Source organism: Haloarcula halophila (assembly GCF_029278565.1).
GTDB lineage: Archaea > Halobacteriota > Halobacteria > Halobacteriales > Haloarculaceae > Haloarcula > Haloarcula halophila.
The window spans coordinates 111,942-168,276 of the sequence record NZ_CP119559.1 but is presented as its reverse complement, the minus strand read 5'-3'; the positions used below and the strand labels follow the sequence as shown (position 1 = coordinate 168,276).

At 64.4% G+C, this 56,335-nt stretch carries 54 protein-coding genes and 1 tRNA gene (1 of these 55 running past the window's edge); 28 read left to right on the top strand and 27 right to left on the bottom strand.

The window, feature by feature from the left end:
• Positions 1 to 95 precede the first annotated feature (95 nt).
• Positions 96 to 1,355 carry a glycosyltransferase family 87 protein gene (locus tag P0204_RS00865; RefSeq protein ID WP_276220987.1) on the top strand — a complete coding sequence of 420 codons (1,260 nt, stop codon included), beginning with the start codon at positions 96 to 98 and terminating at the stop codon, positions 1,353 to 1,355.
• A gap of 1 nt (position 1,356) precedes the next feature.
• Here the strand turns inward: P0204_RS00865 and P0204_RS00860 are convergent, their stop codons facing one another.
• Both P0204_RS00860 and P0204_RS00855 read right to left on the bottom strand, forming a co-directional pair.
• Positions 1,357 to 1,638 (bottom strand): hypothetical protein, encoded by a 282-nt coding sequence (locus P0204_RS00860; RefSeq protein ID WP_276220986.1) that lies wholly within the window; start codon positions 1,636 to 1,638, stop codon positions 1,357 to 1,359.
• 187 nt (positions 1,639 to 1,825) lie between these two features.
• Positions 1,826 to 2,119, bottom strand: coding sequence for a hypothetical protein (locus tag P0204_RS00855; protein ID WP_276220985.1), 294 nt, complete (start codon positions 2,117 to 2,119; stop codon positions 1,826 to 1,828).
• Between the two features lie 93 nt (positions 2,120 to 2,212).
• Between P0204_RS00855 and P0204_RS00850 the strand changes: the two genes are divergently transcribed.
• Complete coding sequence (locus P0204_RS00850; protein ID WP_276220984.1) at positions 2,213 to 2,995, top strand: Sir2 family NAD-dependent protein deacetylase; 783 nt, start codon at positions 2,213 to 2,215, stop codon at positions 2,993 to 2,995.
• Here the strand turns inward: P0204_RS00850 and P0204_RS00845 are convergent.
• Entirely contained in the window at positions 2,992 to 3,414 is a 423-nt protein-coding gene (locus tag P0204_RS00845; protein ID WP_276220983.1) for a DUF5793 family protein, read from the bottom strand. The two genes, P0204_RS00850 and P0204_RS00845, sit on opposite strands and share 4 nt — an antisense overlap.
• 133 nt (positions 3,415 to 3,547) lie before the next feature.
• Here P0204_RS00845 and P0204_RS00840 point away from each other — a divergent pair, with 133 nt between their 5' ends.
• From P0204_RS00840 to P0204_RS00820, 5 genes are all read left to right on the top strand, one after another.
• On the top strand, positions 3,548 to 4,048 hold the full coding sequence (locus P0204_RS00840; RefSeq protein WP_276220981.1) for a TIGR04206 family protein: 501 nt from the start codon (positions 3,548 to 3,550) through the stop codon (positions 4,046 to 4,048).
• Positions 4,049 to 4,145: 97 nt separating this feature from the next.
• Positions 4,146 to 5,768 carry a type II/IV secretion system ATPase subunit gene (locus tag P0204_RS00835; RefSeq protein ID WP_276220979.1) on the top strand — a complete coding sequence of 541 codons (1,623 nt, stop codon included), beginning with the start codon at positions 4,146 to 4,148 and terminating at the stop codon, positions 5,766 to 5,768.
• A gap of 1 nt (position 5,769) precedes the next feature.
• Positions 5,770 to 8,214 carry a type II secretion system F family protein gene (locus P0204_RS00830; protein ID WP_276220978.1) on the top strand — a complete coding sequence of 815 codons (2,445 nt, stop codon included), beginning with the start codon at positions 5,770 to 5,772 and terminating at the stop codon, positions 8,212 to 8,214.
• A gap of 38 nt (positions 8,215 to 8,252) precedes the next feature.
• A complete protein-coding gene (gene ligA, locus P0204_RS00825; RefSeq protein ID WP_276220977.1) occupies positions 8,253 to 9,917 on the top strand; it encodes an ATP-dependent DNA ligase LigA in 1,665 nt (554 codons plus the stop codon).
• 46 nt (positions 9,918 to 9,963) lie between these two features.
• The gene (locus P0204_RS00820; protein WP_276220974.1) at positions 9,964 to 10,710 is read left to right on the top strand and encodes an MBL fold metallo-hydrolase; all 747 of its coding nucleotides are present in this window, start codon (positions 9,964 to 9,966) and stop codon (positions 10,708 to 10,710) included.
• Here the strand turns inward: P0204_RS00820 and P0204_RS00815 are convergent, their stop codons facing one another.
• Entirely contained in the window at positions 10,711 to 12,024 is a 1,314-nt protein-coding gene (locus tag P0204_RS00815; RefSeq protein ID WP_276220973.1) for a hypothetical protein, read from the bottom strand.
• Positions 12,021 to 12,602, bottom strand: a complete 582-nt coding sequence (locus tag P0204_RS00810) for a hypothetical protein (RefSeq protein ID WP_276220971.1) — start codon at positions 12,600 to 12,602, stop codon at positions 12,021 to 12,023. The genes P0204_RS00815 and P0204_RS00810 overlap by 4 nt, the downstream gene beginning before the upstream one ends.
• A 93-nt stretch (positions 12,603 to 12,695) precedes the next feature.
• Here P0204_RS00810 and P0204_RS00805 point away from each other — a divergent pair, with 93 nt between their 5' ends.
• A complete protein-coding gene (locus tag P0204_RS00805) occupies positions 12,696 to 13,151 on the top strand; it encodes a DUF7992 family protein (protein WP_276220969.1) in 456 nt (151 codons plus the stop codon).
• Positions 13,152 to 13,197: 46 nt separating this feature from the next.
• On the top strand, positions 13,198 to 13,377 hold the full coding sequence (locus P0204_RS00800) for an HEWD family protein (protein WP_276220968.1): 180 nt from the start codon (positions 13,198 to 13,200) through the stop codon (positions 13,375 to 13,377).
• A gap of 75 nt (positions 13,378 to 13,452) precedes the next feature.
• Here P0204_RS00800 and P0204_RS00795 read toward each other — a convergent pair whose 3' ends face one another.
• A complete protein-coding gene (locus P0204_RS00795; RefSeq protein ID WP_276220967.1) occupies positions 13,453 to 16,353 on the bottom strand; it encodes an oligosaccharyl transferase, archaeosortase A system-associated in 2,901 nt (966 codons plus the stop codon).
• 94 nt (positions 16,354 to 16,447) lie between these two features.
• Here P0204_RS00795 and aglG point away from each other — a divergent pair, with 94 nt between their 5' ends.
• On the top strand, positions 16,448 to 17,383 hold the full coding sequence (gene aglG / locus P0204_RS00790) for a glucosyl-dolichyl phosphate glucuronosyltransferase (RefSeq protein ID WP_276220966.1): 936 nt from the start codon (positions 16,448 to 16,450) through the stop codon (positions 17,381 to 17,383).
• 3 nt (positions 17,384 to 17,386) lie between these two features.
• Positions 17,387 to 18,526: a glycosyltransferase gene (locus tag P0204_RS00785; protein WP_276220965.1), complete on the top strand. Its 1,140-nt coding sequence runs from the start codon at positions 17,387 to 17,389 to the stop codon at positions 18,524 to 18,526.
• On the opposite strand, the gene P0204_RS00780 is transcribed toward P0204_RS00785, so the two are convergent.
• Both P0204_RS00780 and P0204_RS00775 read right to left on the bottom strand, forming a co-directional pair.
• Positions 18,523 to 19,941, bottom strand: coding sequence for an oligosaccharide flippase family protein (locus P0204_RS00780; RefSeq protein ID WP_276220964.1), 1,419 nt, complete (start codon positions 19,939 to 19,941; stop codon positions 18,523 to 18,525). The genes P0204_RS00785 and P0204_RS00780 overlap by 4 nt on opposite strands.
• Before the next feature lie 111 nt (positions 19,942 to 20,052).
• Complete coding sequence (locus P0204_RS00775) at positions 20,053 to 21,108, bottom strand: glycosyltransferase (protein ID WP_276220962.1); 1,056 nt, start codon at positions 21,106 to 21,108, stop codon at positions 20,053 to 20,055.
• 456 nt (positions 21,109 to 21,564) lie between these two features.
• Here P0204_RS00775 and P0204_RS00770 point away from each other — a divergent pair, with 456 nt between their 5' ends.
• Positions 21,565 to 22,680, top strand: coding sequence for a glycosyltransferase (locus tag P0204_RS00770; RefSeq protein WP_276220961.1), 1,116 nt, complete (start codon positions 21,565 to 21,567; stop codon positions 22,678 to 22,680).
• 104 nt (positions 22,681 to 22,784) lie between these two features.
• Here the strand turns inward: P0204_RS00770 and P0204_RS00765 are convergent, their stop codons facing one another.
• On the bottom strand, positions 22,785 to 23,861 hold the full coding sequence (locus P0204_RS00765) for a glycosyltransferase family 4 protein (protein WP_276220960.1): 1,077 nt from the start codon (positions 23,859 to 23,861) through the stop codon (positions 22,785 to 22,787).
• Positions 23,862 to 24,189: 328 nt separating this feature from the next.
• Here P0204_RS00765 and aglJ point away from each other — a divergent pair, with 328 nt between their 5' ends.
• Positions 24,190 to 25,197 (top strand): S-layer glycoprotein N-glycosyltransferase AglJ, encoded by a 1,008-nt coding sequence (aglJ, locus tag P0204_RS00760; RefSeq protein ID WP_276220959.1) that lies wholly within the window; start codon positions 24,190 to 24,192, stop codon positions 25,195 to 25,197.
• A gap of 17 nt (positions 25,198 to 25,214) precedes the next feature.
• Here aglJ and P0204_RS00755 read toward each other — a convergent pair whose 3' ends face one another.
• Together P0204_RS00755 and P0204_RS00750 are read right to left on the bottom strand one after the other, a co-directional pair.
• Positions 25,215 to 25,541, bottom strand: a complete 327-nt coding sequence (locus P0204_RS00755; RefSeq protein WP_276220956.1) for a DUF5789 family protein — start codon at positions 25,539 to 25,541, stop codon at positions 25,215 to 25,217.
• A gap of 83 nt (positions 25,542 to 25,624) precedes the next feature.
• Positions 25,625 to 25,969, bottom strand: a complete 345-nt coding sequence (locus P0204_RS00750) for a winged helix-turn-helix transcriptional regulator (RefSeq protein ID WP_276220954.1) — start codon at positions 25,967 to 25,969, stop codon at positions 25,625 to 25,627.
• Positions 25,970 to 26,105: 136 nt separating this feature from the next.
• Here P0204_RS00750 and P0204_RS00745 point away from each other — a divergent pair, with 136 nt between their 5' ends.
• Entirely contained in the window at positions 26,106 to 26,525 is a 420-nt protein-coding gene (locus P0204_RS00745) for a DoxX family membrane protein (RefSeq protein WP_276220952.1), read from the top strand.
• 66 nt (positions 26,526 to 26,591) lie between these two features.
• Positions 26,592 to 28,259, top strand: a complete 1,668-nt coding sequence (locus P0204_RS00740) for a rhomboid family intramembrane serine protease (protein WP_276220951.1) — start codon at positions 26,592 to 26,594, stop codon at positions 28,257 to 28,259.
• Here the strand turns inward: P0204_RS00740 and P0204_RS00735 are convergent, their stop codons facing one another.
• The 5 genes from P0204_RS00735 to dph2 all read right to left on the bottom strand — a co-directional run bounded on the left by P0204_RS00735 (position 28,260) and on the right by dph2 (position 33,389).
• Positions 28,260 to 28,886, bottom strand: a complete 627-nt coding sequence (locus tag P0204_RS00735; RefSeq protein WP_276220950.1) for an METTL5 family protein — start codon at positions 28,884 to 28,886, stop codon at positions 28,260 to 28,262.
• Positions 28,887 to 28,938: 52 nt separating this feature from the next.
• Positions 28,939 to 30,009 carry a hybrid sensor histidine kinase/response regulator gene (locus tag P0204_RS00730; RefSeq protein WP_276220949.1) on the bottom strand — a complete coding sequence of 357 codons (1,071 nt, stop codon included), beginning with the start codon at positions 30,007 to 30,009 and terminating at the stop codon, positions 28,939 to 28,941.
• A 2-nt stretch (positions 30,010 to 30,011) separates the two neighbouring features.
• Complete coding sequence (locus tag P0204_RS00725; protein ID WP_276220947.1) at positions 30,012 to 30,458, bottom strand: response regulator; 447 nt, start codon at positions 30,456 to 30,458, stop codon at positions 30,012 to 30,014.
• Positions 30,451 to 32,280, bottom strand: a complete 1,830-nt coding sequence (locus P0204_RS00720; RefSeq protein ID WP_276220946.1) for a PAS domain S-box protein — start codon at positions 32,278 to 32,280, stop codon at positions 30,451 to 30,453. Before P0204_RS00720 ends, P0204_RS00725 begins: the two co-directional genes overlap by 8 nt.
• A gap of 62 nt (positions 32,281 to 32,342) precedes the next feature.
• Positions 32,343 to 33,389, bottom strand: a complete 1,047-nt coding sequence (gene dph2, locus P0204_RS00715) for a diphthamide biosynthesis enzyme Dph2 (RefSeq protein WP_276220944.1) — start codon at positions 33,387 to 33,389, stop codon at positions 32,343 to 32,345.
• Between the two features lie 229 nt (positions 33,390 to 33,618).
• On the opposite strand from dph2, the gene P0204_RS00710 reads away from it, so the two are divergent.
• The 4 genes from P0204_RS00710 (at position 33,619) to P0204_RS00695 (ending at position 36,356) form a co-directional block, all read left to right on the top strand.
• Complete coding sequence (locus P0204_RS00710; RefSeq protein ID WP_276220942.1) at positions 33,619 to 34,020, top strand: YlbF/YmcA family competence regulator; 402 nt, start codon at positions 33,619 to 33,621, stop codon at positions 34,018 to 34,020.
• A 127-nt stretch (positions 34,021 to 34,147) separates the two neighbouring features.
• On the top strand, positions 34,148 to 35,350 hold the full coding sequence (locus tag P0204_RS00705) for a helix-turn-helix transcriptional regulator (protein ID WP_276220941.1): 1,203 nt from the start codon (positions 34,148 to 34,150) through the stop codon (positions 35,348 to 35,350).
• Positions 35,351 to 35,417: 67 nt separating this feature from the next.
• Positions 35,418 to 35,492, top strand: a tRNA-Glu gene (locus tag P0204_RS00700).
• A gap of 135 nt (positions 35,493 to 35,627) precedes the next feature.
• Entirely contained in the window at positions 35,628 to 36,356 is a 729-nt protein-coding gene (locus P0204_RS00695; protein WP_276220939.1) for a hypothetical protein, read from the top strand.
• Between the two features lie 2 nt (positions 36,357 to 36,358).
• On the opposite strand, the gene P0204_RS00690 is transcribed toward P0204_RS00695, so the two are convergent.
• From P0204_RS00690 to P0204_RS00680, 3 genes are all read right to left on the bottom strand, one after another.
• Positions 36,359 to 37,573 (bottom strand): outer membrane protein assembly factor BamB family protein, encoded by a 1,215-nt coding sequence (locus P0204_RS00690; protein WP_276220938.1) that lies wholly within the window; start codon positions 37,571 to 37,573, stop codon positions 36,359 to 36,361.
• Positions 37,574 to 37,864: 291 nt separating this feature from the next.
• Positions 37,865 to 38,524, bottom strand: coding sequence for an RAD55 family ATPase (locus tag P0204_RS00685; protein WP_276220937.1), 660 nt, complete (start codon positions 38,522 to 38,524; stop codon positions 37,865 to 37,867).
• A gap of 10 nt (positions 38,525 to 38,534) precedes the next feature.
• Positions 38,535 to 39,119, bottom strand: coding sequence for a response regulator transcription factor (locus tag P0204_RS00680; RefSeq protein WP_276220936.1), 585 nt, complete (start codon positions 39,117 to 39,119; stop codon positions 38,535 to 38,537).
• A gap of 125 nt (positions 39,120 to 39,244) precedes the next feature.
• Here P0204_RS00680 and P0204_RS00675 point away from each other — a divergent pair, with 125 nt between their 5' ends.
• On the top strand, positions 39,245 to 39,826 hold the full coding sequence (locus P0204_RS00675) for an MBL fold metallo-hydrolase (RefSeq protein ID WP_276220934.1): 582 nt from the start codon (positions 39,245 to 39,247) through the stop codon (positions 39,824 to 39,826).
• 108 nt (positions 39,827 to 39,934) lie between these two features.
• Here P0204_RS00675 and P0204_RS00670 read toward each other — a convergent pair whose 3' ends face one another.
• The 4 genes from P0204_RS00670 to P0204_RS00655 form a co-directional block, all read right to left on the bottom strand.
• A complete protein-coding gene (locus P0204_RS00670; RefSeq protein WP_276220932.1) occupies positions 39,935 to 40,750 on the bottom strand; it encodes an ATPase in 816 nt (271 codons plus the stop codon).
• Positions 40,747 to 41,016 (bottom strand): DUF5827 family protein, encoded by a 270-nt coding sequence (locus tag P0204_RS00665; RefSeq protein ID WP_276220931.1) that lies wholly within the window; start codon positions 41,014 to 41,016, stop codon positions 40,747 to 40,749. The genes P0204_RS00670 and P0204_RS00665 overlap by 4 nt, the downstream gene beginning before the upstream one ends.
• Before the next feature lie 93 nt (positions 41,017 to 41,109).
• Positions 41,110 to 41,721: a superoxide dismutase gene (gene sod / locus P0204_RS00660; protein WP_276220929.1), complete on the bottom strand. Its 612-nt coding sequence runs from the start codon at positions 41,719 to 41,721 to the stop codon at positions 41,110 to 41,112.
• Between the two features lie 432 nt (positions 41,722 to 42,153).
• Positions 42,154 to 43,557: a cryptochrome/photolyase family protein gene (locus tag P0204_RS00655; RefSeq protein WP_276220928.1), complete on the bottom strand. Its 1,404-nt coding sequence runs from the start codon at positions 43,555 to 43,557 to the stop codon at positions 42,154 to 42,156.
• Between the two features lie 90 nt (positions 43,558 to 43,647).
• On the opposite strand from P0204_RS00655, the gene P0204_RS00650 reads away from it, so the two are divergent.
• On the top strand, positions 43,648 to 44,442 hold the full coding sequence (locus tag P0204_RS00650; protein WP_276220926.1) for an enoyl-CoA hydratase/isomerase family protein: 795 nt from the start codon (positions 43,648 to 43,650) through the stop codon (positions 44,440 to 44,442).
• 72 nt (positions 44,443 to 44,514) lie between these two features.
• Complete coding sequence (locus tag P0204_RS00645; RefSeq protein WP_276220924.1) at positions 44,515 to 45,027, top strand: winged helix-turn-helix domain-containing protein; 513 nt, start codon at positions 44,515 to 44,517, stop codon at positions 45,025 to 45,027.
• Between the two features lie 37 nt (positions 45,028 to 45,064).
• On the opposite strand, the gene P0204_RS00640 is transcribed toward P0204_RS00645, so the two are convergent.
• Both P0204_RS00640 and P0204_RS00635 read right to left on the bottom strand, forming a co-directional pair.
• On the bottom strand, positions 45,065 to 45,346 hold the full coding sequence (locus P0204_RS00640) for a UPF0058 family protein (protein WP_276220923.1): 282 nt from the start codon (positions 45,344 to 45,346) through the stop codon (positions 45,065 to 45,067).
• 71 nt (positions 45,347 to 45,417) lie between these two features.
• Complete coding sequence (locus P0204_RS00635; RefSeq protein ID WP_276220921.1) at positions 45,418 to 45,633, bottom strand: ribbon-helix-helix domain-containing protein; 216 nt, start codon at positions 45,631 to 45,633, stop codon at positions 45,418 to 45,420.
• A gap of 231 nt (positions 45,634 to 45,864) precedes the next feature.
• On the opposite strand from P0204_RS00635, the gene P0204_RS00630 reads away from it, so the two are divergent.
• Positions 45,865 to 47,199 carry an isochorismate synthase gene (locus P0204_RS00630; RefSeq protein WP_276220919.1) on the top strand — a complete coding sequence of 445 codons (1,335 nt, stop codon included), beginning with the start codon at positions 45,865 to 45,867 and terminating at the stop codon, positions 47,197 to 47,199.
• Positions 47,196 to 48,965 carry a 2-succinyl-5-enolpyruvyl-6-hydroxy-3-cyclohexene-1-carboxylic-acid synthase gene (gene menD / locus P0204_RS00625; RefSeq protein WP_276220917.1) on the top strand — a complete coding sequence of 590 codons (1,770 nt, stop codon included), beginning with the start codon at positions 47,196 to 47,198 and terminating at the stop codon, positions 48,963 to 48,965. Before P0204_RS00630 ends, menD begins: the two co-directional genes overlap by 4 nt.
• A 17-nt stretch (positions 48,966 to 48,982) precedes the next feature.
• On the opposite strand, the gene P0204_RS00620 is transcribed toward menD, so the two are convergent.
• A complete protein-coding gene (locus tag P0204_RS00620) occupies positions 48,983 to 49,435 on the bottom strand; it encodes a UPF0179 family protein (RefSeq protein WP_276220915.1) in 453 nt (150 codons plus the stop codon).
• Between the two features lie 32 nt (positions 49,436 to 49,467).
• A complete protein-coding gene (locus P0204_RS00615; RefSeq protein ID WP_276220914.1) occupies positions 49,468 to 49,845 on the bottom strand; it encodes a DUF5820 family protein in 378 nt (125 codons plus the stop codon).
• A gap of 435 nt (positions 49,846 to 50,280) precedes the next feature.
• Between P0204_RS00615 and P0204_RS00610 the strand changes: the two genes are divergently transcribed.
• The 4 genes in view from P0204_RS00610 to P0204_RS00595 are tightly spaced (each overlapping or abutting the next) and all read left to right on the top strand, a layout consistent with a single transcriptional unit that may run on beyond the window.
• Complete coding sequence (locus tag P0204_RS00610) at positions 50,281 to 52,353, top strand: PrkA family serine protein kinase (protein WP_276220912.1); 2,073 nt, start codon at positions 50,281 to 50,283, stop codon at positions 52,351 to 52,353.
• A complete protein-coding gene (locus P0204_RS00605) occupies positions 52,353 to 54,635 on the top strand; it encodes a PrkA family serine protein kinase (RefSeq protein ID WP_276220911.1) in 2,283 nt (760 codons plus the stop codon). Before P0204_RS00610 ends, P0204_RS00605 begins: the two co-directional genes overlap by 1 nt.
• Positions 54,626 to 55,939, top strand: coding sequence for a YeaH/YhbH family protein (locus tag P0204_RS00600; RefSeq protein ID WP_276220909.1), 1,314 nt, complete (start codon positions 54,626 to 54,628; stop codon positions 55,937 to 55,939). The genes P0204_RS00605 and P0204_RS00600 overlap by 10 nt, the downstream gene beginning before the upstream one ends.
• Positions 55,936 to 56,335 carry the beginning of a SpoVR family protein gene (locus P0204_RS00595; RefSeq protein ID WP_276220907.1) on the top strand. 2,822 nt of this gene lie beyond the right edge of the window, so only the first 400 of its 3,222 coding nucleotides appear in the window; it begins with the start codon at positions 55,936 to 55,938; its stop codon lies off the right edge, out of view. Before P0204_RS00600 ends, P0204_RS00595 begins: the two co-directional genes overlap by 4 nt.

Below are 56,335 nucleotides of genomic sequence, written 5' to 3'. Positions count from 1 at the left end.
AATCCGTCTTTCTCCGACGGCCACTGCTGGTTTCGGCCGAACTGGCTGTCAGAAGACATTTACATCCCGACAGTGAGGAGTCGATTAGCTAACGGATGTCCACTGTCGCCCGACTCTGGTCTCTCCGGCGGCAACGACCGGTGTTCGTCGCCGTCGTCGCCGTCACCGCTCTCTCGCTGTTGGCGTATCCACTGGTCGACTGGTGGCTCCGCTCGACGGAGGTCGCACCGCAGTTCGTCTACTGGGATTTCGGGGCGTTCAGCGGTGCCGTCGAGCGCTGGGCGGCCGGTGACACCCTCTACGTCAAGAACGACGACGGGGGATACCACGGCTCGTACCTCTATCCCCCGCTGGTCGTGTTACTGTTCGCCCCGTTCACGGAGTTGGGACCCGAAGCCGCGACCGCCTGGAACGTTCTCAGTGTCGCCTTCCTCTGGCTCTCCGTGCAGGCGCTCGTCACGGCACTGGGCTACCGGCTCCGGTGGTGGGAGTCGAGTCTCGTGCTTCCGCTGATCGTCGGGTTCCAGCCGCTGCTCATCTCGTTGAAACTCGGCCAGATGGCACCGTTCATGGCCGGTCTGCTCACCCTGTCAGCCGCGGTGATGGTCCGTTCGGACGGCCGTCTGGGCCAGGGCGTCAGCGGTGCCGCGACGGCGGTGGTCGGCCTCGTGAAGTTCGCGTACGCACCGGTCGGCGCTCACCTGATCCGCAGTCGGACGCGGTTCCTCGGGGCCGTCGTGACGGGCGTCGTCTTCGTGGGGGCGTCGGTCCTGATCTTCGGCGTCGAGACCCACCGGACCTACCTCGACGTGCTCGCCTGGGGCGTCAGCCAGGGCGGCGGGACCCGGCCCCCGACCCTGTGGCTGCCCCCGTACTACCGCCCGATCCACTGGCTCCCGGGCGCACAGGCGCTGCGGGTCGTGGGTAGTCTCGCGATCATCGCGGTCGCCGGGCTGACCGACTGGGGATCGGACCGGGCCCTGTTCGCGCTCGGGGTGAGCGCGTTCACGCTGCTGACACCGTTACCCTACACCTACTACTTCGTCGCCCTGCTCCCGGCTGTGGTCCTGTTGCTGGCCGAGGAACTGGAGACGGACGGATACCCGACGCTGCCGGTGCTAGGGCTGCTCTGTATTCACCTGCACGCATACGGGTTGAACGTCCTCGCCAACTACCTGCCGTCGGTGGTTCCGCCGGTACAGGTCCTCGAACCGTACTTCGTCCTCCAACCGGGCCTGTGGGGGAACCTGCTTCTCGTCGGCACGGCGACGCTCCAGATCACACGGGACGCGACACTGCCTGGGTGGGTCCCCGACAGTGCCGAAGACGCTGACCTCGCCTCGTCCGACGATTGACTCACGGAGACCTCGACGCGTCTGCCCCACCGGCACGGGCACGGATTCGCTGGACGAGGGTCCCGGCGGCGAAGACGCTCTCGTGCAACACCGCACCGAGGGCAACGGCACCCACCGTGCTGGCGGCGACGAGCCAGGGCGGTGCGCCCTCGAACAGTAGGACTGCCAAGACCATCACCCCGGCGAGCGCTCCGTTCCGGAGCGCACAGACCAGTTCCGACTGTAACAGCTCGGGGAGCGGCGTCTCGACCACGTCGTCGTCGACGAGTCGGTCGTAACACATAGCTTCCGCTGAGGACTGGACCCACATAAATCACCACCGTCGAAATCCACAGAGGAGTCCGAATGTGACGGATCCGGATCGCGAGTGACATCACCGAGCACCCGTGTCTGTCCGGACTGTAGCGGCCCGCTAGCCTCGAAAACGGCGGCCACCTGAGGGAGACGTCCCACGGCGGTCAGTGTTCGGTTCAAAACAGCGACTGGAGACGGTCGAACATCGACGACGTGTCCGTGTACGGCGAGGGACGCGAGACGGTCTTCCCGGGCAGTTTCAGCAGTGGGTCGCGATCGCCCTCGCCGCGCTCGTATTCGACGACGGCGGCGACGAGGTTTCCCACTGCCTCGCGTTCGACAGTCCCGACACCGGAGCAGTCGGTAGTCGGGTCCTCTGCGATCCACATTCTGTCGGCGTCGAGTCGGCCGGGCGGACGGCGGTGCTCGACGATCGCCCGGTCGACGATCTCGTCCGGCATCGAATCCATACACGCTATACGGGCTATCGAAATATATGTGTGGGGCCACTCCGTGACAACTGAGTCACAACAGCCACTACGCTCGGCTGTCTTGTTGCACCCATGACGACCGACCGAACGGAGCCGACCCCGACTGTCGACGAGGGGGACGTGGACACACTCGCGGAGTACATCGGGGCCGCGTCCTCGACAGTGGCGCTGACCGGAGCCGGCGTCTCGACCGCATCGGGGATCCCCTCCTTCCGGGGCGAGGACGGGCTCTGGGACCGGTTCGATCCGATGGACTTCCACAGACGGCGGTTCGACGCCGATCCGGAGGGGTTCTGGCAAGACCGCCTCTCGCTCCGGACGGCGGTCTACGGCGACCACGACCCGGAGCCAAACGCCGCCCACCGTGCACTCGTCGACCTGGAATCGATGGGCGCCCTCGACGCCGTCCTCACGCAGAACACCGACGGACTCCACGACGCCGCCGGCAGCGAGCGCGTCGTCGAACTGCACGGCACCAACCGCCGGGTCGTCTGTGACGACTGCGGCGACCGTGCGGACGCGTCGCCGGTCTTCGAACGAGTGGGGGACGGCGACTGTCCACCGCGATGTGGGTGTGGTGGCGTCTACAAGCCCGATGTCGTCCTCTTCGGTGAGTCCCTGCCCGAAGAGACCATCGCGACGGCACAACGGCTCGCACAGGAGTGTGATCTGCTGCTCGCGGCGGGTACCTCACTCGCCGTCAGGCCGGTGTCGCTCCTCCCGAAACTGGTCGTCGACGGGGGCGGGAGCTTCGTCGTCCTCAACCTCGAAGAGACGGAACGTGACGCACTGGCCGATCTGGTCGTCAGGGGAGACGTGACGGCGGTACTCCCGTCGGTCGTCGACCGGCTCTAGAGTTCGACGCCGCCGGGGATCAAGCTCCGCTGGCGGAGGAGGCTCCCGTCGTGATCGTAGACGAGCAGCGTCCGTTTCTCGTAGACCCGGGACTTCCCGGTGCTGTCGGTCAGTCTGACCTCGTAGTGGCCGTCCTCGCGGTCTTCGGCCGCCTCGATCAGGGAGTCGACGAGCTCGGTGGTGGCGTTCGCTTCGAGGACGTACTCGCCGGTCAGTCGGTTCGTCAGCGAGAGGACACCGGTCGAGGCGTCCGGCTGCCGGCGGAACGTCACGTCGATCTCACTCGCGTCCAGAACGTCCGCTCCAGTCGTGAGGCGCTCCCGGAGTTCGCCGTCGGGGCCGTCGTAGTCGATTCGAACGGTCGGCGTACCGTCGGGGGACTCGCTCTCGATGTCGACGGTGAAGTAGTCACGCCTCATTTGAGTATGCTACCCTTTGGCGTGTGGCGCAATGAACGTAACGGCGCCGGAAGTCGAATCCGTCCCCGGACAGCGTCCCCCGGGCCGGACCGGTAGCTTTTCTTCGACGCCCATCGCCTCTGGAGACAGACAGATGGTGTGGGTCAAATCAGAGTACGCTGGCGAACTCGCGGTGCTGTCGACGTGGTTGGTCGGTCTCGCCCCCTGGTCGGTCTCGACGTTCTCCGTTTCGGGGTTGACCGTCGCCGCTTTCCGGTTTCTCCCCTTCCGCGTCCAGTACATCTTCGGTGGGACCGTCCCGGGCGAGCGCCCGTTTCTCTGGATGTGGGAGATCGGCTCGTTCCAGCAGTCGACGGAACTGGTCCTGGCTGGCCAACTCGGGACTGCGGCGTTTCTCGTCTACCTGGTGCCGTTCTGGCTCAGTCTCTACTACTACTACGAGGAAGAGCGGGTCGCGGCAGTGTTGCCGGTCGATCCTGTCAGGCTGTTCGCCGCCCTGCTGGGACTGGTTGGCGTCCTCTCTTTGGCCGCCAGTGCGCTCTTCGTCCGCTACTTCGCCGGGTTTACCGTCCCCGTCGGATCGATACTCGCACTGGTGTTCGCCTACCTGTTGGCGACTGTCGACCGAACCTGACGCCGCCGTTCTCAGCGATCGTTACCGGCGGAGCGATTTAAGTAGGTGGCTACGCAACGATAGACAAGCGACGGCAGCACGCGCCAGCCCTATCTCCATGTCTAACCCCGAGACACCCGACGCAGGTGACGATGTCCGGAACCCACTCGGTCAGATCCGTGACTGGCTCTCCCAGACGGCGACACTGCTGGGTGGGGGCGCCGTTCCCGAATCCAACTACGATCCGAGCCGACACGGCCCACTGGTCGATTTCAACGGCCTGGAGGGATACGAGGAGATCGATCGGTACTGGCTCAACACCCCGTTCGCGTTCGTCTCGATTAACCGCGATATCGAACGCGACGAACACCGGTATCACGTGGTCGAGCCGGAACTCGACGAGGTCGAAGCGGACCTGCTGGACCGTCTCTTCGAGGACATCCGTGGCCCGCTTATCTACCGCGACGTCGTCGACGACGACCCGGAAGTCGCGCTCCACGAGGAGCTGCGAGCCCGTCTCGAAGAGTACGGCGTCGTCGTCGAACCCGAGACGTACTACCGGCTGTTTTACTACCTCTATCGCTCGTTCCAGGGGTACGGTCACATCGATCCGCTGATGCACGATCCGAACATCGAGGACATCTCCTGTGACGGATCGAACCTCCCGATTTTCGCCTACCACGACGAGTACACGGACATCGAGACCAACATCGTATTCGAGGAGGAGGAGCTGAACAACTTCGTCATCCAACTGGCACAGCGGTCCGGTCGACACGTCTCCGTCGCGGACCCCGTCGTCTCGACGACCCTGCCCGACGGTTCGCGTATCGAACTGGCGCTGGGCGAGGAAGTCACGCCACGCGGGTCGGCGTTCACGATCCGGAAGTACGCCGACGAGCCCTTTACCCCGATCGATCTGCTGGAGTACGGGACCTTCTCCCTGGAGATGCTGTCGTACCTCTGGCTGGCGATCGAGTCCAACCGCTCGCTCATCTTCGCCGGCGGGACCGCCGCGGGCAAGACCACCTCGATGAACGCGGTCTCGATGTTCATCCCACCCCGCTCGAAGGTACTGACCATCGAGGACACCCGCGAGCTGTCGCTGTACCACGACAACTGGCTCTCCTCGGTGACCCGCGAGCGGTTGGACGATTCGGACATCACGATGTACGACCTGCTGCGGTCGGCGCTGCGACACCGCCCCGAATACATCATCGTCGGCGAGGTCCGTGGGGAGGAGGCGATTACGCTGTTCCAGGCGATGAACACCGGCCACACGACGTTCTCGACGATGCACGCCGACTCGGTCCAGACGGTGATCAATCGCCTGGAGAACGAACCGATCAACGTCCCGCGGCCGATGGTCCAAAGCCTCGACATCCTCTGTGTCCAAGTACTGACCCGCTCGGGCGACGAGCGCGTCCGGCGGGCCAAGACCCTGGCCGAGATCGAGGGGATCGACCAGCGGACCGGGGAGCTGGACTACTCGAACACCTACAACTGGCAGGCGACGGAAGACCGGTTCCGCGAGAACAACAGCGAACTCCTGGACGAGATCCGTGAGGAACGGGGCTGGAGCCAGTCTCAGCTCTTCCGGGAACTGAACAACCGACAGCAGTTCCTCAAGTACCTCCAAGACGAGGGCATCCGTGACTACCGTCGGTTCACTGCGATGGTCAACAAGTACTACGCCGATTCCGAAGCGGTGATGGAACGGATCGACGCCGCGGTATCGGTCTGATATGGCACTGAATCCCCTCGGACTGGCACCGCTTGCCGGCCTCCTGTTTATCGCCGGGCTCGTCGTCCTCAGCGTCACCAACGAGTCCGTCGATCGCAGGATGACCAGGTACGCCAGGCGGGTGTTCGGTCGGTACGTCTCCGAGTCCGAAGAGCGCAAGCGGCAACTCGAAGCGGCCTACATCGGCCAGTCGTACCGCAGCTACGCCGCCCGGACGCTGCTGTTTACCGGACTGAGCGCGATCGGTGGGGCGCTGGCGGGCGCGTATCTCTTCGGCGGCCTGTTGCTCGCGCTCCCGACGATCGTCGATCTCATGATGGGGCTGCCACGGACGATGGTCAACGCGCTGGGGATCAGAGGGTTCGAACTCGTCTTACAGCCCCAGCAGACTCTCGTCGTGCTCGTCGCCGGTGGGGTCTTCTCGGGGATCGCGGCCGCGGCCGTGACCTACACGATGCGCTGGGAGCTGCCAAAGAGCGACGGGGAGGTCCGCGCGCGCAGCATCGACGAAGGGATGGCACGGACGATCGCGTTCATGTACGCGCTGTCCCGCGGAGGGATGTCGTTCCCGGAAGTCATGGGCGTGCTGGCTCGCAACGAGGCGATCTACGGCGAGGCGGCCCGGGAGATCGGCGTCGCCGTCCGCCAGATGGATCTGTTCGGGCGGGACATGATCACGGCGCTCCGTCACGTCTCCCATCGGACGCCCAGCGAGACGTTCAAGACGTTCTCCGAGAACCTCTCCAGCGTCCTCCAGAGCGGCCAGTCGCTGTCGTCGTTTCTCCACGAGCAACACCAGCGTCACCACGAGGAGGCCGCCGAGCGCCAGTCGGAACTGCTGGAGCGACTCGCGACGATCGCGGAGGCGTACGTCACCCTCTTCGTCGCGGGGGTCCTCTTTCTGATCACGATCTTGCTGGTGTTCGGACTGACGACGACCGACACCCTCTGGATTCTCCAGTTGCTCGCGTACCTGATCATTCCGCTCGCCAACGCCGGGTTCATGGTGTATCTCGCCCAGAAGCTCGACGCGCTGGGGATCGGCGGCACCGGCTCCAGCAGCGTCCTCGATCAGTACGATACCTCGACGTTCGGAAAACCCTCGAAGACACCATACCCGTCGAAACTCGCCGACGGTGGCGTGACCGGATCGGTCGGGGACAACCTGGCACGGCTCCGGACCTACGACAAGTTCAAGTCGATCAAGCAGACGTTCCGCTCCCCGCTGGAGTCGCTGCTGTGGAACCCCGGCCGTGTCCTGTATATCGCCGTCCCCGTCGCGATCGTGCTGTTCGCCGTCCGCGTCCCCGCCGCGTTCCAGACCTCGGCCGTGAACGTCAGACTGTTGGACGATCTCGTCATCCAGTCACTACTGCTCGTGTTCGGGTCGTTCGCTCTCGTTCGGTACAGTTACACGCGGCGTATCCAGCGGATCGAGGACGCGACGCCGGAGTTATTGGAACGGCTGGCGAGCCTCAACGAGGCCGGGATGACGATCGTCGAGAGCCTGCGACGGCTCCGCGGGAGCGATATCGGCGTCCTCACGCCGGAGGTCGACCGCATCTGGGCCGACATCAAGATGGGTGCCAACGTCGACGACGCCCTGGTCCGGTTCGGTCGACGGATACGGACGACGGCGATCACCCGGGTTGTGACGCTGTTGACGAACGCGATGCACTCCTCGGGCCAACTGGGTCCGGTGCTCCGGATCGCGTCCAAACAGGCCCGTGCCGACACCCGCCTCCGGAAGCGGCGCCGACAGCAGATGTTCACCTACCTCGTCGTCATCTACATCTCCTTTCTCGTCTTCCTGGTCATCATCGTCTCCGTTCAGGAGGTGCTCGTCCCGGCGCTTCCCTCGAACATCGCCACGCCGGATTCGAGCCGTCTCGGGGTCAACGCCGACCAGTTCGCTCGCTTCGGCCGGGTCGACAAGGCGGCCTACACCCTCGTGTTCTTCCACACCGCGATCATCCAGGCGGTCCTGACCGGCTTCATCGGCGGCCAACTCGGTGAGGGAACCCTGAAAGACGGGGCGAAACACGCCGCGATCCTACTGGGCATCGCGTACGTCGCCTTCCTCCTGTTGTCCTCGCCGGTCGCGTCCCTGACCGTCGACCAGCCGACCGCGACCGGCGGCGAGCTGACCGTCGACTCGGTGTCGCTGTCTTCGGGCGGGTTCGTCGTCGTCCACGCCCTGGAGGCCGACGGCGAGGTGATCGGGACCTCCCGGTATCTCGAACCAGGAACGCACGAGGACGTCACGATCCAACTGTCACGGACACCGGATGCGAACAGGGATATCGTCCTCGTTCCCCATCGTGACACCGACGGTAACGAGCAGTTGGGTTACCAGTTCGAGGGGCCACCGGGGGAGACGGACGCGCCGTATCCGGCGTCCGGACAGGACGAGTTCGTCACAGTGACGATACAGTTGGGGTCGTGACGCTGGGTTTAGGGCGGCTCGTCCGGTAGGGAGCACCGATGGAGTTCGCCACGTTCGCCGACCACGCCGCCGCCATCGAGGCCGAGTCCGCCGAGACAGAGATCGTCGCCGCCGTCGTCGACCTCTTTACGATCGCGGGTGACGACCTCGCGACGGTAGCGCGGTTCGTCCAGGGTCGTGTCTTCCCGGCCTACGACTCCCGAACGCTGGATATCGGCCCGCGGCTCTGTTACGAGGCCATCGCACGGGCGGCCGGTCACAACGTCGACGCCGACGACGTCGAACAGCGGTTGGCCGATCGGGGCGAGATCGGTGCCGTCGCCGCCAGCTACGAGTTCGGCGGCCAGCAGGGACTGGGATCGTTCACCGACAGCGGGACCGACGGAATGACCGTCGCGGAGGTCAACGATCGCCTCTCCGAACTCGCGGCGGCCGAGGGCGACGGGAGCCAGGCGACGAAGGTCGACACGCTGTTCGGGCTGTTCAACCGCTCTTGCCCCGAGGAAGCCCGATATCTGGCACGGCTCGTCCTCGAAGAGATGCGGATCGGCGTCGGCGAGGGGGCCGTCAGGGACGCGACGGCGGCGGCGTTCGACGTGCCGGTCGAGGCGGTCGAACGCGCCCTCCAGGTCTCGAACGACTGTGGCAGCGTGGCGACGGTCGCCCGCGAGCACGGCGAGTCTGGACTCGCCGGGATCACGCTCGAAATCGGCCGGCCGGTCAAGGCGATGCTGGCACAGGCCGGGACCGTGACCGACGCGCTGGCGGACTGGGATCGGGCAGCCGTCGAGTGGAAGTACGACGGAGCGCGGGTTCAGGTCCACTACGACGGGGAGACCGTCCGGCTGTTCTCCCGGAACATGGAGGACGTGACCGACCCGTTGCCGGAGGTCGTCGAGACGATCGAGACCACCATCGACCGGCCCGTGATCCTCGACGGCGAGGTCGTAGCGGTCGACGACGACGGCGACCCGCTCCCGTTCCAGGCAGTCCTCCGGCGGTTCCGGCGGAAACACGACGTGGCACAGGCCCGCGAAGCGATCGCTGTCAGGTTCCACGCGTTCGACTGTCTGCACGTCGCCGGGACGGACCTGCTCGACGTCCCTCTACAGCGGCGACGCGAACGGCTCGACGGACTCTTCCCGGACGACAGTGATATCGTCTCGGCGTGCTGGACCAGCGACGAGCCCGACCGGATCGCCGAGATCGAGCAGGCCGCGCTGGATGCCGGCCACGAGGGGATCATGCTCAAGGACCCGGAGTCGACGTACACACCTGGAAAGCGCGGGAAGCGCTGGCGCAAGCGAAAGCCCGACGTGGAGACGCTCGACTGTGTGGTCACCGGTGCCGAATGGGGGGAAGGCCGGCGGGCGAACGTCCTCGGGACGTTCGAACTGTCGGTCCGGACCGATGGCGGTGACGGGTACGCGACCGTGGGGAACGTCGCGACGGGGATCACCGACGCCGAACTGGAATCGCTGACCGAACGGCTCGAACCGCTCGTCACCGCCGAGGACGGCCAATCCGTGACCCTGTCCCCGGAGGTCGTCTTCGAAGTCGGCTACGAGGAGATCCAGACGTCGTCGGCGTATGAATCGGGCTACGCCCTCAGGTTCCCGCGGTTCCTGGCAGTTCGTGACGACGCCGGACCCAGCGATACCGACTCCCTGGAGCGTGTCGAGCGGCTCGCACAGTCACAGTGAGTCAGGGACCGATACGCGTATGCCGGTGGTGGGAGTACCGGCTGGCATGACCATCCGACACGACGGGATCACCGCCGAGTGGCTCGGCTACGCGACACTGCGTCTGGAAGGAAGCGACACGGTCGTCTACCTCGATCCGGGACGGTACGGCGTTCTGACCGGCGAGTGGGAGCCCGACACCCCGGGGGCTGGTCACCCGCCCGCCCGGGAGTACCGGCCCGAAGACGGCGACATCGTCTGTGTCACCCACGTCCACCACTACGATCCCGACGGAATCCGGCGCGTCGCAAGCGAGGACGCGACGGTCGTCGCCTTCGAGGGGATCGACGTCCACCGCTCGGACCGCGACCTCGACCGTCTGTCAGAGCTACCCTACGACGTCCGCACCGTCTCGATGGAGGCCGACCTCCTCGTCGACGACGTACCGATCTGGACGATGCCGGCGTACAACTACGAGGACGGCCCCAACACCGACGCCGACGGGACCCCCTACCATCCGAAGGGAATCGGCTGTGGCTTCCTGCTGTCGGTCGACGGCACCCGAGTGTTCTGGCCGGGCGACTCGGACGTGCTGGACGGACACGCCGAACTGGACGTCTCGCTGTTCGTCCCGTCGATCGCACAGAACTACACGATGGACCGCCACGCCGCGGCCGACCTCGCCGAGGAACTGGACCCCGACCTCGTCTTGCCGATTCACTACAACACCTTCGCCAATCTGGCAGCCGACTCCGGCGCGTTCGCCCAGGACGTCGCGAAACGGGGTGTCCCGGTCGTCCTCGACGAGCGCTGACTACTCCGCAGCCGATCGAAGGAGGTGTGTCAGTTCCCGGGTCGTCTCGGCCGTCGCTCGCGCGTACTGCTCGACGTACCAGTACTGCGCGAAGAGCACGTATCCGCGGTCGGTCCCGTTCTCCACGTCCAGGTCTGCCTGACTGAGTTCCGTGTATGCCGGCGTAATCGTCAGTGTCGCGACCGGAGCCACACCGGAGTCGGTCGCCTTCCGGTAGGCGTGGATCGCCCGCTCACGGGCGTTCGCAATCTCGCCGACAGACGGATCGCTCGGAACCGACGGAGCGGCGTCACCCCCGCCCTCACCGATCTGGCGCGAGACCGTCGAGAGCACCCGCAGGGCAGTGCGTCGCTGTGCGGCGTATCTGACTGCATCCGCGTAACCGCCCTCGCCGATCCGGTCGAGGAGTTCGCCGTTCGTGTAGTTGCGTGCGGTTTCTGCCGCGAGGTTGTGCAGGTGGTCTGCGGGCGAGTCCACCGCGTCCCGGTCGACCGGGAGCGTATCGGCGGCCAGAACGGACTCGAACCGTGCTGCCTGGTCGCGAGTCCGACGGCGGAGCCAGGTCGCGGTCGCCATCAGCGCTGGCCGGTACCGGCCCGTCGATCGGTCCGCCAGCCGGTTCCGGAACTGTTCGGCGTCGTCTATCACCGCCGCCGATCTCTCTAGTTTCCCCGCAATGTACCCGACACGTTCCGGGGCAGCCACGGCCGAATCGGGGAACAGCGGCCAGGGCTCCAGTTCGTGGACCGCCCGATCGAGGAGCCCCTCCAGTTCGGCGTTCGCGGCGACGGCGTCGACGGGACCGTCACCCCGATACTCCCAGGCTGCTCGGAACGCCGCCAGCCGGTCCCGAAGGTCGTCCCGCTGTGCAGTGATCTGCCGGCGTTCGATCGCGTCGATCGCCGCCAGCGACAGTCCCCTGAGTTCGCCAGCCTGACCGCGGATCTCTCGGAGAGTGGCGAGCCGACGGTATGCCGGTTTCTCCTCTTCTATCGATTTGAGCCGTTCGGACAGCGCCTCCCGACGTTCGCGGATCTCCCGGGCGATTGCCTCGTTAGGCACCGACGGCTGGGTCGGGACAGCGTCGATCTGTGTCCGAATCCGGTCACGGTGGGCCTGTAACTGGGCCTGCGGGACGGTGAACGGGAACTCGGCCCGATCCGGAAGCGACGTGTCGTCCAGAACCTGTCCGAGTCTGTCCCGGTCGTACGACCGGCTACCGTCGCCACCCGACAGCGCAGAACAGCCGGTCAGGGCGACCAGAGAGCCACCGACACCGGCGAGGACAGCTCGGCGGGACCGCTCTTCGGTCACGTGGTGTCACCCGTCGTCGTCCGGAGCGGCCCGAGTTGCGGCCGACACTGTGATCCGACAGTGGCGGCCAGTTCGTCGTCCGATACGTCGGTCGTCCGGACTCTGAGCGCCACCGCGCCGCTACGCCTGCGGTCCGTCCGACACGCGACATCGGCCGGTCGTCGGGGGATACAGAGTTCCGCCCTGAGTTCGTCCGGGCGGCGTCGGACAGTCTGGACGCCGAGTCGGCGACACTCCGGAAAGGTTCGCTGGAACAGTGCAACCGAACTGTCGTCGAACGACGTGGCATCGACGAACGCCGAAAGCCGTTCCCCCCGGTCAGTAAACCGGATGTCGTCGCGATCGCTCGGAGCAGTGAGCAACACCTGCTGATCGGACCGGTCGGCGTCCGGCAAGCGAAAGAGCGGCTGCTCTCCGGGGACGTGGACGACCCGCTGCTCGTAGTTCCGGACGGGATCGCCGGGCGGTGGCGGCTCGTCTGTCTCTGTCGACTGACCGAATCCGCTACAGCCGGCGAGAGCGACACTGCCCACTCCTGCCGTCGCTCTGAGGAGGGTGCGTCGGGACCAGGGGACCATGACTGCGGGTTGTCGGCCCGGGTCGTAAACCGTTTCCCTCTGTCCGTTGCGATCGGCGCGGTGATTTATCCCAGTCGGCCCCGAAGTCCGGGTATGACACTCGACGTACCGACACCGGAGCCTCCGGCGCTCAGCCCGGCGGCCGGGACCGACGAGTACGACGACGTATCGGTCGATGGCGACGACTACCGCCGAGAGGAACTGGCGACTGCCCTGGAGGACGGTGCCTGGGCGCAGGCCTTCGACGAGTGGGCCGCCGACACGGTTCTCGACGCCGAGGCGTGGACTATCGTCCGCGACCTCGAACTGATCGCCGAGTTCGACTTCTTCTGGGATTCCTTTGCCGGCCGCGTCGGCTACCACGCGCCCGGGCTCCCGGAGAACTGGCGCGAACGGGAGCTCCATCCGGAACTCGGCTCCTGGGAGACGGTCTCGGGGATCAACGCCGCGCTGACCGAACTGGGACAGACCGTCTGTGACGTCCTCGCCGAGGACTACCTCGACTGGGAAGCCGATGAAGTCGTCGACGACGACCTGCCGGAGTTCTGAGTTCGTGACCGGCACGCTGATAATCACCGCCGTACTGTCATCGACTATGGCAGAGATCGAACCGCCCCGCGAGCGGACGTGTGAACGATGTGGACGACACGACGTCTGGGACGACGAACTGGTCAACTGGGCAATCACCACCGAAGACGGTGAGAAACAGGCCGGAAACCCCCACTGTCTCCACGAGTGGGACATCAACGGGAATTTCAACCCGCTGACGAGCTGAGTCGCTTCCGGGACACGTCTTCGCCCGACAGAGTGCAATAAGACGTAGAAGAGAAATCGGGGTATCGGCGAGCGTTCAGTTTTCTGCTGGGACAGCACCGGGGGAGAGCGAGCCGGTACTGGCGTCCTGGGGCTGTTGCCTGGTGAGTTCGACCGTCGAGGCCGTCTCGTTCTCGCCGATGACCTGCCCCTCGGTCACGTGCGTCGTCCCGGTTGACCGGACGACAGTCCGGTTCTGCAACGTGACGGCGCGGAACTGGTAGGGACCCTCCGCACGGACGCTGACGTTCGTGTGGCCGTCGGCGGGGCCGTACTCGTCGTAGCCGGTCGTCGAGTACGGAACCGTCGTCTCGAAGTTCCCGTTCTCGTCAGTCTGGACTGTTTGCCGGTAGGTGAACGTCTCGTCGGTCTGGGTGTTGCGCATCGGGACGCTGACCTGGACGACCGTGTTGGCCGGTCCGGTCCCTTCGATGGTCCCACCGGGGACGCGCTCGAAGATCTTCGTCCACGTCGGCGAGTTCTGGTGCATCAGGTTGGCGATCTGGTCGGGCGTACAGTAGTTCGACCCGCCGATCGGAGCCGAGGTCTGGTTGGCGCCACAGGTGTCGCTGGCCGGCTGCACGGGCAAGCGGAGCCCCTGTGCCTCCGTGAGGATCGCACGGTTGTGTTCGGAGGACTCGTAGGCCGTCCGGTCGCTGGAGCCGACATAGCGGTAGTGTTTCAGTGCCGGGACCCGCTGGCTCGGGACCGTCCCGACACCGCCCACCTGTGCGGTGCCGTCTTGCTGGACGTAGTTCTCCGCGGCACTCATATTGGAGAACGTCCGGATCGGCGTCTCGGCTGGCACACGGCGGGACTGCCCGTTCGCCGTCGAACGCTCCCAGTCGACGACGATCGGCTGAGCGTTGACCGCGCTCCCGTGGTACTCGTAGAGCCGGACGACAGTGCTGTTGTAGTAGTCCTGGGTCCGGTAGTGGAAGAAGAAGTTCCCGTTCCCGGCGACGATGGGACGGTAGTAGTCCGACTGGTTCGAGTCGTCGTCGAACTGTGGCGGTGCGAAGAACTTCCCGCCGTAGCCGGTGCCGGCCTTGACCTGCGTCATCTTCCAGTCGACGGCCACGTACTCCGTCCGGGCGTCGTCCTCGTCGTACGTTTCGAGGACCTCGTCGGCCTCACTCTCGTTTTGGGCCAACAGGAAGTTCGCAGCCACGTCGGTCCCTTGCTGGAACGGATTGGCGTTCGGGATCCGCTCTGCGCGGGTCGTGATCCAGTGCCCGTAGTCCCACCAGGAGAGGACACCGTAATCACCGGTCTGGTAGTCGAAGTCCTCGCGGTTCTTGTAGGTGCCGTAGTAGTCGAGCGACTGTTCATCGCCGGTGTCGTAGGCGCCGACGGCGGGAGTGTTTCCCTCCATCCACTGGAGGCTGTCGTCCCAGTTCTCGATACCCTGTCCCGGGCCAGCGGAACTCCCGTAGTCCATCGGCGTCGGGGCGACGACGAGCAACGGAGCGACGACGACAACGAGCAGCGAGATGACTGTCAACACTTCGTACGGGGCGATATCGCCGTCACCGGAGAGATCAACCCAGCTGACCAGCCGACCGACGAGCAGCCCGGTGATCGCACCGACCGGGAATATCAGGTAGTAGGCGAACCGGCCCTGGGTAAACGTCGCGGCCAACAGGAAGACGCCCCAGATCGCCACCAGCAGTTCCTCACCGTCGGGGTCACTGGCGAGGAACTGCTCGGCGACGATCGCGACGACGCCGATCGCGGCGATAAAGACGGTGAGCCCATACTGCGGGTAGAGATCGTTGGGGTTGTACGGCTGTGCTTCCCCGACGGTGCCGGCGGTCGGGCTGACCGAGAACCCGATGACGCGCAGGACGTTGTCGACGAAGAAGCTGAACAGGTCCGGGGTCACCACGGCGGCCACCGCGGCCAGGACACCGATGATACCGAAGACGGTCACCGGGTAGAGAGTCGTATCCAGGGACTCCCGATCGAAGTACCGGGCGAGCCACGCCATGAACGCACAGCCACCGGCGACCGCGAAGGCCAGGCCGGGCTGGAGCAGCGAGTGTCGCGTCGCGCTGACAGTCAGCGTATCTAAGCTCACGAGCGTGAGTACCCCCGTCGTTGCCAGTGCGATCGTCCCGACGATCGCGGTGTGTTCCGGGCTCTGCCCACGGACGAACTCGATGATGAGACGCAGGAGGAAGAACGTCCCGAGAATACCGATCAGGAGGACACCCGGCGGCCACGTCCAGAGATACGTCGCGACGGCGAACCCGCTCAGCACGGACCACAGCACCGTCGATCGGAGGGCGTCGATGTCACGGTCGACGAACTGCTCGAACACTGGCTTGTCACGGTTCGCAGCACTGATCGCGACCATCATACCGAGGACGGCGGTCGTCTGGAGGAACGCCTCGGCGACGTGGTGGTCGAAGGTGCCGACGAGACTGCGGCCGAGGAAGGCACCGGCCGAAAGTGCCAGGACCAGGACAGCGGTCACGCCGCCTAGTCGACCGGCCAGGCGCCGCCCCATCACGTACATCGGGATCGCGGCCAGCGTACCGAGGACTGCCGGGAAGAACAGCGCGACCATCGCGATCGTACTCTCGCTGGGTGATCCGAGTCCGACGATCAGCGCGAGTGTCGCGGCGACCTGATCGAACAGCGTCCCGAACTGGCCCGGCGAGGAGCCGATCGGGAACTGGGTCCACGGATCGAACGGCATCGTACCCGGCCAGTTCCGGACCGTATACACCGTCGTCCGGTAGTGGTACCAGGGGTCGTTCCCCGAGAACAGCACTTCACCGTCGACGATGAAGTTCTGCCAGCTACGCACACGATTCCACAGCATGAACCCGAGCAACGCCAAGAGGACAGGGACGTGGTACCACCGCTCGACCTTGTCCAGGGCAGCCTCGAGTTCGGGGTTATCCTCGAATTGGCCCCGCCATTGACTCATTGGACGGAAAGACTGGCATGTCGCGCATAAGCCTTTTGACCTTCGCCGAGGAGGGATGGAAACGCCTAAAACGACCCGTGGCACACCTGCGAGCATGCGTGTCTCGGTCGTCGTCTGTACGCACGCGATGGACCGGTACACTGACTGTTACGAGGCCGCCCGGAGCGTGCTCGACCAGTCCCACGACGACGTCGAACTCGTGTTGGTCTCCGACGGCGACGAGGCCATCGCCGACCGGTTCGAAGACGACTTCGGCGACCGAACGGATGTCCGGGTCCACTGCAACGACGAGAACGTCGGGCTGGCGGTCAGCCGCAACAACGGCGCCGCGGTGGCGACCGGGGATGTCGTCGCCTTCCTCGACGACGACGCAATCGCCGACCGGGAGTGGGTCGCCGAACTGGTCGACGTCTACCAGCGCGAGGACGTCCCAGCCGTCGGGGGCAAACAAGTACCTAGATGGGTCGCCGGAAAGCCCGCGTTCCTCCCGGCGGAGTTCTACTGGCTGATCGGGGTTACACACCTGGGCTTTGGCCCCGACGGCGACCCGGACGAGCCCGGCGAAGTCCGCAACACGTTCGGGTCGAACATCTCCTTCCGGATGGATATCTTCGAGGAGCTGGGTGGTTTCGAGAAGGAGATCGGCGGCCGGAGAGGGGACAAGAACCTCCAGGGCGAGGAGACGGAGTTCTGTGCCCGACTGAAAGCGGCGTCCGGCTACGGTGTCTACTACAACCCCGACGCGGTCATCGCCCACAAGATATTCGACTACCGGACCGACCCCGGGTGGCTGATCGACCGGGCGTTCTGGCAGGGCTACTCCAAGCGTGGGATGGAGGTGTTGGTCCCCGAATCGACGGGCGACGAGTCGGAGTTCCTCTCCTCGCTGCTGTTCGACTCCGTGCCGAACCGCCTCGACGGTATCGTTCGGTCGCCGTCGGTCGCGGGCGTCCTCCAACTGCTCTTCCTGTTCGTCCTGACCGGTGCGGTCGGGGCCGGCTACCTCTACGGGACGACGGTGTGGAGGTGACCGATGGCCGAAGAACTCCCGGACGTCTGTGTGGTCACGCATCCACTGGCTGCAGCCGGAGAGAACGCCACGCGGAGTCTGCTCGATATTCTCGCCGCGATCACTGGTGTCGCCCTGGTGACCGCCGATCTCCCAGCGGACTCGGAGATCCGGGACACACGCGAAGTCGTCGAACTCACACGGAAGGGAGCGGGTGACTCGGTCGCCGTCGCTGCCGGTCGCTTTCTCCTGAACCAACTCCGGATGTGTCGCGTCCTGGCCGACCGCGACGAAGAGGTCGTGTTGTTCTACGGCGCAACGTCGTACGTCCTCCCGATCCTGGCAGCGCGGCTCCTGGGGAAGACCGTACTCGTCGAACCCCGTGGAGACGTCCCCCTGACCCTCCGGTTGACCTGGGAACAGCGACTGCCGTCCCCGGTCGCGCGGACGCTCGCTGGCCTCGTCCGGCTGTTAGAGCGGACCGGCTTCGCGCTCGCGGACGGCGTCGTCACCTACACGCCCGAGATGGCCAGAGAGCTCGACCTCCACCCGGAAGCGCCCGACGTCTACCCGACCGGCGCTCGTTACGTCAGGACCGACGAGTTCGACATCGAGACGCCCTACGACGAGCGCGATCGCGTCGTTGGATTCCTCGGTCGGCTCGACGAGGAGAAGGGTATCCGCGAACTCGCCGCGGTCGCCCGGGACCTCCCCGAGGATATCACGTTCCGGTTCATCGGTGACGGCGACCTCCGGGAGTGGCTCGAAGCCGAACTCGCCGACGAGATCGCGGCCGGTCGCGTCGAACTCACCGGCTGGGTCGACCACGACGACGTCCCCGAACAATTGAACGACCTCTCCGTGCTCGTGTTACCATCACAGCCGACCGAGGGGTTGCCGACGACGATCCTGGAGGCGCTGGCCTGCGGGACGCCGGTGCTGGCGTCGCCGGTCTCGGGCGTCCCCGACGTGGTTCGGGACGGCGAGACGGGGTTTCTCGTCGAGTCCCGCGAACCGGGACAACTGCGGACCACCATCGAAGCGATCCTCGACCGAAACGATCTGAGAGCAGTCAGTGCGCGAGGGCGGGAGCTGATCGAGTCGACGTACAGCTTCGAGTCCGCGTGTGATCGCTATCGGTCGATTTTACAAGAACTCGATTAGAGATCGGCGACCCGCAACAGTTTCTCCCGGATCGGCGATGAAATCGCGAGCAAGAGGGAGCCATAGACGGCCGCTCCAACAAATACCAGGCCAACAGCACTCAACAGCGTGTCCGGAACGAACAGTGTGAGAGTGTAGACGACCGCCGTCATGACGACACTCGAAACGATCTGTTTCCCGATGCCGGTTACGGGGAACGGGATATCCCCGATTTCAGCCGAGAGAGCGACCCATCCCGCGGCAAAGTAAATACAACTCGAAAGCAGTGTTGCGATCGCTGCTCCGTACCAGCCGAGCCCGTACTGATCGAAGACGAATACGAGCGAGATATTGAGCACGAGGTTCGCCGAGATGAACAGCGCATTGATCCTGAACGTACGCTGTGGATAATCGAGACCGTTGAGCGCGTTGATTGCCTGCCGTCCGAACGTGTGCATGGTCCGTGCCAAGATCAGGACTAACAGGATGAGTGCACCACGTGAAAACTCTGCCCCGTACACACGGAGGAGCTGGTCACCGATCACTGCACCCCCGAACAGCCCGGGGATGAGGAAGATCCCGGTAAACAGCAAACTATCCGAGATCAGTTCGCGCGCCTTCGAGATCCGCCCGTCGCTCCCGAGCTGACTCAGCTCGGGAAAGAGAGTGGACGATATCGACTTCCCCGCCAGCGCGAGGAAACCAGTCAGCGTCCAGACGGCCGTGTAGATGCCGATGAAATCATCGGTGACAAAATAGCCGAGTACCAGTAAATCTAACCAGTTGATCGCCACACCCTCCACGTTGCTCAACCAGGAATACTGCGTGAACCGGCGAAGGTCGCCGAACTCCGATAGGGACGGTATCGTGAGTCGCTCGCGCAGGAGATACAACCCGACCATCGCAATCGCGGCCATCGAGAGAACATGCCCGTAGACGAGGCTGAGTAGCATCGCACCGCCGAGAGCGAAACCGATCTGAGCGAGCAACCGGATGATACTTTCGAGCGTGTTGAGCCACCCCGAGAGCGCAACCCGTTTCGCCCCTTCGATTCCGCCCCGGGTTATATCGAGGAACATGTTTGTCGCCAGTAACAAGAAGGCGAGAGCCGCGACTTCTACCCCGAAATACTCGTTTATTCGCGTTTCGAAGAGGTAGATCACCAGTCCGACAGCGGTGCCGTATCCCAATATCGTGAGGGCGCCGGCAGCGAAGTGACCGGTTACAGCCTCCGATTCCGACATCCGTTTCGAGACGGCAGTCCGGATACTGTTTCCGGGGAGTTTGACCCAAAAGAGAACCGCCAGTAGTTCCGAATAGATGCCGAGACCGCTCGCACCGAAGTACTGGGCGGCGAACAACGTCGTTCCGAACCCGGCTATCGATCTGACGACCTGCGAAGCGAAATGTAGTACCGCACTCCGGTCTCGACGCATGGATAGATCAGGGCAGTGTGCTCTCGAGAACCCGCAGTACGTTACGAACGAATCCAGTGAGACGTATCGAGTGTCCGCTACCGGGTGACATTGTTTGAGTTAGATTCTGATTTAGCGGGGCTGCCCCGTCGAGCGATCCCGGGCTCCGAGCCGTCTGTAAACGTCGAGATGTGTCTCGATGGCACTGTCCAAGGTAAGATCCATCTCCTCCATCGTCTGAAAGCCACGGTTCACTTGCGATTGGTAGTACTCCGGATCAGACATCAGTTCGTCGACGGTTTCCAGAACGGCTTGCGGGTCCCGATCTGCCCAGACGTACGTCCCACGGTTCTTAAAAATTTTCTCAATTTTTCCGGATGCAGTCGTTATTACTGGGGTTCCACACGCGATCGATTCCAGACCGACATTCGACGTGACATCGTATTTCCGAGTCGCGGCAGTGACGTCAGCGATATTGTAGAGACGAGGCATCGATTTGTTGTCGACGAATCCCTCGAAGATCAGGTCCGAGCGGTCACGAAACCGCTCTTCGAGTGGTCCGGCGCCAGCGACAATATACTGAATACTGTCGTCGTCCCGTGTCATCCGAGCCATCTCGTCGATGACCGCGGCACCCTGACCCTCGGTCAGCTCACCGACATAGAGGACCACGGTCTGTTCACTGTCAATACCCCGTTCAGATCGGAGTTGGTCGATACGTTCGGGCTCGTATTGATAAAACTGGGATCGGTCAATCGTAGCTGTGACACTCGCCGTAGTGTACCCTAGTTGTTCCCACTGTCGCTCGTCTTCTTGTTTTTGTATCTTGACACTGATACCGAGGAACCGACCCAGAACGCGATGAAAGAGCGAGTTTTGGATCCCCGGGCCGACGCCGGCAACCAGCGGACCGAGATACGCCAGTCGGACGAACAGCACCTGATAGATATTGATCGGAACGTGTACGATGTCGACATCACTGAACGCTCCTCTCGCTTTCAGGAACGTGTCGATGGGGTTCCGGATGTCGATCTCCGTTACTTCGGCATCAGCGGTGACGACAGCAGGTTCGTTGGTGAGGACGACTACGTCACACTCAGATCGGTTGGCTACTCCGTTGATTATATCCGCCGCGCGGGTACGTGGACCCGTCCCCGAGAGTCGGTAGCAAAAATAGCCGATCTTCATACGGTCCGAAATCTCGATGATAGCAAAAAGGTTCGGATATGGACAGCGACTCTGTCCTCCACAGCGAAGGGCTGACCGGCTACTGTCGCGGTAGGCGGGGGATCGCTCCTGCCGAGCACTCAGCAAGTGGCTGTTGAAACGATTGGTAGTGATTCTTGTAGCGATGTACCGGTACGCGCCGCCCCGGTGTCGGCGCGATCCGGAGTCAATCGACAATAATCACTGTGAAACCGACCGCGCTGTTGTCGTGTGGTCGGGAGTAGAGTGTGTTTCAACGGCCGATATAGATCCATATGTTTATCTGGACCGCAAATGTTCCTCCGGTACGCAGCTACAGTCCCATTGAAACGTAAAATCTCCCTGATCGCACTGCCGCCGTACAACCGGTGTGGAAACCGCCCCGGTCGGTCCTTCGAGCGCTGTTAGAATAGTCGGAACCACCTATCGTAATCCACCATGAGAATAGCGGTCGCCTACGAGAAGTTCGCTACAGCACAGTCAGGCGGGGCACGTGAATCCCTCCTGACACTGTTAGCCGGTATCAGCGATCATCGTGATATCACGGTCGACGTGTACCAGACACCGCCCGTTGACGACCTACCGGAGACAGCATACGACTACACGATCAACGAGAAGCCACTGACGACGGTCCCGAAATTGACCTGGACCGATCAAGTCTGTACGCGGTTCCAGTGGCGTCGTTACTTTCACTCAGCACTCGATCCTGAGACTGACCTCCTGTGGACACAGAACCAGTTGGCTCCGGCCTCGGTGGCTGTCGCAGCGGAGATGGATATTCCGTCGCTATTCTTCGTGAGGAGTATGGCACTGACGGGCTACGAGAAGTACGACGCCACACGCGGTGTCCTCTCCAATCTGTTACGGACAGATCTGGGTGGCCGGATCCAGTTCCCGTTTCTGTGGCAGAACTTTCGCGAGTACCGGCGCGCGGCGCGTACGGCGACAGTGACGATCGCGAACAGTTCACATACCGCCGGGCAGATATCGGAGCTGTTCGGGGTTGATACCGAAGTCGTCTATCCGCCCATCGAACTGGACGAGTATCGCGTCGAGTACGATCCTGACGGCGCTATCCTGATGGTGAATCCACGGGCGGAGTACAAGGGTGCGGATATCTTTCTCGATATCGCGAGCCAACTCCCGGATGAGCGGTTTCGTCTCGTCGGCCCGATCGCATCCTCGGAAATCGCCTCCAAGTCGAGGAAGATGGAGAACGTCTCGCACACCCAGTGGTGTGAGGATATGCGGACAGCGTACGCCGGCGCGAAGCTTGTTGTCGTGCCCTCCCGGTGGGAGGAGCCGTTCGGGCGTGTCCCGGCAGAGGCAATGGTGAGCGGTATCCCGTGTGTCGTGAGCGATCGCGGTGGGTTACCCGAGGTCGTCGGAGAGACTGGAGCAGTCGTTACCGATATCGAGTCGACTACGGCATGGATCGACGCGATAGAGCGTGCGCTGGCTGAGCACAGTCCAGTCGCCCAACAGAACCGGGTACAGAAGTTTTCCGCCGAAACACAGACCGAGACGCTTCGCAAAATAATCGACGGGCTGTAAGCTCCTCGCGACGGCTAACACGGCCGGATACACACGGTACCGTTGTTCCGTACGAGGAAAACTCGCCAAGAGGGGATCGCCCGCGGTATGAATCGGTACTGAACTCACCTGATCGCTTCGTACAGGTCTCGATACTGTCGAGCGACAGCTTCGAGCGTGTAGTTCCGTTCGACGAGAGAGCGGCCAGCCGCTCCCAGTCGCGCTCTTCGATCAGCGTCACCCGATAACTGACACAGAACGTCGGCGAGGGAGTCGACATCAGTCGGATCGTGGAACATCGCGACGTCCTCGTAGGCCTCGACGAACGGCCCGATATCCGAAAACACACAGGCCGTTCCACTGGCGGCTGCCTCGATAGCGGCCATGCTGAACCCCTCCCACAGCGAGGGCATCGCGTACACGTCTAACTCGTGAAGCACGTGATACACCCGCTCTCTGTCCAGACGGCCGGGGAAGTGGACCGAGTCAGCGATCCCTTCACTGCGGGCGGTTTTTGACAGTGTCTCCCGGAGTGGCCCGTCCCCGACGATGACAAGCTCCATCTCCGCACCACGATCCCGTGCCCGTGAGACACCGCGGATCAGTGTCGCCTGGTTCTTCTGTTCTGTGAGCGATCCCACCGTCCCGACGAGCAAGGAGTCCGCTCCGATATTGACCGCGTCGTCGAGGCACCACTCCATCTCCTCGCTCGAGTCAATTGCGTCGATGTCGACACCGTTGGGGATGTACTCGATCTTGTCACTGTCGAGGATTCGGTTCTCCCACCCCCGGAAAGAGTCATGGACGGCTCGCGAGTTACAGACGACACGGGCCGCAAGCGGGTTTGTCAACCCGTTGGCGACGAGTCCCAACATCGGAAAGCCGTCTCGCGTGTTCCCTTCACGTGAGACCGACGGGACACCGTGATATCGGGCGAGGAGTTTGGCGTAGGCACCGGAGTGGTTGTGAGTGGTCTGGACGATATCGGAGTCGCGGACGACTTCGTTGGCCGCAGAGAGCGTCCGATAGTCGATTCCCGTCCGCGTGTCCGGTGCATCCAGATCGATTACGTCGACGAGTTCGTCACCGTAGAATCCCTCGGCGGTGAACCACGCAATGACCGTGACATCGACGTCCGTGTACCGTTGGAGTGCGACCGCGATATCCACCTCAGCGACGGTCTGATCGACCGCATTGACCACAAAACAGACGCGTACCGATCCCATTACAGAGTCGTATCACGTCGCCGTCCCCTCACGCTTTCGATCCGATACGAGGCCACTCGTACCGGTGGCTGTACCACGCTGAAGGTATCGCCACCCTCGGGTGGCGACTATCGGTCCGAACGTACAGCCAGCAGTCTCACTCTTCGACCAGTTGTCCCGAAGTGAGCCACAGGGGAACTGCTACTGCATCGTCCGGTCGTGGCGAGGGAGTGCCGGAGTCGTTCGATACCGCGTCGTCGTCGGAACTCCGTCGGAGCTACAGATACCCGTATTTATTTCACGCTCCGTAGATGAGGGTCGCGTAATGGCTGACCGCGACGACGTCTGTGTGCTGTTGCCGACCTACAACGAGGCCGCGACGATCGGGGCAGTCGTCAGTGGATTCCGCGAGGAGGGGTTCGAGAACGTCCTCGTTATCGACGGCGGGTCGTCCGACGATACCACAGATATCGCAGAATCCGCCGGGGCGCGCGTCGTCGAACAGGCCGGGAGCGGGAAAGGACAGGCCGTCCGGGAGGCAGTCCGGCGTCATATCGATGCGACGTACGTGTTGATGGCTGACGGTGACGAGACCTACCGGCCGGACGAGGCCGACCGGATGCTCGAACCGCTCTTCGACGGGCGAGCGGAACACGTCATCGGCAACCGCTTTGCGGACATGCAGCCGGGCGCGATGAGCCGCCTCAACCAGACCGGAAACAGGGTGATCAACTGGGCGTTCTCGGTGATCCACGGCCACCAGTACGTCGATATCCTCTCGGGCTATCGCGCCTTCACTCGGGAATCGTTCGAACAGCTCTCGCTGTCTTCGGACGGGTTCGGAATCGAGACGGAGATGGCAGTCGAGTGTGTCAAACACAGCGTCCGTGTCACCGTCGTCCCGATCACCTACGAGCCCCGTCCGGACGAGTCCGAGACCAACCTCAACCCGTTCCGGGACGGCGCGACGATCATCCTCACGCTCTACCGGATGGCCAAGACGAACAACCCGCTGTTTTACTTCGGTAGTGTCGGCTTCGGTTCGATCGGTCTCGGGATCGTGCTGGGCGCGTACGTCGCCTACGACTGGTTCGCCAACAGCATCTCCCACGAGGTGATCGCGATGGTGGGTGGTATCGCGATCGTGTTAGGGCTGCAGTTGCTGATGTTCGGTGTCCTCTCGGACATGATCGTCACGGTCAACCGCGAACAGACGCGACGGCTGGAGGATATCGCCAGAAAACTCTCGGAAGACTCCCAGCAGGCAGCGACCACCGACTCGGACGGACAGAACGAGGCGGAGACCGTCGCCGCCGGCAACGGCGAGGACTAGTCGGAACAGCCGGCAAATCAGAACGGGACGAGCGCGCGCAGTTGCGAGATGATACTGTTGCGCGTCGACTCCCGTTTGCGCTCGAACACCGGGTGCAATGCGTCCAGCAGTTCGTGCTCGTTGTCGAACCGTCGAACGCTGGTCTCCCCGAGAGCCTCCGCGACGGTGACCGTATGGCCGGCCGCGTCGAACGGGACCTCGACGTGGCCGGCGGCGTCACGGACCTCCTCGGCGGTGGCCGGATACGAGATCTCGATATCGGTCAGTCGAGCGTCGAGGGCGGCGATGCCGAACTCGATGACGTCGGGTTCGTCGGTGTCGTCGGCTGGTGGCCGTACTCCCATCAGTAGCTCGTTGTACGTACTCGGTGGAAAGTCCTGTGCTGTCGACGCATACTACCGGCAAGCACGGTGGATCGGGACCTGGCTCACTCCATACCAGGCGCAAGCCACTCGTCGGCCCAGTCCTCGATCTCCTCGAAGACGGGACAGAGCGACCGCCCCTTGTCCGTGAGCCGGTAGTAGGTCGCTACCGGTGCGTCCTCTTCGAGTCGGCGCTCGACGAACTCCATCTCCTGGAGGTCGTCGAGGACCCGCGACAGCGTCCGGGAACTCGCGTCGGTCGCTCGCTTGAGTTCGTTGAACCGGCGCTCGCCGTCCTGGAGTTCGTGGAGGACGACCAGCCGCCAGCGGGAGCCGATCTGGTCGAGCGATTCGATGACCGCACAGGGGCCGGTCTCGGCCTCCGATTCGTGGCGTAGTTGGGATGACATCGGTGATACCTGATTACCTCTATGTCCGGGAACCGATATATAGGTTCGGATGCGAACCAAGTAACGTAATGAAACCACACCTGCAGCACCGTCGTACCGACCTTCGATCGACCGCCAATCCGGAGGTGAGCGCCTGATGGCCTTCGAGACGGCCGGCGCGGCCGAACTGTTCCTGCTCGGTCGGCTCCTGTTCGGGGGCGTCCTCGCGTTCACGGGCCTGAATCACTTCCTGAACGACGAGCAGATGATCCCCTACGCAGACGCGAAGGGGCTACCCGCGCCCACCGCCGCTGTCTACGGGAGCGGCGGACTGCTCGTCGTGAGCGGTCTCCTCGTCGTTCTCGGGGCCTACCCCGTGATCGCCGCCGGTGCGCTGGCGACCTTCCTCGTCGGCTCGGCACTGACGATGCACAACTTCTGGGCGGTCCCCGAGGACCAGCAGCAAGACGAGATGACGCAGTTCCTGAAAAACGTCGCGCTGGCCGGCGGCGCGTTCGCGCTGCTGGCTGCCGCCGGAACTGCCTGGCCCTACAGCGTCGCTCTCGGACTGCTCTGAACGCCGCCGACATACCCTGATTTCTGCCGTCACGCATAAGCCACTACCACCCACAGGTGAGGGTGAATGTTCCAGTCGTCGCCAGTCCCGACCGTCCCGGGGTGGCTCCCGCTCCGGGCGCTGGTCGTCGTAGTCGTGGTGGGGCTCTCCCTGGTGGCGGTCCGCCGGCTCTCGGGCGAGCGGCTCACGGACCCGCTTCGCAACAGGCTGTTACTGGGAGTTCCGTGGGGGACGCTGCTGACGATCGGCGGCGTCCTCCTGGTGTATTTCGTCCTCCAGGGTGCGTGGGACAACGCCCGCCCCCTGGTGACGCCGTTCCGGACGTGGTCGTACTTCTATCCGCTGGGCATCCTGACGGGACCGTTTACCCACGGCAGCCAGGGTCACGTCACCGGCAACGTCGTCGGAACGTTGGTCTACGGGACCGTCGTTGAGTACGTCTGGAGCCACTACCCCACGGAGCGCGGGACACAGACGTTCACGTCGCTGCGGACGAACCCCTACGCCCGCGTGTTGGCCGTCCCGGTCGCGTCGGTCGTCGTCGGCGTCTTCACCGGGCTGTTCTCGCTGGGGCCGGTCGTCGGCTTCTCCGGCGTCGTCTTCGCGATGGCCGGGTTCGCGCTGTTGGTCCGCCCCTATCTGTTTCTGGGTGCCCTGGTCGCGAACCGCGTCGTCGACCTGGTGCTGACCGCGCTCCGGTTCCCCGAACCGACCGTTCGGGGCCGGACTCGCTTTGTCACGCCCTGGTGGTCCGACGTTGCGATCCAGGGCCACGCCATCGGTATCCTCGCCGGCATCGTCCTCGCCGCCACGCTGTTGTGGCTTCGCGACCAGCGACCTGATCCCAAACGGGTCTTCGGCGTGACGCTGGTGTTCGCCGTCTTTCAGGGGCTCTGGGCGGTGTACATCCCGCTGGGGAACGCCCGCTTCACCCTGTTTCGCTGGCTCGGGACGGCGCTGGTCTTCCTTCTGGCGGCGGTCATCGCGGCCGCGACGGTCGACACGGACGACCACTTCATCCTGCTGCCGCGGTTCGAGGCGGGTTGGATCGGCTGGGCCGGTGTCGTCCTCCTGGTCGTGCTGGCGACGCTCAGTCTCGGTGCCGTCCCGGGCAATCTCACGACGATCGACTCCGGTGACGTCCCGGAGGACGGCATCGAGATCCGTGACTACGTCGTCGCCTACGAGGAGGACGTGCTGAACCAGTACGCGGCCAACATCCCGACGCCGATCGAGACCGAACAGACCCGGGTCAACGAGAGCGGGATCGTCGTCGCCAGTGCCGACCGCGAGATATGGATCGCCGAGGTACCGAAGGGACAACTGGCGACCGACGGCCGCGCGTCGGTCGCCGTCGGCGGCGTCGGCTGGCGCGAGACGGTGTTCGCCAACCGAACGACCTGGAACGTCGTCGGCAATCGGTCAGTGTACGTCGTCCAGTTGTGGCGCCGGGGCGAGGACCCACGGACGAGCTACCGATCGCCGCCGTCGACGGCCGATACGACGATCGCCGGCCGGAACGTGACGGTTCGGCCCGCTGGAGCGAGCTTCGAACTGGCGGTGACACGTGACAACGAGACGCTGGCGACGGGACCGATACCCGCCAACGCGTCAGCACGGGACATCGGCGGGATAACCTTCAGACACAACCGCAGTCGACTGTACGCGGAGGTCGACGACACCCGCGTTCGGATCGCCACGGTTCGGACACCCCCAGGCCAGCGCCGTGAGTAGTCACGCCCACTCGATCCGGTACACCTCGACCGTGATCTCGCTTCGGTCGGCCTCGTGGAACTCGAACTGTCGCGGCAGTTCGAACTCGGTCCGGAAGGCGTGTGTCACCGCGCCGCCGTTGTCCTCGGCGAAGGCCTCGACGAACGACTGGCTCCCCTCGTTGTGGATCGAATAGGAGACCGACGAGAGGGCCGCCGCGGTTTCGAGGAACGCGCGATCGGCGTGTTCGTTGTCGGCCTGGGCACCGAACGGCGGGTTCATCACCACGGTAGTCTCCTCGACAGGCGGACACAGCGGCGGGACGGTCGCGTCCGCCCGGACCCAGGACACCGAAGTCGTCGATCCGACCTTCCGCTCGTTGTCCCGCGCGATCGACAGCGGCCCGGCGTCGATGTCGAGACCGACGACCGTCTCCGGGCCGCGCAGGGCCGCCCCGAGCGCGAGCATCCCCGTCCCACAGCCCAGATCGACGACGGTCCGGCCGTCGAGATCACCCTGGAGGTCCGCCGTGTGGACGAGGTGGGCGGCGAGGTCCGGCGGCGTCCGATACTGTTCCAGACTGGCGCTGGGGTCGTCGAACCCCGCCACGACGGCGAGTTGCTGGGCGAGGGCGCTCTTCGTCGGCATCACGCGTACTACAGACGATCCATGTAAAAATCCTCTTGATGATGCTTAGCAGTTATTCGGCTCTGGGCAGGTCCACGACGAAGGCTGCGCCACCCGCGTCGCTCTCCTCGATCCAGATGTTCCCGCCGTAGCTTTCGATCATCGAATCGACGAAGTAGAGGCCGAATCCGGTCCCCGAAGAGCCGCTCCCTTTCTTGCCTCGCTCGAAGACGCGACGGCGCTGGTCGGGGGGGATACCGGACCCGTCGTCGGCGATCCGCACCCGCACGACGACGTCCTCGATCGTCGCCGTCACGTCGATGGTCACGTCCTCGCCGGCGTGTTCGACCGCGTTCGTGAACAGGTTCCCGAACACGTCTTCCAGCAGTTCGTCGGCCTCGACCTGGATACCCATCACGTGGTTGTCGACGGTACACTCGTCACTCATCGATCGCGCCCGATCCGCGGCCTCGTCGAGCACCTCGCCGAGGTCACGGCGCTCCATCTCGGTCATCCCGTCCTCCGAGAGCGTCTTCAGCACCGACCGAACCTTCTCCGTGAGGTCGATGATGTCGTCGCTCCAGTCGACGACTGTCTCGGCGTACTCCTGGTCGTCCCCGTCGAGCGTCTCCGTCAGCAACTCCGCGCGCGACCGGATGACGTTCATCCCGTTGAGCATGTCGTGCTGGAGAATGCTGTTGAAAAACTCCATCTGGTCGCGCCGACGACGGAGGGCGCGCTGCTGGCGACTCCGGACGACTGCGTATCGGAGTGCCCGGACGAGTCGATCCCCGTCGAGCTCGGATTTCGGGAGGTAATCCTGTGCGCCGCGCTCGATGGCGTCCATCGACTTCCTGCGGTCCTGCATCCCGGTCAGAACGATAATGGGCAGGTCAGAGACCATCTCAGTCGCCCGGTCGAGCGTCTCCAACCCGGTCGATTCGGGGAGTCCCAAATCCAACAACAACACGTCGTACCCTTCGGTTTCGACGTCCGCGACGGCACCGAGCGATTCGATGTGGGTAAGCTCGACGTCGTCGACGAAGTAGGTGGCGTCGGAACTATCGAAATGGTGTTCGACGAGTTTCGCGTCGCCTGGGTTGTCCTCGACGAGCAGCACGGAGAGGTGTGTCGTCCCGGCCATGGTCACTTCGGCGGCTGCTTGACGACCCGAAGCCAGAACTCCTCGATGCTCCCGACGATGTCGACGAAGCCCGAGAAGTCGACCGGCTTCGTCAGGTACGCGTTGGCGTGGAGGTCGTACGATTCGACGATGTCCTCCTCGGCCCCGGAACTGGTCAGGACGACGACCGGGATGCGGCGCAGGTCCTCGTCGGACTTCATCTCGCCGAGCACTTCCTGTCCGTCCATCCGGGGCATGTTCAGATCCAGCAAGAGCAGGTCGGGGCGGGGTGCCGACTCGTACTCCCCTTCCTGTCTGAGGTAGTGCATCGCTTCGACCCCGTCGTTGACGACGTGGAGGTTGTTCAGTACCTTCCCCTTCTCCAGTGCCTTCTCGGTCAGTCTGACGTCGCCGGGGTTGTCCTCGGCGAGCAGGATCTCGACCGGTCGGCCGTCCTCGTTCTCACTCATCCGTCGCCACCTCCGTTGCAGCCGGGATCGTGAATCTGAACGTCGCACCCGTTTCGGACGGCTCGGCCCAGATCCGGCCGTCGTGTCGCTGGACGATCCGCTGGCAGACGGCGAGTCCGATTCCGGTACCGTCCGTGTCGTGTGCCCCGCCGCGCTTGAATATCTCGAAGATATCCTCCACCTTGTCGTCGGGAATGCCCGGTCCGTTGTCGGTGATACGGAACTCGACCACCCCATCGGCTTCCGTCGCGTCGATCTCGATGCGGGGGTCGACACCCGCCTCGTCGGTGTAGTCGAGTGCGTTCTCCAGCAGGTTCTGGAACACCTGACCGAGCTGGTTGGGGTCTGCTCTGACCGCCGAGAACGATCCCGTCGAGACGGTCGCATCGACCTCGTCGATCCGCATCCGGAGGGAGTCCAGTGTCTCGGAGACGACAGCGTCCGACTCCGTGCGCTCGAATTCCCCTGCCTGTGTCTCGACGCGGGAGTACCGCAGCAACGCGTCGACCATCTCCTGCATGCGGTTCGCGCCGTCGACGGCGAAGGCCATGTACTCCGCTGCCTCCCCGTCGAGTTCGTCGCCGTACTCGCTTTCGAGCAGGTCCACGTAGCTCGACACCATCCGGAGCGGCTCCTGCAGGTCGTGGGAGGCGATGTAGGCGAACTGCTGGAGCGCCTCGTTCGACCGCTCCAGTTCGGTCTGTTTGGCTTTGAGCTTCGTTTCCCGCTCGACACGGTCCAGCGCGGCGGCCGCCGTGCTCGCGAGGATCTCCAGCAGGAACCGCTCGTCGCTGTCGAACGGCTCCTGCTTCGAGGAACCGATACACAGCATCCCGTGGTCGTCGAGTGGGAGACAGAGGAGCGTCTGCAACGGCGTCTCCGGTGACGACGGGCCGTCGACGTCGGCCAACTCGGTGGCTGGTCCGGTGGCACCGATCGGATAGAGGGTGTCGTCGCTCTCGTCGTAGGACCACATCGCCGCGAACGGCCGCTCGATGATCCGTTTCGCGATCCCGGTGACGGTCTCGGCGACGGCCCCCTCCGAGCGGCTGTACAGCAGTTCGTTCGTCGCATCGCTGAGCGCTTCGACACGCTCCTCGTGGCGCTTGAGGTCGGTAATATCCCGGGAAACGCCGACGATCTGTGAGAGCTCACTGTCGTCGAACAGCGGCCGATACCACGTCTCGAACACCAACTCGCCGACGTCCTGGGTGACGCGGACCTCCTCGCCGTCCAGGGCCGTCTCGACTGCCTCGATGACGTCAGGGTAGTCGGCGTACGCCTCGAACACCGAAACCCCTTCGAGTTCGCCGGGCTCTAGCCCCAAACTCGCCAACCCCTTGCCGGCGGAGTGGGTGAACACGCCGTCGGAGTCGATCGTGAACACGACGACAGGGAGGTTGTCGATGAGCGTCGTTAGCTGTTCGTTCCGTTCCAGACGGGCTCTGTTCCGCTCTTTCTGGTCAGTTATATCGTGGAAGAACGCGACGACGCGGCTCTCGTCGTCGATCTCCGCCCGCTCCAGGGTGACCTCGATCCACTGCTGTGCCCCGTCCGAGTTCCGGACCGCCCATTCGACCGTCTTCGAGCCGTCCGAGACTGCCTCTTGGATGAGTCTGTTCGCGTCTTCGGTCGTGTATCCGGGCGGGCTGAACGCGCCGACGTGGGTGCCGACGAGTTCCTCCCGGTCGAATCCGAGCAACTCGGCGGCCGCCGGGTTCGAGCGGACGACCGCCCCGGTCTCGGCGTCGTGAACGATGATCGGGTCCGGGGCCACCTCGAAGATGTCCCGGTAGAGAGGAGTGTCCCCTGTCGAAGCCATACAGAACCGGGGGCTGCTGGACACAAAGCAGTATCTCCCCAGTTCTCAACGGCGAGAACTGCTCACCAGGTGCCGTGGAAGGTGTCGAACTCCAGGGAGTCCAGGGGTTTCTCGCCGATCGCGATCCTGTACTCGCCGGGCGTGAGCATCGGCTTCTTGAACTGCGGGCCGTCGTCGGTCGTGATGCGTGGGCAACCGGTGTTGACGTAGGCGTCCATCCCGAAGTTGGTCAGGCGGTCGGGCGTCACCTCGTCCATCGTGATGAGGTAGGCGTCGTCGTTGTTCTCGACGATCTCCTGGGCCTGGTCCCACCGTCCCTGACCGATCTTCGTACAGAAGATGACGCCCCACCGCTCGGCGTCCATCGCCTTGTGGACCGAGGCGTAGCGCTGTTTCATGAACTGCTCCGTGTCCGCGACCGTCAGCGCGTTGTTGACCGGGTCCGCGATGACGACTTTCTTGTCGGGGTGTTCCATCGCCAGCCCGAGCGGGTGGAACTTCCCGCCGCCGACGTAGAGGATCTGGTCGGCGTCGACATCGGCCGAGGCGTAGTTACAGCCCAGCACCTGCCCCTCGTGGGTCAGGCGGTCGTCACCCTTGCGCGTCTGGACGTCGTAGCCGCGGTCCTCGAGCCACGAACGCATCTCGTCGAACTTGTTCATGTGCTGGGCGGTCGTGACGAGGCCGACCGCGTCTTCCTCCGCGGGCGGCGCCAACTCCTCGTCGTGGGCCTGTTCCATGATCGGGAAGACGTCGACGTTCGAGAAGAGGGGGACGTAGATGATCTTGTCCGACTCTTTCATCGGCGAGTGGCCGAAGTGGACGAAGACGTCCGTCCGGCGCATCATGTAGGTATCCAGGTCGCAGGCACCGTAACAGGGCTGGCCGGAGATCATCACCTGGACGTTGTCGGGGAGTTCCCGCCGGAGGTCGTCGGCGACGGCCGGGCCACGCCGTTTCAGTCCCTCGGGGAACTGCAGACCGACGGTCTCGGCGTCGCGTTCGTGGACGGCGTCGACGATTCGGTCGAGTTCGTAGTCCCACTCGCGGTCGTGTCTGAGTGAGAGACCGGTGTTTCGGAGGTCTCCCTCTGTCCGCTCTTGGCTCATTGGAACTGTGTACTGGCTCGTGGGGGATAACCTCAGTGTTTCTCTGCGGTCGCTCGCGGGGACGGCTGACACCCTTTCGGAGTGGATGCTACCAAGGCCCCGAGTGGGGTAGTCCTACCGACAGAAGACTGATCCAAGCGAGACAGACGCCGAGTGCGATGGCGCGTCGTCGCAGCACTCGTTTCACGTTCCGGCAGGCCTATACCGCCGCAGTCGTTACACGTCGGTGATGAGCATCGAGACCGATACCGCCGCTGATCCGACCGGTGACCGCGTCGAGGAACTCGCGACCGAGTTCGGCGACGCCATCACCGAGTTGCCCGTCTACCAGCGACTCGCCGAGGCCAAGGAAGCCGTCGAGAACGACGAGGAGGCCCAGGAGGCGATCCAGGAGTTCGAGCAGATCCGCGAGGAGTATATGCTCGCCCGCCAGACCGGCAAGGCCTCCCAGGAGGACCTGCGGAACCTCCAGCAGGCCCAGCAGGAACTCCACGACATGCCGGTGATGAGCGAGTATCTCCAGGCACAGAACGACCTCGAACTGCGCCTGCAGGAACTCAACGAGATGATCTCCGAGGAGTTGGTCGTCGACTTCGGAGAGAAAGCCGGTGGCTGCTGCGAGGACGACTAACCGTTCGTACGCTTCGGTACTCTCCAGTTCGATAGCCCACGAACACGGGGTCTCTGACAGGAGTTGACCGATTACCGATTGTGGAAGCAACAGTGTTTTTGTGGTGTCCACGGGTCGTTCTAGTGTGATGTCTGCCCGGGCCGTGGTGGTCGTGGTCGCTCTCCTGGCAGTCAGTGTACTGGCCGGTCTTCCGATCGTCTCGGGTGAGCAACAGCCCCAGCGGGTACAGACGCCCGAGGGGTTCGAGGAGACGACGTTTCGCGTGACGGTCTATGCCAACGGCTCCGCCCGCTGGACGATCGAACACCGGACGCCGCTGAGCAACGAATCCGAGCGACAGCAGTTCGAGGAGTTCGCTGGAACCTTCGAGTCGACAGAGACGGCTCTGTACGCCGACTTCGTCGAGCAGGCCGGCTTACTGACCCAGTTCGCCACCAACCGGACGGGGCGGTCGATGGCACCCAGCGACTTCCGGCGGTCCGCCTCGATCGATCCGGTGCGACGAACCGGTGCAGTCAGGATGTCGTTTCAGTGGGGGAACTTCACCCAACAGCGGGACGGCCGGACCGTCATGAGCGACGTGTTCGAGGGGGGATTCTACATCGGACCCGACCAGTCGTTCGTCGTCCAGCGCGGTCCGGAACTCGCCTTTACCGACGCTCGGCCGACGCCCGATTCGCGGAGCGACCCGAACTCACTGGCCCGGAGTGAGACTGTCACCTGGGAGGGCGAGCGGTCGTTCAACGATCAGCGGCCCTACGTCGAACTGGGTCCCAGATCCGTCGTCGACACCGAGACGCCGACTCGGGAACCGACGGCGACCGGGTCGGTGTCCGGATCGTCTGGGGGTGGTGACTCCGGCGGCCCCAGCGGAACAGAGGGGACGACGCCACAGCAAAGCGGGGGCGGGTCGAACTGGCTGTTTGTACTCGTCGCCGCCGCGGTTCTCGCGGTTGGAATCGCCGCAGTCTGGTGGTTCGGTGGCCGGGGAGCCACCGTGACGGACGGTGCCGACGGGAGCGGGACGACACCGACCGACGCGGAACCGACGGGGACCGATCAACCGGACCCACAGGAGCCAGCCGTCCCCGACGAGGAACTCCTGAGCGACAACGACCGCGTGCTCCGGCTCCTCAGGGAGAACGGCGGCCGGATGAAACAGGTCGACATCGTCGACGAGACGGACTGGTCGAAATCGAAGGTCAGTATGTTGCTCTCGGATATGGAGGCCGACGACGAGATCAGTAAGCTCCGCGTGGGTCGTGAGAACATCGTCAGCATCGCCGGCGAAGAGCCTGACGCCGCCGGTTCACCGTTCGAGGAAGAGTGAGAACCCCACACAGAGCACCTCCGAAGCGCAATGGTTAAACGTCCTTCCTCGCTACCGATTTGTGTACGCTCCGTTGGTGTAGTCCGGCCAATCATATCACCCTCTCACGGTGATGACTAGGGTTCAAATCCCTGACGGAGCATCTTCCTTTCCGACAAACAGTGATGATCCGAACAGCGCTAGTTGCGCGGTTCCCGCCGATCCCGCTGTAGCTGGCGGCCCCGCCGAATCGGACCGTGAGACAAACTGGTAAGTACCAGTCGACACACCACCCGGTATGGATCGGCGGGCGTTCTGTCTCACAGCAGTCGGTGTTTTGGGTGGTGTCGGTGGCTGCCTTCGGCAGACGGCGGTCGACGCTGACGAGAGCGCGCCGGGTCAGGCGACGACCACCGACGTTCCCCCATCGGATCGAACCACGACGACGCCGGAGGCAACCGGTGACCCCACGGAGACAGCCCGCAGTACGACAGCGTCACCGTCGACACAGCCGGAAGAGCTCCCGACGAACGTCGAGACGCCGCCGCTATCGGTCCCGTTCACCGCGTCCTTTACCGACGGACTCGGCGAGTGGGTCGTCGACACCCGCTACCGGACGGGGGACACGAAAGAGCCCGGCGCTGGCGAGTTCCCACAGTATCAACTGGTCGAGGGTGAGGGTGGCTACTCGGATGAACACGGCGGGAGCGTCCGTCTCCGCGTCGATGGTGGACCAAGCGCCGTCGGTCTCGGCCGGACTGTCGACGGCCTGACTGCCGGGACGCGTGTTCGGGCAGCCTGGGAATCGCCGGACTTCCAGCCCGACCGCGGTCAGGTCCGACTCGTCCTCTTCCCGCCTGGCCGTGGCAACGCGAACCAGAACCAGATCGCGACCAGCAAGTCCCCTGGCGAGCCGATGACGGCGACGCTTTCGCGTGAGTATCCGCCGGGGACCGAACTGCGGTTCGTCCTGGGGGTCTGGCCCGGGAAACACACGGCGTTCGTCACGGAGATCAGTACCGAGTGAAGTCACCGCCAGACCGCGACGACCGCACCCGCCCGGTCACCACAGACCACCGTCTCCGGACCGACTGTAAGTCCGGTCGGCTCCTGAAGCGGTGTCTCGAAGGTTGCCCGCTCGTCGCCGGTCGCGGGATCGAAGACGTGGATGGTCCCCCCGTCGTAGCGGGTGGCGTACACCGCCCCGTCGACGATCGCCAGGCGGTTGAACCAATTCCGCTCGGTGTACGTCCAGAGGGTCTCCCCGGTCTTCGGGTCTAGCGCTCTGAGCGACCGATCGGGGAGGTACAACCGCCCGTGTGCGAACTGCGGGTCCGGCGCGCCCGCCGCGCCGCTGACGCCATCGATCGTCCGCTGCCAGACGACACTCCCGTCGGCTGGATCGACCGCCGCAACCGTCCCGTTTTCCCCGGTCACGTAGAGGAGCCCCTCGAACGGGACGACACTAGAGGAGAGTGTGCCGTCGAACGTCCGCTCCCACTGTAGATCGCCGGTTTCGGCGTCGAGCGCGTACATCGGTGCGGGCTCTTCACCGTCGTGTGCGCCGGCCGAAACGAAGAGCGTCCCGCCCACGAGTGCGGGACGGCCCCGCACGGACCCGTCGGTCGTGAACGACCACAGCAACTCGTCGGCAGCAACCTCGAAGGCCCGGAGTGTACGGGCACCCGTCGAGGACCCGAGATACGCGACGCCGTCCCGGACCAGCGGTTTGTACTTTGCGCCGCTTGCGGTCCCCCAGGAGAGTCGACCGTCTCCACGTCCGACGGCTTCTGTCGCGAACGAACCGGCCACGAACAGGCGATCGCCCGCGACAGCGTGGCGCAGGTTCTCGGAGTCCATCCTCGTCTCGTACGTCCAGCGCTCGGCCCCGGTATCGGTATCCAGTGCCAGGACTCGATCGTCCGTCGTACTCACGTACACCGTTCTGTCGGCGACGACAGGTCGTTCGGCGACGGCGGTCCCGATCTCGGACCGCCAGCGGATGTTCCCCGGCGCCTGTGGTTCGAGGGTCCTCCGAGCCGAGGGCGACGACTCGCTGGTGGCTGTGTCCGTCTGTCGGGTCGTGTTGCCGGAAGTCGAACCGGCCGTCACGCGCTCGGTCGGGGGGTCGGCCGTCCCCTCGTCGGGGTCCTGCAACTGGAGACAGCCGGTTGTCAGTCCCACCCCGAGTGTCGCCAGCACGGCCCGCCGCCCCATCGATCGATTGGTCCCGTCGCCGCGCATGCCTGCACGCTGTTCGCGGGGATAGTTAGATGCTTGCACTCTCTACCCGCAGTCGGCTTCCGCAGTCCGCAACACCTCCCCTGACGAGTCCGCTTCGGCGACTGCGACGCAAGCCGTTCGTCGACGGTATCAGACACTGGACAGTCGTCGCTGTGGGCGGTTCCGGCGGGCTCGCCGCGGGCGTCGTGCCAGTGACCGTCGGCCTCCGGTCACGGCAGTCACCGACGGCGCAGATGCTCGGGATCGTTGGAAGCGGTGTCGGCGATCGTCCCGCGAAAACGACTGTCAGACTCAGATATCTTGCCAGGGCGTCGGTTCGCCGGCGAGTCCGAGGACCCGCCCTTCGCGGCCGCCCCCCTCCGCGTCACGGATCTCGATGAGTCCGTCGAAGGCCTGCTTGATGACCTGAAGGGTCTGCTCGTCGTGCGCGCCCGAATCGATGGTGAACACGCCGATATACCCCGCGGAGTCGAGTCGCGAGGACAGGACGTGACAGAACTTGAAGACGGTCTTCTTGTCGGTGTAGGTCAGCATCGTCGACAGCGAGACCAGCGCCAGGCGGCCCTGTTCGCGACCGGAGTTGTGCAGCCCTTCGAGGGCTTTCGTGATGCCGATCCCGATGCCGGTGAGGTCCCCGGGCGAGGACACCTGGTGGACGTAGGCACCGTCGACCGAACCGTTGTCACTGCCGCCCTCGCCGCGGCAGTCGACGACGCCGAGCTGTGACTCTTCGACTTCGGGGACGAGTTCACGGAAGTCGCTGACGATCGTCGCCGCCCCGTCGCTCGTCGAGACGACCACGGCACCGTCACCGTTCCGTGCGCCATCAGCCAGAATATCGTATGCCAGACGTTCTTTGCCACTCATCGCAGGTCCGGAGAGGAGGATATTGGACCCCGGTCGGACATCGCGAAGCGCGTCGAAATCGAGAACGGATGAGAGATCGTACATTGTCAATAGCTTAGTTCTCGTCACCCTGGTCTAGTCCACGGAGTGTCGCGATGAAATCGTCGTCGTCTTCGATACCACCCAGCGCACCGGAGAGATCCTCTTTCATCGCTGCGATCTCGTCGGTCAGTTCCACGTAGTCGTCGCTCTCGGCGAGTTCGGCGCTCGATTTCGTCGCTTCGAGCGTCGCCTGTTTCTCGACCAGCGAGTAGTACTCCTGGAGCAGCGAGTCGTACTCGGACCGTTCAAGCAGGTTTTCGACCGTCTCGTGGAGCTGTGCGCTTCGGATCGGTTTCGAGAGATACGCGTCGAACCCCATCTCCAGAATATCGAAGTCGGGTTCGACGGCCGTTACCATGGCGACACGACAGCTGAGGTCACCCTCGCGGATCTGTTCGAGGACTTCGTCACCGGAGAGCCCCGGCATCATCCGGTCTAACAGGACCACGTCGACAGACTCGTTCAGCATTTCGAGCCCTTCGTCGCCGTTCTGTGCCATGCGGACCTCGTACTCCTCCTGGAGCCACAGCTTATAAGTCTCCGCGACATCCGGTTCGTCTTCGACGATAAGTACCACAGGGGGGTCCGAATCTGACATTTCGTTTCTACTGGTGTCGTTAAAGTATCCACCTACAAAGCCCTGTGGGTCACCGTCGAACGGGCGACAGGACAGGAGCGGCGAGTAACGACAACGACATTCCGTCCCCCCGCTAACAGCCGGGTATGAGTCAGATCCGGAACCTCGCGACCGGAGCCCAGGCGTTTACGAGCAACGTGTTTCTCGTCGTCGGCGACCGGACAGTTCTGGTCGACGTCGGCAACGAGTTCGACGTGGTCTCGGCGGTCGAAGACCACACTGACGGGCTCGACGCCGTCGTCCTTACCCACACCCACTACGACCACGTCGGGAACCTCGGCGACGTGACGGCGGCCTTCGACGTCGACGTCTGGGGATACGACACGGACCAGGACGGCGTCGATCACGCCATCGCCGACGGCGAGACAGTCACACTCGGTGACGATAGCTACCGCGCGATGCACACGCCGGGCCACAAGAACGACCACCTCTGTCTGTACTCCGAGGACGCGAGCGTTCTCTTCGCGGGCGATCTCGTGTTCGCCAACGGGAGCTTCGGCCGGACAGACCTCGAAGAAGGGGACCGTGATCTGCTGGTCGAGAGTATCGATCGCGTGCTCGATGCCGTCGACGAGGGGTTAGGTGTGATGCACACCGGCCACGGTCCGAGTGTCACCGACAGGGCGTACGAGAATATCGAACTGGCCGTGCAAGCTGCGCGCTTTTGAGTCGCTGTAGTCCCGATCGGAGCGACTTACACACCGAGCACACTGCGTCGTGCGATCGGGTGTGTATCGGTTTCCACTGTGGCTGTCCTCGTCGGTTGTCTGGCGCTCTCAGTCGAAGGCGGTTGCCAGCAACGCGTCGTAGGCGTGGTCGTAGGCGTCGGCGACGGCGGCCGGGTCCGACTGCGTCTCGCCGTCCAGTGCGGGGAGCCGCACCGCGCCGATAGCGTCGATCAGGTCGACGACGCTGTCGACGCGCTGTTCGAGCTGGCCCTCCTCCGGGCTGCCGGTGGCGATCTCGCAGGCTTTCGCGTACCGACGGCCGTCGTAGAACCGCGCTCGGCCGGGCTCGACCACGGCGACGGCGTCGGGTTCGAACCCCTGGAGCGGCCGCGCCACGTCGCCGTAGGATTCGACGACGGCGCGGTCTTCCGCTGCGATGTCCTCATTGACATCGGCCAGTGCCTCGGCGTGCATCGCCTGCATGAGGTCGTTGAAATCAGGGATCGAGGTGACCCGTGGTGCCGCCGTCAGCTCCAGTCGATCGGTCAACGCTTCCGGGAGGTCGACGGTGCCGTTGACGACGAACTCGCCGTCCACGTCGGCTCCGACCCTGTCGACGACGAACTGCTGGTCCTCGCGGCCGAGGATACCTGTCCCACCGCCCGGCGAGGGATGCCACAGCCGGTGGATGGGGTTGATCTCCTCGGGGACGACCTCGCCGGGCGAGGCCGCGGCCAGTCGCTTCGCGTCCTTGCCGAAGAGCCGCCCCTGTTCGGTCGCGTAGACGACGTCGTCCTGGTCGAACCAGTAGTTGTTCCCCGCTCTGGGCTTGAACCCGCGAGCGCCAGTGTGTTCGATGAGCCCGACCGAGAAGGTCGTCTTCCCGGCGTCGACGCGGTCCGCGCCGGCGACGAGGAGTTTCATGAGTCCGCGAGCCCGTAGAGTCCGACCACGTCCTCGTCGTCCGGTTCGGCAAAGACCAGCGCGTCCTGGTTGTAGATCATCCACGGGATTGCCCAGTCGATGAAGACCGACTCGTTGAAGTCACTCAACTCGGCGTCCGCCGGCAGTCCCTGGAGCAGACGAGCCAGTTCCGGGATGGTGTAGAGCTTCTCCGGGTCGAGTACGTCGTCGGGTTCGTGTAACTGGAAGGGGAGAATCTCGTCGAACTCGGCTTTGTCGGCTGGCATACTCCTCGGTTGGCCGAGCGAGTGGGTAAATCTCTCGGAGTCGACGTGGTCGCCACTGGGGGACTCGCGCGATAAAAATGCAGGTGGGGAGCGTTACTCGAAGTGCCCGACTGCGGTCTGATACTGATCCGCGACCTCGTCCCAGTCGACGACCTCGAAGAACGCCGAAATGAAGTCGCCGCGGGCCGGACCGTAGTCGTAGTAGTACGAGTGCTCCCAGACGTCGAGGGCCAGGATGGGGTGTGAACCCCAGAGCGCGCCCTGGTCGTGCTTGTCGACGGCCACGTTGCGCAGTTGCTTGGCAACGGGGTCGTAGACCAGCAGCGCCCAGCCACCGGCGGCCGAGGCAGCTGCCTCGAACTCGCCCTTCCAGCCCTCGTAGGAGCCGAAGTCCTCCTCGATGCGGGCCAGCAGGTCACCCTCCGGCTCGCCGCCGCCGTTGGGGTCCATGTTGTCCCAGAACAGCGTGTGAAGGTAGTGTCCACTGCCGTTGTGGGTCACGTTCCCCAGCGCGCCGGCCGAGGAACCGAAGTTCCCCGACTCGCGGTTCTCGGCGAGTGTCTCCTCGGCGGCCTCCAGGCCGTTTACGTACCCCTGGTGGTGGGTGTCGTGATGCCAGGTGAGGACCTGCTCGGAGATGTGTGGCTCCAGCGCGTCGTAGTCGTACGGGAGCGGTGGAAGCTCGGGTTCGGAATGTTCAGTCATAGGAAATTCCTCCATCTCTTCAATGGTCCGGCGCCCTGTTAAACGTTAGGAGCGCCACGATATCACGCCACATGCACCCGCCGCCGTCCGGCGGTTCCGCCGACCGAGATACCGGCAGGCATCGCCGGAGGTGCTCCTGATCCCGACGGGATTCCGATATGTCGGATGAGCCACTCAATTGCGTCCCGTCGGCGTCGGGGAATTACCCGGGTGTCCTCGTCAACAAGAGGGTCTTCGCCGACGCTTACGCGTCGCCTGCTCCACGGCGCATCCCTTCGCCGTTCCGCCTCGATGTCTTCACTGGCGCTCAGGCATCGCCTCTCGCCCGCTCCGCGGTTCGTTCCTCACCGCTCCGCCGAGAGCCGACGCTTACGCGTCGCCTGCTTCACGGCTCATACCTTCGCCGTTCCGCCTCGATGCCTTCGCTGGCGCTCAGGCATCGCCTCTCGCTCGCTCGAACATCGTGATCGCCTCCTCCCGACGTTCGCTGTGATCGACGATCGGATCGGGATACTCCGGGGCGGCGTTGCGCCGCTGGGTCAGCGACGCCTCGTGCCACTCGTGGATGATCTCCGGACCGGCGTCCGCGAGTTCGGGGACGTAGCGTGTGATGTACTCGGCGTCCGGGTCGTACCGTTCACCCTGTGTCATCGGGTTGAAGATCCGGAAGTACGGCTGGGCGTCGGTCCCCGTCGAGGCCGCCCACTGCCAGCCGCCGTTGTCGTTTGCGGTGTCGTGGTCGACGAGTTTCCGCCGGAACCAGTCGTAGCCGTGTCGCCAGTCGATGAGCAAGTCCTTCGTCAGGAAGGAGGCGACGATCATCCGGACGCGGTTGTGCATGTACGCCTCCTCGCGGAGTTGACGCATCCCGGCGTCGACGATGGGGTAGCCCGTCTCGCCGTCCTTCCAGGCCTGGAGGTGGTCCTCGTCGTGGTCCCACTCGATGGGGTGGTCGTACTCCTTGTAGTTGGCCGTCACCACGTCGGGGCGGTCGAACAGGACCTGTGTGTAGAACTCCCGCCAGGCGAGTTGTGAGAGGAACTCCTCGACGGACTCCTCGCGGTCGCTACCGGGTTCGACCGCTTGTCTGGCAGTCTGAGTCTCCGCGTACACCTCTCGGATACCAATAGTACCGAACTTCAGATGTGCGGAGAGTCGGGAGGTACACTCGTCGGCGGGGTAGTCCCGGCGGTCGTCGTAGCGGTAGACGTCGTCGTCGAGAAACGTCGTCAGTAGGTCCCGGGCGTGTTCGGTCCCCGCCGGTGGAATGTCGGCCTCCGGGGCCTGGAAGCCCAGGTCGGAGAGGGAGGGGAGCGGGTCGCTCTCGACGGGCGCCAACGCGTCCGGGGTCGGCGGATCGTACGGATCGGCCTTCTCGCGGTCGTGCCACTTGCGCCCGAAGTAGGTGAACACGCTGTAGGGGTCGCCGTCGTTGGTCGTGATCTCCCCCGGTTCGTGGAGGACGGCGTTCTGGACCGCCGCGCGTTCGACGCCGGCGTCGTCGAGTGCGCGCCGGACGGCCGCGTCCCGCTCGCGCGCGAGGCCAGTGTAGTCTTTCCCCCAGGTGACGGACTCGGCACCGTACTCCCGGGCCAGATCGGGCAGGACCTCGCGTGGGTCACCGCGAGCGACGACCAGGTCGCTGTCCCGCTCGCGGTACCACTGTCGCAGGCTGTCGAGTGCGTCGAGCATGAACGCCACGCGGGGCGGCGCTCCGTGATCCAGCACGTCCTCGTCGAAGACGAACACGGGGACGACGGGGTCGTCCGCGTTCGCACGAGCGAGCCCCGCGTTGTCGGCCGCCCGCAGATCACGCCGATGCCAGTGAAGGCGCATACAGACCACTGGTCCCCGGCCCTTCAAAAGGTACTACCAAACCACTGTGGGGACACCAACGTTTTGCCCGGTCCGGGATTCCACAGGAGTATGTCGACCGACCCAGTGCTCCGCTCGATCGACGACGGGGTCGCCACCGTCACGCTGAACCGGCCGGACGTTCGCAACGCACTCGCCGAAGACACGGCAGTCGCGCTGGCGGATGCCTTCGGGGAGATCGAGGACAGCGACGCCCGCTGTGTCGTCGTCGAGGGAGCGGGCGAGGCGTTCTGTGCCGGTGGCGACATCGAAGCGATGATCGAGGGTGTCGCCGGCGACCACCCGGTGACCGAACGGATCGAACTCATTCGTTCGGCGATCAACGGGGCCATCGAGGCCGTCCACGACTGTCGCTTGCCGGTAGTCGCGGCCATCGACGGAGCGGCCTACGGTGCCGGTGCCGGGCTGGCACTGGCCTGTGACGTACAACTGGCCAGTCCCGACGCGAAGATCGGCTTCGGGTTCCGGCGGGTCGGCCTGGCGATTGACTCGGGCGTCTCGTACTTCCTGCCCCGTCTCGTCGGGCCGAACAAGGCCAAAGAGCTGGTGTTCACGGGCGAACTGCTGGACGCCGACACGGCCCGTGAACTCGGCATCTTCACGCGGCTGTTCGAGGCCGACGCGTTCGAGGAGGGCGTCGACAACGTGGTCGCCGACATCGCGGCCGGGCCGACGGTCGCGTTGACACAGGCCAAGCGGCTACTGGATCGAGGGACCGAACTGTCGTTCGAGCAGGCGCTGGACCGCGAGGTCACTGCACAGGGGATCGCTTTCACGACCGACGATCACGAAGAGGGAGCGACCGCGTTCATGGAGCAACGTGACCCCGAGTTCGAGGGTCGCTGACCCCACAAGGGTTTCAGACAGCGGTTCCCCAGCGGGCGTAACTATCAGGAGCCTTCCCACTGCAGATACCGTATGACCTCCGAGATGCCTGACAGGGAGTTCAAGGAGCGAGACGTCTACATCCTCCGAGAACTCGCGGCGGACCCACAGCGATCGTCGCGTGAGTTGGCCGACATTCTGGACGAACAGTACGGGATCGACGTCTCACACGTGACCGTCAGCGAATCGATCCGGGAGATGCGTGACGCAGGGGTGTTCAGGGAGGCGATCGTCCCCAACGAGTCGCTGTTCAACTTCGCGCTGTTCGAGTTCAAGTTCAATCCGGAGCACTTCGCCGACGCCTGGCACGACGCGATGGTCTACATCCGCGACGACCGACACACCCTCTTCTATTTCCTCTCGGACGGGGCCTACCAGTGGAAATCGGTGATGATGTTTCCCAGCCGTCAGGCCGAGTCGAAGTGGATCCACGAGTTCTACAAGCGACACGGCAACGTCGTCCAGAACGTCCGCAACTCCGTCGTCCACAACGTCCTGAAGTTCCGGACCGATCCGGAGCTGTTCACCGAGTTGACCGCAGAGTAGAAGAGCGCACAGAAGTAGAAGACCGCACGCGGACGGACTACAGTTTCCGCTCGGCGTCCTCGGCGAGTTCCTTCATGCGCTTGCCGACACGGCCGGCGTCGGAGAACTCGTCTTCGCTCATCGCGGTGGCGAGCCCGTTCCCGAGGACGAACACGGCGTGCTTGTGCTCGCTCTTGGATTTGTGGACGTCCGACGGACTGACGTCGAGTTCGTCGTACTGATCGAAGAGGCTCGGATCGACCGAATCCATCTCGTCGCGGAAGTACTGCATGATCGTGACCATCTGCTCGTGTAACTCCAGAAGCTCGTCTTTGTGCATCGTTGTCTGCTCTATGTGACGGGACGCGTATAAGAATTACTTGGGAAGAGCTGACAGAGTGTCACGTCCGTTCAGAAGACGTACTCGTCGTCGTGTCCCATCATCCCGTCCTCTTCGAAACCCGGTTCCTCCTCCTCGTCCTGTGGCCCGGACGTCTTGTACGCTTTCAACCCGGTCGACAGCAAGTCTTCGATTGCCTCCTCGCGGTTGAGGAACTCACCCTGGTCGACGAGTTGAGCGATCTGCATCTCCAGATGCTCCGGGATCGTGATCTCTACCTTTGGCATCGCTCTGTACGCTGGTTCGAGCAAGCCATATTTAAACCTGACGGGGGTATGTTTCGGAAACGCCCAGACTCTATCCACGAACCGAAACTATTGTTTTCAGTCAATAACCGAGAGTTTTCGAAAACAGTATCGGCTGCGGGCAGCTGTGGACGGCCCGTTCACCGGGCTGAATCCGTCCAGACGGGGTGGGTATAGTTAGGCTCAAAGGTACGGAACCCTAATCCGTGGTCGATGGAACCACTGCGTGGTGAGGAAGTGACGGTTGCCGAGACGACAGTCACCACACGTGGGTGTCCCGTCGACCACGCACCGGTGCGAACGGTCCTCGATACGGACACCCGACCTCGGTTCGCGTGGGCGACAGGAACTGAAACGGTCGCGGCCAGGGGTGCGGCTGCGACGATCACCGGCAGCGGCGGGTCACGGTTTGGCGACGTGCGGACAGCCGCTCGTAGGTTGTTCGACGATCACGACGTCCCGGAGACGCTCCCGAGCGTCGCCCGACCGCGACTGTTCGGCGGGTTCGCCTTCCACGACGGTGATCACGACGGGGAGTCACCCTGGGATGGGTTTCCCGGTGCAGGCTTCTTCCTTCCGGCGGTCCAACTGACTGTCCGTGACGGCGACGCCTGGCTGACCGTCTCTGCGACGGGGCCGGAAGCCGACCGGACGGCCGACGAGCGGCTCGCCGAGTGGCGAACGGAACTGTCGACACTCGCCGACGGGCCGCAGTCCGAACCGCCGGGAATCGCCGGGCGCGAACGGACCCCGTCCCAGTCGGACTGGCGTCGGCAGGTCCGGGCGGCCATCGAGAAGGTCGACCGGGGGGACCTCCGGAAGGTGGTCCTCGCACAGGCGCTTCGGGTCTCGCTCGACGCGGAGCTCTCGGTCCCGGACGTACTCGCCCGGCTGGCCGAGACCTACCCGGACTGCTACCGGTTCATGTTCTCCCCGGCCGGGGCGGGGACGTTCTTCGGCGCGACCCCCGAGCGGTTGGTCTCGGTCCGGGGACGGACAGTCAGAACCGAGGCACTGGCGGGCTCGACCGGCCGGGGTGAGACGCCGGCCGAAGACGAGTGGCTGGCGAAGGAACTCCTCGAAAGCGAGAAGGACCGCCACGAGCACCAACTGGTTGCCGACGCGATCCGCGAACAGTTGGCGCCGTTCGCGACCTCGATCCGGACCGGCGAACGGACCGTCCGACGGCTCGCGACGGTCCAGCACCTCCGGACCTCGATCACCGCCGAACTCGGCGACGACGAACACGTCCTCGACCTCGTCGAGGCGTTACACCCGACACCCGCCGTCGGCGGGCTTCCACCCGACGCCGCGCTGCGGACGATCCGCGATACCGAGGCGTTCGACCGGGGATGGTACGCCGCACCGATCGGCTGGCTCGACGGCAGCGGCAACGGGACCTTCGCCGTGGGAATCCGTTCTGCGGTCGCCCGGGACCGGATCGCGACCCTGTTTGCCGGGGCCGGGATCGTCTCCGACAGCGACCCCGACCGCGAGTGGGACGAGGTCCAACTGAAGTACCGGCCGATGCTCGACGAACTCGAATGAGTCACCCGAACGTCAACGCGCTCTGGGCGGAGACGCTCGTCGCAGAGCTGGTCGCCGGCGGCGTCGAGGCCGTCTGTGTCTCGCCGGGGAGCCGGTCGACGCCGCTGACGGTAGCGTTCGCCGAACACCCCGATATCACCGTCTTCTCACATCTCGACGAGCGTTCGTCCGCGTTTTTCGCGCTTGGACGGGCACGCCGAACCGGCCGACCGACGCCGCTGGTCTGTACTTCCGGCACCGCGGCAGCGAACTTCCACCCGGCGGTGATCGAGGCCGACCAGGCCGGCGTCCCGATGCTCGTGTTGACGGCCGACCGTCCCCCGGAACTCATCGACAGCGGCGCCAACCAGACCGTCGACCAGGAGAAGCTGTACGGCGACGCAGTCCGGTGGTACCGCGACATGCCCGAACCGGAGGCCGAACCACGCAAAGTCAGGATGCTCAGGACCACCGCGGCGCGGGGGCTGGCCGCAGCGACCGCCGCCGATAGCGGGCCGGTCCACCTCAACTGCCGGTTCCGGAAACCGCTGGAACCGACGCCGGTCGCGGCCGACGATCCGGCGGGCGTCCCCGACGACTGGGACGAGCATGGACTCGCCGCTGGGGGTCGGGACGGACCGTTCGTCACGACGGGCCACGGCGTTCCGACGCTCGACGAGTCGGATCAGCGGCACCTCTCCGAACGCCTGGCTGCGGCTGACCGGGGTCTACTCGTCGCCGGCCCCGCCCACGACGGCCTCTCGGCCGAGGGGTTGAGAGCACTGGCCGACGCCACTGGCTTCCCGGTACTGGCCGATCCCCTCTCGAACCTGCGCTTTGGCCCCCACGTCGAGGCCATCGAAGCGCCGGTGTGTGGCGGCTACGACGCGTACCTCGGCAGCGGTGCGGCCCGCGAGTGGCCCGACCCGGAGGTCGTCGTCCGCTTCGGGGCCTCGCCGACCTCCAAGCCGCTGCGACACTACCTCCGGGACGCGGACTGTCGGCAGTTCGTCGTCGACCCGGCAGGTACCTGGACGGAAGCCGAGTTCACGGCGACGGACCTCCTGATCGCCGACGAGGACGCGACGGGACGGGCGGTCGCCGAGGACGTGGAGACCCGCCCCGCCGAGGGATGGACGGAGCGGTTCGCCGACGCCGAGGCGATCCACTGGAGCGTCGTCGAGGACGCCCTGGCCGATACCTACTGGGAGGGTGGCGTGCTGGCGGACGTGACCGCCACGGCACCGGACCCGGCGACGGTGTTCGTCTCCAACAGTATGCCGATCCGTGATATGGATCGGTTCGGCCGGCCGCGGCGGGCGGACCTGACGGTGCTCGGTAATCGTGGGGCGAGCGGCATCGACGGCATCACCTCGACGGCGCTGGGGGCCGGCAGCGCCACCGAGGACCCGCTGGTCCTGGTGACTGGGGACCTGGCGTACTACCACGACATGAACGGGTTGCTGGCGCTGGGTCGGTGTGGGGTCGACGCGACCATCGTCCTCGTGAACAACGACGGGGGCGGGATCTTCCACATGCTCCCGATCGCCGAGCACGAGACCTTCGAGTCGCAGTTCAGGACCCCACACGGGTTGGAGTTCTCGCCGACCGGTGCCCTCTACGACCTCTCGTTCGAGCGGGTCCCCGACCGGGCGTCGTTCGTCGCGGCGCTGGAGGATTCGGTTGGATCGACGGGGACGCGGGTCATCGAAGTCCCCTTCGACGCCGGGAGCAGTCACGCAGTCCGGGACGAGCTCGAAGCGGCCGTGGGCAGTCGACTGGACTGAGACGACCTGCTGTCGTCTCAGGCGTCGTCGGGCGGTTCGAACTCCACCAGCGTGAGGTCCCGGTCCAGCAGACAGAAGTCGTGTGGCGGGTCGCCGACGATCGAGTCGATCCGGTACTCCTCGTCGAAGTCCGCTCCGGCGGGCTCGCAGTACCGGTGGCTCGGACATTCAGTGTGGGGACACGGGCCGGCCAGCGTCGCGGCGCTGCCGGCGTAGGCACCTTTCGTCGGGACGTTCGCTTTGACCGGGGCCGGCTCGACCTCGACGGCACGTACCCCGTCGTCGTGGACCGCACAGTCCAGGGTCTGGCCGCTCTGTCGGAGGTCGGTGATGCGGTACCGGCGACCCTCGGTGAGGTTGAGACACTGGTCCCGGTACGGACACCCCTCACACCCGCTCGCTTCGCCGTGATAGACGAACTCCTCGCCGACGGACGCGAGCCGAGTGCCGACGAGCGTTACCGTACTCATAGGGACTTGTAGACCACCAGGAGAGTTAAACGTCAGGAACGGCCGGTCCGGTCGTCGAGCTCGGCCAGGTACTCCTCGCGGGGGAGCTGATACAGCGACCGATAGTCGACCTCGCCGTTCGCGAACCGGTTGGCCAAGTCGACGGCACCGGCGACTGCGCTCTCGCGGTCGTCGTAGCTGTCGGGGTCTCTCTCGACTTCCGGCTCCAGATAGAGGGTGACGTACCAGGCCTCGCCGGCGCGCTGAGCGCCCGGTCGGCGGGTCCGCCTCCCGCGCGTGAGGTAGATCGTCGGCAGGCAGGGTGCGGGGAAGTCGTGGCTGTCGAAGACGTCGGGGCGGTAGACCAGGACCACCTTCTCGTCGGTCTCGTTCCAGACAGTCCACTCGTCGTCGAGGTCCGCGAATCCCATGCTCGGAAAAACGGTCCGACAGTCAATAATCCAGTGGTCGACGGGGTGGGTATTTAAACCCCGACGAACGAACGTGCCGTGTGGTACCACGACCCCTCTTCGCAGTCTCCGTATTAGGCCCGATATCGAGGTGTAAAGATGCGGTGTTTTATGGGTTACGGAGACAACCTTTTACGTGTGAATCACTCATACAATAAATAGTATCGGAAACAGTCACGCACTGTCATCCGTTCACAGATCGGGTGGAGCCGGCCCTGTCTCCCCCCGTTGACGACAAACTATGTCATGGTACAACGACTGGCCCGTGCCGACTGGCCGAGTGCCGCCCGCTCGCACGGAAGCCGAGTGTGGCGAGCCCCGTGTTACCGACACGGTACTGCGGGCCACCCCTGCGGAGTCCGGTGGTACTGACCGCGAGACGGACACTGTGATAGCATGAGCAAGAACAAAGAGACACTGGAAGCGCTGAGCGAGGAGTACCGGGACACGATACCAGCCGACCTCCGGCAGTCGAAATCGTTCGATTGGTACTTAGAGCAGCTGTACGACGAACCCCGGATCGCCCGGAACGCTCACCAGCGGGTGGCGGACATGTTCGACTACTACGGGACCGAGTACGACGAGGAAGCCGGCGTCGTCGAATACGAACTCGCCAGCCATGACCCGCTGAACGACGGCGAGAACACGTTCTACGGCCGGGTCGTCCACGAGGCGATCCACGAGTTCGTCAACAAAGTCAAGTCCGGTGCCCGCGGACTGGGTCCACAGAAACGGATCAAGCTCCTGTTGGGACCGGTCGGGTCGGGGAAGTCCGACTTCGACCGCCAGCTACGGCGGTACTTCGAGAACTACACCCGCCGTGACGACGGCCGGATGTACACCTTCCGGTGGACGAACCTCTGTGACGTCGTCGACGACCAGGACCCGGCCGACGACATCGTTCGTTCGCCGATGAACCAGGACCCGCTGGTCTTGCTCCCCCAGGAGCAACGCGACAGAGTCATCGAGGACATCAACGAGGAACTAGACGCCCCCTACACGATCCGCAACGAGCAGGCGCTGGACCCGGCAAGCGAGTTCTACATGGACGAACTGCTCGCGTACTACGACGACGATCTCCAACAGGTCCTGGAGAACCACGTGGAGATCATCCGCTTCGTCGCCGACGAGAACCGGCGACGCGGGATCGAGACCTTCGAGCCCAAGGACAAGAAGAACCAGGACGAGACAGAACTCACGGGCGACGTCAACTACTCGAAGATCGCGATCTACGGGGAATCTGACCCCCGGGCGTTCGACTACTCCGGGGCATTCTGTAACGCCAACCGCGGCATCTTCTCCGGCGAAGAACTGCTGAAACTCCAGCGGGAGTTCCTCTACGATTTCCTGCACGCCTCCCAGGAGCAGACGATCAAGCCCAAGAACAACCCCCGGATCGACATCGACCAGGTGATCGTCGGCCGGACGAACATGCCCGAGTACCGGGACAAGAAAGGCGACGAGAAGATGGAGGCGTTCAACGACCGGACCAAGCGCATCGACTTCCCGTACGTCCTCCAGTACGAGGAGGAATCGAAGATCTACCGGAAGATGCTCCGGAACGCCGACCTCCCGGACATCCAGGTCGAACCCCACACCCTGGAGATGGCGGGGCTGTTCGGCGTGTTGACACGCATCGAGGAACCCGATACCTCCTCGATCGACCTGGTCCAGAAGGCCAAGGCCTACAACGGCGAGATCGACGAGGCCGACGACATCGACGTCAAGAAGCTCCGCGACGAGGCCGAGAAGACCGCCGACATCGGCGAGGGGATGGACGGGGTCTCCCCACGGTTCATCGGCGACGAGATCGCCGAGGCGATCATGGACTCGATGCACCGCGATCGGCAGTTCCTCTCGCCGCTGACGACGTTCAACCACTTAGAGGGGAACCTCGAGAACCACGGCTCGATCGCCGAGGAGAACTTCGAGGAGTACTACCGCTACCTCGAACTCGTCCGCGAGGAGTACAAGGAGCGGGCCATCGAAGACGTCCGCCACGCGCTGGCCTACGACATGGACGAGATCCAGCGCCAGGGCGAGAAGTACATGGACCACGTGATGGCCTACATCGACGACGACACCGTCGAGGACGAACTCACCGGGCGCCAGCAGGAACCCGACGAGCAGTTCCTGCGCTCGGTCGAGGAGAAACTCAACCTCCCCGAGGACCGCAAGGACGACTTCCGCCAGGAAGTGTCGAACTGGGTCTCCCGGCGCGCACGCGAGGGAGACACCTTCCACCCGCAGGACAACGACCGCCTGCGCCGTGCGCTGGAACGCAAACTCTGGGAGGACAAGAAACACAACATCAACTTCTCGGCGCTGGTCTCCAGCGGCGAGATGGACGACGACGACCGCAACCAGTGGATCGACGCCCTCATCGAGCAGGGCTACTCCGAGGAAGGCGCCAAGGAGGTCCTGGAGTTCGCCGGCGCCGAGGTCGCAAAGAGCGAAATGGAGGAGTGATGACAGGCGAGGAGTACATCGGTCGGGCGGACGACTCACTGGATCGGGCCTACGAGGCCCCGATGAGCCTGGCCGAGTACGTCGACCAACTCCTCGAACGTCCGGAACTGGCCGCTCACGCCTCGAAGTACCTGCTCGACGCCATCGAGGCGGCCGGGACACGCACCGTCATCGAGGAGGGTGAGGAGAAAGAGCGGTACCGCTTCTTCGACGACCCCCACAACGACGGTGAGCACGCGATCTTGGGCAACACCGACGTGCTCAACGCCTTCGTCGACGACCTGCGGTCGATCGCGGCCGGCCGGGGCAAAGACGAGAAGATCATCTGGCTCGAAGGCCCCACGGCGACCGGGAAATCGGAGCTCAAGCGGTGTCTCATCAACGGCCTACGCGAGTACTCGAAGACGCCGGCGGGCCGGCGCTACACCCTCGAGTGGAACGTCGCCGGTGCGGGGGGCACCGACTCGGCGCTGACCTACGGCGACCAGCCCATCGCCGACGAGGACGACTGGTACGAGAGCCCCGTCCAGGTCCACCCGCTGACGGTGTTCCCCGAGGACGTCCGTCAGGACCTGCTTTCGACGCTGAACGAGCGGCTCGACGACCACATCCCGATCCGCGTCGAGGGCGACCTGGACCCGTTCTCCCGGGAAGCGTACGACTACCTCGAAGAGCAGTACCGCCGAAGCGGGACGGCGGACCTGTTCTCGGCGGTGACGGCGCCGGCCCACCTCCGGGTCAAGAACTTCGTCGTCGACGTGGGACGGGGCATCGGTGTTCTCCACTCCGAGGACGAGGGGACGCCGAAGGAACGGCTCGTCGGGTCCTGGATGCACGGGATGCTCCGCGAACTGGACTCCCGCGGTCGGAAGAACCCACAGGCGTTTAGCTACGACGGCGTCCTCTCGCAGGGCAACGGACTGCTGACCGTCGTCGAGGACGCCGGCCAGCACGCCGACCTGCTCCAGAAACTGCTGAACGTCCCCGACGAGAGTCACGTCAAACTGGACAAGGGGATCGGGATGGACATCGACACGCAACTCATCATCATCTCGAACCCCGACCTAGAGGCACAGCTGAACCAACACGCCGACCGTGAGGGCCAGGACCCGCTGAAGGCGCTCAAACGACGGCTGGACAAACGGGAGTTTACCTACCTGACGAACCTCTCGCTCGAGGCCCAGTTGCTCCGGCGGGAGTTGACCGACGAGACGAGCGTCTGGGACCCCGACTCCTGGGAGCAACTGGAGCGCTGGATACAGGAGCCACTGACCGTCTCGGTCCGGGACGAACTCGCCGGCGTGACCGAGAAGGAACTCGCCCCTCACACGGTCGAGGCGGCGGCGCTGTACGCCGTCGTCTCGCGGCTCGACGACCACTCGGTCCCGGACGGGCTCGACCTGGTGGACAAGGCGCTGTTGTTCGACCGTGGCTATCTGATGGAGGGCGACGAACGGGTCGAGATCGACGACTACGACCTGGAGACGACCGCCAGGGACGGCGACCACGGGATTCCGGTCACCTACGTCCGGGACGTGGTCGCGGACCTGCTCCACGAGACACAGGACCGCCACCACCCCGACCTCCCCGTCGAACACGTGGTCATGCCCCGTGACGTGCTCAACGCCGTCGCCGAGGGGATGCGCGAGGCGCCGGTGTTCTCGGTCAACGAGGCCAGCGAGTACGAGGAGCGAGTCGTGACGGTCAAGAACTACGTCTTCGGCCGGCAGGAACAGGACGTACTGGACGCGATGATGCGGGACAAGCGCGTCGACGAGGCGACAGTCGAGGCATACATCGAGCAGGTCTACGCCTGGGAATCCGACGAACAGATCGTCAACGACCGGGGCGAGTACGTCGACCCGGACCCCCTGGAGATGAAAGTCTTCGAGATCGAGCATCTGGGCCGGTTCGACGAGAAGAACTACGCCGGCAACGAGCCCGACGAGGCCGTCAAGACGTTCCGCACCGACAAGATCATCACGGCGCTGAACCGCCACGCGTGGCAGCGCCGGGACGAGGAGTTCCAGGTCGGCGACGTCTCGCCGACGGAGATCCCCGTCATCAACACCGTCCTCGGGCGCCACGACTGGGACGACGTCAAGCGGACCTTCGAGGATTTCGACCCGCGGCAGTGGGACGCCCCACCCTCGGGGACCGAGACGGCCCGACTGAAAGCGCAGACGATCGCCAACATGGTCGAGCTACACGACTACAGCGAGGCGTCGGCCGAACTGACGAGCCGACACGTGATGAACCAGGTGAGCTACAGATGGGATTGAGAGACGACCTCGAACGGTACCGCGAAGTGGGCGAGCAGCGCCGACAGGACCTCGCCGAGTTCATCCAGTACGGTGACCTCGGTCAGTCACGGGACGACGAGGTCCGCATCCCGATCAAGATCGTCGACCTCCCGACGTTCGAGTACGACCAGCGGGACAAAGGCGGCGTCGGACAAGGTGAGGGTGCCCAGCCCGGCGACCCCGTCGGGCAGCCACAGCCCCAGCCCGGCGACGGCGACGAGGACGGCGACCCCGGCGAGGAGGGCGGCGACCACGAGTACTACGAGATGGACCCCGAGGAGTTCGCCCAGGAGTTAGACGAACAACTCGGCCTCGACCTGGAGCCGAAAGGCAAGAAGGTCATCGAGGAGAAGGAGGGCGACTTCACCGACATGACCCGGACGGGGCCGTCCTCGACGCTCGACTTCGAGCGGCTGTTCAAGAAAGGGCTCAAGCGCAAGCTGGCGATGGAGTTCGACGAGGACTACGTCCGCGAGGCCCTGAAAGTCGAGGGCTGGGGGCCACAGTCCGTCTTCGAGTGGGCACGCGAGAACAACATCCCCGTCTCGAAAGCCTGGATCGAGGACGCCTACGGGGAGCTCTCCAGCGACGAGAAGAGCCGGTGGGACTCCATCGAGGAGATGGAAACGGCGGTCGACCAGGTCACGACCGCCCAGCGAATCCGCCGGGACGGCGTCGACGAAGTCCCCTTCCGTCGGGAGGACGAGCGGTACCGCTACCCCGAAATCGTCGAGGAACGGGAGAAAAACGTCGTCGTGGTCAACATCCGTGACGTGTCGGGCTCGATGCGCCAGCAGAAACGGGAACTCGTCGAGCGGACGTTTACGCCGCTGGACTGGTATCTCCAGGGGAAATACGACAACGCCGAGTTCGTCTACATCGCCCACGACGCCGACGCCTGGGAGGTCGACCGCGAGGAGTTCTTCGGCATCCGATCGGGCGGCGGGACCCGCATCTCCAGTGCCTACGAGCTGGCCGCGGCCGTCTTAGAGGAGGAGTATCCCTGGAGCGAGTGGAACCGCTACGTCTTCGCCGCCGGCGACAGCGAGAACTCCAGCAACGACACCGAGGAGAAGGTGATCCCGCTCATGCGGGAGATCCCCGCGAACCTCCACGCCTACGTGGAGACCCAACCGAGCGGCAACGCGATCAACGCCACCCACGCCGAGGAGGTCGAACGGAGCTTCCGGGACGCCGACAACGTCGCTGTCGCGTACGTCTCCTCGCCGGAGGACGTGGTCGACGCGATCTACGAGATACTCAGCACGGAGGAAGACGAATGAGCACCGACGACAGGATCACGAAACAGCGCATCGCCGCCGACCTCAAAGCACACGTCGAGGAGGCCAGCAACCTGGCCGAGAAGCTCGGGCTCTCGCCGTACCCGGTCAACTACTGGGTCGTCGACTACGACGAGATGAACGAACTCATCGCCTACGGCGGCTTCCAACAGCGGTACCCACACTGGCGCTGGGGGATGCAGTACGACCGCCAGCAGAAACAGACCCAGTTCCTCGGCGGGAAGGCCTTCGAGATCGTCAACAACGACGACCCGGCCCACGCCTTCCTCCAGGAATCGAACACGCTGGCCGACCAAAAGGCGGTCATCACCCACGTCGAAGCACACGCTGATTTCTTCGCGAACAACGAGTGGTTCCGGATGTTCGCCGACGGGATCA

Bases quoted from the DNA above. Each gene is read 5' to 3' on its own strand.
- P0204_RS00865 (WP_276220987.1), top strand. From the start codon at position 96: ATGTCCACTGTCGCCCGACTCTGGTCTCTCCGGCGGCAACGACCGGTG.
- P0204_RS00860 (WP_276220986.1), bottom strand. From the start codon at position 1,638: ATGTGTTACGACCGACTCGTCGACGACGACGTGGTCGAGACGCCGCTC.
- P0204_RS00855 (WP_276220985.1), bottom strand. From the start codon at position 2,119: ATGGATTCGATGCCGGACGAGATCGTCGACCGGGCGATCGTCGAGCAC.
- P0204_RS00850 (WP_276220984.1), top strand. From the start codon at position 2,213: ATGACGACCGACCGAACGGAGCCGACCCCGACTGTCGACGAGGGGGAC.
- P0204_RS00845 (WP_276220983.1), bottom strand. From the start codon at position 3,414: ATGAGGCGTGACTACTTCACCGTCGACATCGAGAGCGAGTCCCCCGAC.
- P0204_RS00840 (WP_276220981.1), top strand. From the start codon at position 3,548: ATGGTGTGGGTCAAATCAGAGTACGCTGGCGAACTCGCGGTGCTGTCG.
- P0204_RS00835 (WP_276220979.1), top strand. From the start codon at position 4,146: ATGTCTAACCCCGAGACACCCGACGCAGGTGACGATGTCCGGAACCCA.
- P0204_RS00830 (WP_276220978.1), top strand. From the start codon at position 5,770: ATGGCACTGAATCCCCTCGGACTGGCACCGCTTGCCGGCCTCCTGTTT.
- ligA (WP_276220977.1), top strand. From the start codon at position 8,253: ATGGAGTTCGCCACGTTCGCCGACCACGCCGCCGCCATCGAGGCCGAG.
- P0204_RS00820 (WP_276220974.1), top strand. From the start codon at position 9,964: ATGACCATCCGACACGACGGGATCACCGCCGAGTGGCTCGGCTACGCG.
- P0204_RS00810 (WP_276220971.1), bottom strand. From the start codon at position 12,602: ATGGTCCCCTGGTCCCGACGCACCCTCCTCAGAGCGACGGCAGGAGTG.
- P0204_RS00805 (WP_276220969.1), top strand. From the start codon at position 12,696: ATGACACTCGACGTACCGACACCGGAGCCTCCGGCGCTCAGCCCGGCG.
- P0204_RS00800 (WP_276220968.1), top strand. From the start codon at position 13,198: ATGGCAGAGATCGAACCGCCCCGCGAGCGGACGTGTGAACGATGTGGA.
- P0204_RS00795 (WP_276220967.1), bottom strand. From the start codon at position 16,353: ATGAGTCAATGGCGGGGCCAATTCGAGGATAACCCCGAACTCGAGGCT.
- aglG (WP_276220966.1), top strand. From the start codon at position 16,448: ATGCGTGTCTCGGTCGTCGTCTGTACGCACGCGATGGACCGGTACACT.
- P0204_RS00785 (WP_276220965.1), top strand. From the start codon at position 17,387: ATGGCCGAAGAACTCCCGGACGTCTGTGTGGTCACGCATCCACTGGCT.
- P0204_RS00780 (WP_276220964.1), bottom strand. From the start codon at position 19,941: ATGCGTCGAGACCGGAGTGCGGTACTACATTTCGCTTCGCAGGTCGTC.
- P0204_RS00775 (WP_276220962.1), bottom strand. From the start codon at position 21,108: ATGAAGATCGGCTATTTTTGCTACCGACTCTCGGGGACGGGTCCACGT.
- P0204_RS00770 (WP_276220961.1), top strand. From the start codon at position 21,565: ATGAGAATAGCGGTCGCCTACGAGAAGTTCGCTACAGCACAGTCAGGC.
- aglJ (WP_276220959.1), top strand. From the start codon at position 24,190: ATGGCTGACCGCGACGACGTCTGTGTGCTGTTGCCGACCTACAACGAG.
- P0204_RS00755 (WP_276220956.1), bottom strand. From the start codon at position 25,541: ATGGGAGTACGGCCACCAGCCGACGACACCGACGAACCCGACGTCATC.
- P0204_RS00750 (WP_276220954.1), bottom strand. From the start codon at position 25,969: ATGTCATCCCAACTACGCCACGAATCGGAGGCCGAGACCGGCCCCTGT.
- P0204_RS00745 (WP_276220952.1), top strand. From the start codon at position 26,106: ATGGCCTTCGAGACGGCCGGCGCGGCCGAACTGTTCCTGCTCGGTCGG.
- P0204_RS00740 (WP_276220951.1), top strand. From the start codon at position 26,592: ATGTTCCAGTCGTCGCCAGTCCCGACCGTCCCGGGGTGGCTCCCGCTC.
- P0204_RS00735 (WP_276220950.1), bottom strand. From the start codon at position 28,886: ATGCCGACGAAGAGCGCCCTCGCCCAGCAACTCGCCGTCGTGGCGGGG.
- P0204_RS00730 (WP_276220949.1), bottom strand. From the start codon at position 30,009: ATGGCCGGGACGACACACCTCTCCGTGCTGCTCGTCGAGGACAACCCA.
- P0204_RS00725 (WP_276220947.1), bottom strand. From the start codon at position 30,458: ATGAGTGAGAACGAGGACGGCCGACCGGTCGAGATCCTGCTCGCCGAG.
- P0204_RS00720 (WP_276220946.1), bottom strand. From the start codon at position 32,280: ATGGCTTCGACAGGGGACACTCCTCTCTACCGGGACATCTTCGAGGTG.
- dph2 (WP_276220944.1), bottom strand. From the start codon at position 33,389: ATGAGCCAAGAGCGGACAGAGGGAGACCTCCGAAACACCGGTCTCTCA.
- P0204_RS00710 (WP_276220942.1), top strand. From the start codon at position 33,619: ATGAGCATCGAGACCGATACCGCCGCTGATCCGACCGGTGACCGCGTC.
- P0204_RS00705 (WP_276220941.1), top strand. From the start codon at position 34,148: ATGTCTGCCCGGGCCGTGGTGGTCGTGGTCGCTCTCCTGGCAGTCAGT.
- P0204_RS00695 (WP_276220939.1), top strand. From the start codon at position 35,628: ATGGATCGGCGGGCGTTCTGTCTCACAGCAGTCGGTGTTTTGGGTGGT.
- P0204_RS00690 (WP_276220938.1), bottom strand. From the start codon at position 37,573: ATGCGCGGCGACGGGACCAATCGATCGATGGGGCGGCGGGCCGTGCTG.
- P0204_RS00685 (WP_276220937.1), bottom strand. From the start codon at position 38,524: ATGTACGATCTCTCATCCGTTCTCGATTTCGACGCGCTTCGCGATGTC.
- P0204_RS00680 (WP_276220936.1), bottom strand. From the start codon at position 39,119: ATGTCAGATTCGGACCCCCCTGTGGTACTTATCGTCGAAGACGAACCG.
- P0204_RS00675 (WP_276220934.1), top strand. From the start codon at position 39,245: ATGAGTCAGATCCGGAACCTCGCGACCGGAGCCCAGGCGTTTACGAGC.
- P0204_RS00670 (WP_276220932.1), bottom strand. From the start codon at position 40,750: ATGAAACTCCTCGTCGCCGGCGCGGACCGCGTCGACGCCGGGAAGACG.
- P0204_RS00665 (WP_276220931.1), bottom strand. From the start codon at position 41,016: ATGCCAGCCGACAAAGCCGAGTTCGACGAGATTCTCCCCTTCCAGTTA.
- sod (WP_276220929.1), bottom strand. From the start codon at position 41,721: ATGACTGAACATTCCGAACCCGAGCTTCCACCGCTCCCGTACGACTAC.
- P0204_RS00655 (WP_276220928.1), bottom strand. From the start codon at position 43,557: ATGCGCCTTCACTGGCATCGGCGTGATCTGCGGGCGGCCGACAACGCG.
- P0204_RS00650 (WP_276220926.1), top strand. From the start codon at position 43,648: ATGTCGACCGACCCAGTGCTCCGCTCGATCGACGACGGGGTCGCCACC.
- P0204_RS00645 (WP_276220924.1), top strand. From the start codon at position 44,515: ATGACCTCCGAGATGCCTGACAGGGAGTTCAAGGAGCGAGACGTCTAC.
- P0204_RS00640 (WP_276220923.1), bottom strand. From the start codon at position 45,346: ATGCACAAAGACGAGCTTCTGGAGTTACACGAGCAGATGGTCACGATC.
- P0204_RS00635 (WP_276220921.1), bottom strand. From the start codon at position 45,633: ATGCCAAAGGTAGAGATCACGATCCCGGAGCATCTGGAGATGCAGATC.
- P0204_RS00630 (WP_276220919.1), top strand. From the start codon at position 45,865: ATGGAACCACTGCGTGGTGAGGAAGTGACGGTTGCCGAGACGACAGTC.
- menD (WP_276220917.1), top strand. From the start codon at position 47,196: ATGAGTCACCCGAACGTCAACGCGCTCTGGGCGGAGACGCTCGTCGCA.
- P0204_RS00620 (WP_276220915.1), bottom strand. From the start codon at position 49,435: ATGAGTACGGTAACGCTCGTCGGCACTCGGCTCGCGTCCGTCGGCGAG.
- P0204_RS00615 (WP_276220914.1), bottom strand. From the start codon at position 49,845: ATGGGATTCGCGGACCTCGACGACGAGTGGACTGTCTGGAACGAGACC.
- P0204_RS00610 (WP_276220912.1), top strand. From the start codon at position 50,281: ATGAGCAAGAACAAAGAGACACTGGAAGCGCTGAGCGAGGAGTACCGG.
- P0204_RS00605 (WP_276220911.1), top strand. From the start codon at position 52,353: ATGACAGGCGAGGAGTACATCGGTCGGGCGGACGACTCACTGGATCGG.
- P0204_RS00600 (WP_276220909.1), top strand. From the start codon at position 54,626: ATGGGATTGAGAGACGACCTCGAACGGTACCGCGAAGTGGGCGAGCAG.